Raw genomic sequence first — 47,061 nt, 5'->3', positions numbered from 1 at the left:
GAGCCGGAGGACGTGGTGAAGGTGACCGGGCTGGTGGAGAAGCCCTCCGCGGAGGACGCCCCGTCCAACCTGGCTGTGATCGGGCGCTACGTCCTGGACCCGGTGGTGTTCCAGATCCTGCAGCGCACCGGCCCCGGCCGGGGCAACGAGATCCAGCTCACCGACGCCCTCCAGGTGCTCGCCGAGGGCACCGGGGAGGGTTTCGGGGTCCATGCCGTGGTGTTCCGCGGCAAGCGCTACGACACCGGTGACAAGCTCAGCTACCTCAAGGCCGTCATCGAGCTGGCCAGCGCCCGCGAGGACCTGGGACCCGAACTGCGCCCCTGGCTCAAGGACTTCGCCGCGTCCATCTGACCAGCCCGGGCGCCGCGCCGGTCCCCGCCCGCGTCATCGCGGGCGGGGACTGGTGCGTCATTTGGACCGATGGGACCGAACCGCTAGACTGGTGAGCCGGTCCTGCGGGTTCTTCCCTGCCCGGATTCCTCGTTGTGGGGGTCCGAACCGTCGTCAACTGTCCAACCGGAAGGAATGCTGATGTCCGCGTCATCGTCCCCGGCTGCCAGCGGCGCGTGGGTGGTATCCGTCAAGGACCTGGTACGCAGCCCGGGGTCCATGAGGATCCTGGAGGAGCAGTGGCCGGCCCCCGGGGCATTGTCCACTCCGCTCATCGGCATCCCGGAGCATGCTCCCGTGGACGTCGAGCTGCGTCTGGAATCGGTCCACGAAGGCATTCTGGTCACCGGCGAGGCGCATGCCGAGCTGGTGGGCGAGTGCAGTCGTTGCCTCGACCCGATCCGGGACGGGATCACCGTCGACCTGCAGGAGCTGTTCCTCACTGCCGCCCCCGAGGGTGACAGCGACGAAGAGCACCTGGTGGTCCACGAGACCGTGGACCTGGAACCCGTCCTCCGGGACGCCGTGGTGACGGCCCTGCCGTTCCAGCCGGTGTGCCGGGACGAGTGCCAGGGCCTGTGCCCCGACTGCGGCATCCGCTTGGATGACGCGCCCGCGGACCACGCCCACGAACAGCTGGATCCGCGCTGGGCGGCGCTGGCTGCACTGACCAACCCAGCCGAGGCCGGCACCGCCGGTCCGGACCAGAAGACCTCATCCGACGAGACAGAAGAGAGATAGCCGTGGCAGTTCCGAAGCGGAAGATGTCCCGTTCCAACACCCGTGCCCGCCGTTCACAGTGGAAGGCCACCGTGCCCCCGCTGGTGAAGTCCGTGGAGAACGGTCGCGTCACCTACCGCCTGCCGCACCAGGCCCAGGTCGTGACCGACTCCGCAGGTACGCCGTTGTTCCTGGAATACAAGGGCCGCAAGGTCGCCGACGCCTGAGTGCCCATGGCACCCAGTTCGTCCGGTGAGCACCGGCCGGCCGTGACCGGCCGGGCGACAACTGAAGACCTTCTCGAGCGTCTCGGGGTCGATATCGACCCCGGGACGCTCGCTCTTGCCCTGACACACCGGTCCTACGCCTATGAGCACGGCGGGCTGCCCACCAACGAGCGCCTCGAGTTCCTGGGCGACGCCGTGCTCGGATTCGTCGTCACGGACCACCTGTACCGCACCCACCCCGACCTGGCGGAGGGCGACCTGGCCAAGATGCGGGCCGCCGTCGTGTCCACCCGGGCCCTGGCGTCCGTGGCCCGGTCCATCGGCGTGGGCGCGTCCATCCTGCTCGGCGAGGGGGAGAAGCGCACCCGTGGCCGGGACAAGGACTCCATACTGGCCGACACCCTGGAGGCGCTGATCGGCGCCGCCTACGTGGACCTCGGCCTGGAGGCCGCCCACGGGCTGGTGCACCGGTTCGTGCTGCCGCTGCTCGACGACGCCTCGGCCATGGGTGCCGGGACGGACTGGAAGACCTTCATCCAGGAGGCCGCCGCCGGCGGGAACCTGGGGGCCATCGAGTACCGCATGGAGTCCACCGGTCCGGACCATGACAAGGTCTTCACCGCCACCCTCGTGATCGGTGGCGTCGACTACGCCTCGGCCTCCGGCGGGTCCAAGAAGGAGGCCGAACGACTGGCCGCCGCCGACTCCTGGGAGCGGGTGTCCGCCGCGGCACAGGCCCGCAGCGCACCACCGGCGGGTGCCGGTGCCTGAACTGCCCGAGGTCGAGGTCGTCCGCCGGGGGCTGGAACGCTGGGCCGCCGGCCGGCCGGTCTCGGCCGTGGAGGTCCTCGACGCCCGGTCCACCCGCCGCCACGACGCCGGCCCGGCCGACTTCGCCGACCGGCTCACCGGGGCGCGGTTGGCGGTGCCCGAGCGGCGCGGCAAGTACCTCTGGATCCCCCTGGCAGATCGCGGGCCCGACGCACAGGCCCTGGTCGCCCACCTGGGCATGAGCGGACAGCTGCTGGTCAACGAGCCCGGTGACCCTGAACCGCGGCACCTGCGCATCAGGCTCCTGCTCGAGCCCGCCGAGGAGGCGGGAGACGGCGAGGACCGCTCCCGTGAGCTGCGCTTCGTGGACCAGCGGATCTTCGGCGGACTGTTCCTGGACCCCCTCGTCGAGGCGTCCGACCGCCCCGGGCAGCTGTTGCCGGCCTCCGTGGCCCACATCGGCCGCGACCCGATGGACCCGGACTTCGACCCGGAGGCGGTGCACCGCCGGCTGCGGCTGCGCAGGACCGGGCTCAAGCGCGCCATGCTGGACCAGACACTCGTCTCCGGCATCGGCAACATCTACGCGGACGAGGCGTTGTGGCGGGCCCGGTTGCACTACGCCCGCCCCACCGAGACCCTGAACCGCACCGAGTCGTCGCGGTTGTTCGAGGCCGTGCGCGAGGTCATGGCGGAGGCACTGTCCCAGGGCGGGACCAGTTTCGACTCGCTCTACGTCAACGTGAACGGGGACTCCGGCTACTTCGACCGCTCCCTCGACGTCTACGGGCGGGCCGGGCAGCCCTGCCGCCGCTGTGCCCGGCAGGGACGCGAGTCCACCATCGTCCGGGACCGGTTCATGAACCGGTCCTCCGCATACTGTCCCCGCTGCCAGCCGGTGCCGCGACGGGCCCGCTGGTAGTCCCGTCGCTGTCCTGATCGGGCGCTAGCATGGGACGGATCCTCCTGTAGTCGTTAGGAAACCCCTGTGTCCTCACCCGACCCCGGTCAGTACGCGCCCCGACGCGTGGTGCGCAAGTCCACCCGGCGACGCCACACCGTCCGCAACGCGTTCCTGGTGGCCGCCGCCCTCGTGCTGGTCGTGCTCGTCGTCGTGGGCATCTACGTCGCCTCGATCGCCACCGCCTTCAACAACAAGCGCCAGACCGTGGACGCAGGCATCGCCACCCAGGCCGCGATCGACGACGGCGCCCTCAACGTGCTCCTGCTCGGTTCCGACTCCCGCGGCGAGGGCCTGGACACCGCGGAGAACAAGGGGGAGGACGGGGAACGCTCGGACACCATGATGCTCGTCCACGTCCCGGAAGACCGCCAGGACGTCTACGTCATGTCCCTCGTGCGCGACCTCTGGGTCGAGATCCCCGGCGAGGGCGAACGCAAGATCAACGCGGCGCTGGGCCTGGGCGGCTACCCGCTGGTGACCGCGACCGTAGAGAACCTCGTGGGCGTGAACGTCGACCACCTGGCCGTGATCGACTTCGAGGGCTTCAACGGGCTGACCGACGCCCTGGGCGGCGTCCAGGTCTGCAACCCCAACACCTTCTCCTCCGGGCAGATCAATCCCTCGTACTTCCCGCAGGGGGAGATCCTGCTGCAGGGGGCGGACGCGTTGCGCTACGTGCGCGAGCGCAAGGCCTTCATGGGCGGTGACTTCGAACGCGTGGCCAACCAGCAGCGGTTCGTCTCGGCCATGGTGGACCAGGTCCTCACCGTGGACACGCTGGCCAACCCCCAAAAACTCACGGACGTGATCAACGCCATCGTGCCGTTCATCACCGTGGACGAGGGCCTCGACGCCGCCACGATCGCCGGTTACGGACTCCAGCTCAACGGGATCCGCTCCGGGGACATCCACACGTTCACCGTCCCGCACGGACCCCCGACCGAGGGCCCGGGCGGTGCCTCGATCGTGGAACAGGACGAGGAGGCCATGGGCGAGCTGCGCCGTGCCCTGAAGGGTGACGAACTGGACCAGTACCTGGCCGGGGACACCGAGCAGGGCGAGGCCGGTGCCACGCCGCCGTCCGGAGAGACGACGGTTGCCCCCGGTGATCCGGCCTCGTCCGGTGACCCCACTTCGTCTGGCGCGACAGGCGAACCGCCGGTCGACCAGACGACGCCCGGGGCGCAGGGGTCCAAGGGCACGGAGGACGCCCAGGGTGGGCCGCACCCGACGGATTCCGGGGCCCCCGGTGACGGAAGCATGGATGCCTCGATGCAGGCCTCGGCCGAGCCGGTGGTCCCGGTCGATCCCTGCGCGGGGGGCTGACCCATGCGCGTCCAGCTCATCACGCACTCCTACCTGCCCGAGAGAACACCGCCGCAACGGCGATGGACGGCGTTCGTGGAGGCCTTCCGCCGGGACGGGTGGGAGGTGGACGTCATCGTCCCCCAGGCCGATCCCGGTCACACCCCCGGTGGTGCCGAGGGGATCAGGGCCTCCTCCGTGACGGACCGCGGACCGGCAGGAGAGCGGTTGTACCGGACCGTGGGGCTCTCAGCGCTGGCCGGCACGCGGGACGGCCGGTTCGCTGTTCATGTCCTGCACGCGCTGGCCGCCGTACCCCGGGGGTTGGCGGCCCCGAGGCCGGACATCGTCGTCATCACCGTTCCCGCCCTGCCCACCGTGGTGTCCGGCTGGGTGGTCTCCCGGTGGCGCCGGGTGCCCCTCGTGGTCGAGATGCGCGATGCCTGGCCGGACCTCGCCCGGGAGTCCGGCGTTAAGGCCGGATTGTTGTCCTCGGCGATGGAGCGGCTCGTCTCGGGAGTCCAGCGCTCGGCGGATGCGGTCGTCACGGTGACCGAGGGATTCGCGGAGACCCTGTCGGCCCGTGGCGTCAGACCTGTGGAGGTCATCGGCAACGGCGTGGAGTTGAGCCGAGTCCCGGCCGTGCCCCACCGCGACCGGGAACCGGGCACGTTGAACGTGCTCTACCTCGGTAACCACGGGGAGAGCCAGGGCCTGGAGACCGTTATCCGGGCCGCCGCCCTCGCCCGCAGGAGCCCCGCCCGCATCCGGGTACGGCTGGTGGGATCAGGAACGCGCCGGCAGCAGTTGGAGGAACTGAACAGGGAACTCGGATCTCCGGTCGAGATGCTGGACCCGGTGCACGGCGCCGGGTTGTCTGAGCAGTATGCCTGGGCGGACACCTGCCTCGTGTGCCTGCGCCCGGACTGGCCCAGTTTCGCCTGGACCATTCCGTCCAAGACCTACGAGATCCTCGCCGTGGGCCGCCATGTCACCGGCGTGGTGACCGGTGAGGCCGCCCGGCTCCTGTCCGCCACCGGCAGCGCCGACCTGGTGGAGGCGGACCCGGCCGGGCTCGTGGCGCTATGGGAGCGGCTGGCTGCGGACCCAGAGGCGACCCGCACGGGCGATACCGGCCGCCAGTGGGTGGCGCGCCACGCCGACCTGCCCCGGCTGGGACAACGGTTCGTCGGTCTCGCCCGACGCCTGGCCGGCCCCGCCGCCGACCGGGGGAGCGCCCGCATCCCGGGCCGTGCCGCGCAACTGATGGCGAACCTGTCCCTGACCGCGACCACGGTCGCCGAGCACCTGCGTGACGACCCGGCCCTGCTGGCACTGCAGGTCTCCCGACGCCTTCCGACAGGACTGCGCACGCGGGCCGCGGCCGTCGTCGGACGCCTCGACTGGGGACCGCTGCAGGTGGCCGGCGCCATCGGCCTGGCCGCTGCCGGGCGCACCGGGGAGCTACGCGAACGTGCGCTGGCCGCCCTCGAGGACCGGGCACCGGACCGGCGACTGGTCCACTACGCCGACATCCTGCTCAGTGCCGGTGATCGAGAGGCTGCCGGTCACCTGCTGGACCGGGTCCGCCCGGGCATCCCGGACCTGGCCGCCGCCCGCGCGCGACAGGCCTGGGACGCGGGACGGATGACCGAGGCCGTCGAGGAGTTGTCCGGGGCCGGCCGCGAAGGACGGCAGCGGCGGCAGCTGGCCAGCGAGCTTGCCGCATTCGCTGGCGCGCGTCCCCAGCTCGGCGCGGTCGGGGATTACAGACCGTCTCCTGGCCGGGTGCTGCACGTGCTGACCAACTCGCTGCCGCACACGCCCTCGGGTTACGCGCAGCGCTCACACGCCATCCTCACTGCACTGCGCGACGACGGCTGGGACGTCAGCGCGGTCACCCGGCTGGGGTGGCCGGTGCAGACGGGGGTCCTGCACGCCGCGGCGGTCGACACCGTGGACGGGATTGAGTACCGGCGACTCTTGCCCCGCCGCCTGGCCGAGGGTTTCGACGCCCGTATGCAACAACACGCCGAACTGCTCCTGAACACGGTGCGCGCGCTGCGGCCCGCGGTGCTGCACACCACCAGCCACTGGACGAATGCCATGGTGGTCCAGGCCGTTGCCGATGCCGTGGGGATTCCCTGGGTCTATGAGGTCCGTGGCCAGCTGGCCGACACGTGGGCCTCGACCCGTGGCATCGAGGCCCGTGAGTCCGAGCGCTACCGCCTGTTCACCGAGCGGGATGCAGAGGCCGCCCGCTCGGCCGACGCCGTGGTGACGCTGGGGCCGTCGATGCGGGCCAACCTGTCCGCGCACGGAGTGGACCCGGCCTCGATCGAGCTGTGCCCGAATGCCGTGGGGGGAGTGTTCCTGGAGGAACCGGGGGACCGGACCGCCGCGCGTCGGGCCCTGGGCCTGGACCCGCACCTGGACTATGTCGGGACTATCAGTTCTATCGTCCCCTATGAAGGACTCGACACCCTGGTCCGGGCCGTGGCATCGCTCGCGCCGACGCGTCCCGGCCTGCGCCTGCTGATGGCGGGGGACGGAACCGCGCTGCCCGGACTGCTGGACCTGGCGGCGGATCTGGGCATCACGGATCGACTCATCGTTCCCGGCCGCGTGGACCGGGCGATGGCCCCCACCTATCATCAGGCCCTGGACATCTTCGTGGTGCCCCGCCGGGACACCTCCGTGACGAGATCGGTCACGCCCATGAAGTCCGTCGAGGCCTCGGCCTCGGGGCGCCCGGTGGTGGCCTCCGACCTGCCCGCGCTGGCCGAGTTGGTTGAGCACGGCGTCACCGGCCTGCTGGTCACGCCGGAGGATCCGGTGGCCCTGGCTGGAACGCTCGGGGAGCTCCTGCAGGACCCCGACCGTGCCGCCCGCATGGGCGCGGCCGGACGCGCGTGGGCCCTCAGGGAGCGTACGTGGGTGGCGAACGCCGAGAAGTACGGTGGCCTGTACCGTGCCCTTGCGGGCGCCGCCGGGGTGCCTGTCGGTGCGCCGGGCGGGACCCGTCCACCCGTATAATCGCCTCTGGTGCTCGACCCGACCATGGTCGTCGAGTGGCCACTCTGACCTCATCCGGTACCCCGGGTGCACGTACGAACGAAGGACCCTGTATGAAGGACATCACCAGTGTTGCCGTGATCGGCCTCGGTTACATCGGGCTGCCGACGGCTGCCATCCTGGCCAAGAGCGGCATCCGGGTGTTCGGGGTCGACGTGTCGCAGCGGACGGTGGATGCGGTCAACGCCGGTGAGGTGCCGTTCGTGGAGCCGGACCTGGGCGAGGTCGTGGAGAAGGCCGTCGCGGACGGACTGCTGTCCGCCTCGACGGACACTCCGGCGGCCGATGCGTACATCGTGGCCGTGCCGACCCCGTTCCACGCCGACAAGTCCCCGGACCTGTCCTACATTGAGGCCGCGGGCCGGGGACTGGCCCCGCAGCTGAGCGGTGATGAGCTGATCATCCTGGAGTCGACCTCCCCGCCCGGGGCCACCGAACACCTGGCCGAGGTCGTGTACGCCGCTCGCCCGGAGCTGAAGGAGTCCGGTGCGCTGGACTTCGCCCACGCCCCGGAACGGGTGCTGCCGGGCAAGGTGATGGTCGAGATGGTCACCAACGACCGGATCGTGGGCGGGTCCACCTCGCAGGCCGGGGAGCGGGCCAAGGAGCTGTACCGGCGCTTCTGCGAGGGCCAGATCCTGCTGACGGACACCCGCACCGCGGAGATGGCCAAGCTGGTGGAGAACTCCTTCCGGGACGTGAACATCGCCTTCGCCAACGAGTTGTCGATGATCTGCACCGAGCTGGGGATCGACGTGTGGGAGCTCATCGAGCTGGCCAACCACCACCCGCGGGTGAATATCCTGCAGCCGGGCCCGGGCGTGGGCGGGCACTGCATCGCGGTGGACCCGTGGTTCATCGTCGCCGCCGCCCCGGAGCAGTCCCGGTTGATCCGCGGCGCCCGGGAGATCAACGACGCCAAGCCAGAGTGGGTGGTGCGCCAGGTCAAGGCCGAGGCCTTCGACGTCCAGCGCGAGACCGGGCGGGCCCCGGTGATCGCCGCGCTGGGCCTGGCGTTCAAGCCCAACATCGATGACCTGCGCGAGTCCCCGGCCCTGGGGATCACGGTGCAGCTGTCCGAGCAGTTCGGCGACTCGACGATCCTGGCCGTGGAGCCCCACGTGGATCAGCTGCCGGCGGTGCTGGCCGGGCGGGACAACGTCAAGCTCACCGAGGCTGCCGCCGCGCTGGAGCAGGCCGACATCGTGGTGCTGCTCGTGGACCACGAGGCCTTCGCCGACCTGGGCTCCCGGGCCGCCACCAAGCGCGTGGTCGACACCCGCGGCCAGTGGCGCTGAGGCATGGCTGACATCCCCGTCGAGAGCGAAATCGACGATGGCGACCTGAAGGAGGTCTCTCCTCCGGCCGAAGCCGAGGACCTCCAGGCCATCGGATCCGATCCTGAAGCAACTCAACTGAGCGGCATCGAACTGCTGAAGCATCAGCTCGAAGTGGAGATCGCCCAGCAGGTGGCCCTGGCCGAGGAGCTCCAGGTGGCATATCAGGTTGAGCGGGAACTGCGTGACGAGATCGATGTACTCATGGGCCTGAAGCCGATCACGGCGGGCCGGCACGACTCCGGATCGATCGTTCGCCGCGGAATGACGTTCCTGCGGAGCGGGGGCAAGGCCGCCAAGGTGAAACGCCGCATCCGGAAGGTCGGCCGGAAAGTGCCCTACGCTGCACAGGGGTTCCGTGCCGTGGGTGGGATCCTCCGATCCGCGAATCTCCCGGAGGGCGGTCGCCGCGCATCAGGGGCCGACGTGCAGAGGCCTGAATGAGCTTAAGGCCCTACACTCAGATCAACGCCCGGACGTCATCCGTCCTCGAGCTCCGGAGTGAGGAACTGTCCGGCCAGGTCGCGGCCGCCCGGGAGCGTGGCATGCTGTACCGGGACCTGGACGAGCCGTCGGGACCGGCCCTGCGGTCCGCGCTGGCAGGCAAGACGCCTCACGGGGTGTACCTTCCGGCGTTGCTGGACTCGCGGTCCGAGGACGTGCTCCAGGACCTCCTGGATGCCGTCGACCTCTTGGAGGAGACATCCCCCGGAATCGCGAACGAGATCTCCACGGCCCGTGTCGGTATAGTCTGCGACCTGTTCTTGTACCGAAGCTTCGAGGGCCTCATCGACCTGGTGCCCCTGTTCCCGGACAACTTCCGCGATGAGCAGGACCTCGACGTCCTGCTCATCACCTCCACCTGGCGGGGCATCGACGGCGAATCGTGGTCGGGCGTCGCGCAGGAGAAGGGCGGACTGCGACGCGTCCTCCTGGACGAACTCATTCCCCATTTTCGCAGCCGAGGCGTGCCGGTGGTCTTCTATTCGAAGGAGGACCCGCCCAACTACGGACAGTTCCTGGAGTTCGCCCAGCAGGCGGACTACATCTTCACCACGGCCGTGGAGAAGGTGGACGACTACCAGCGAGACTGTCCCCAGGCGACGACGGTCGAGGTGCTGCCCTTCGGCATCAACCCGTTGCACCACTCACCGATCGGGTCGCGCTTGGTCGACACCCGGTTGATCACCTTCGCGGGCAGCTGGTTCAACCACAAGTATGCGGAGAGATCCGAGTGGGGTCGTCAGCTCCTGGACGGAGTCAACACCGCGCATGGCTACGAACTGCTGATCTTCGACCGGAATTCACGCCTCGGCCTGGAGAAGTACGCGTTTCCGGGCCATCTGTTGAACAAGGTCCATCCGGCTGTCGACCACAGGTTCCTGCTGGATGTCCAGAGGCTGTCCGACATCGCGATCAACCTGAACTCGGTGTCCTTCAGCTCGACGATGATGGCGAACAGGGCCATCGAACTGCAGGCACAGAACACCGCCGTGCTGAGCAATTACAACGCGCGCCTGAACTCCCGCTACCCCCACGTCCACCTGGTCAACTCCGCCGATGACGTCCGCGGTTTCCTCGAGACGATGACCATGGCGGAACTGCGCCGCATGCAGGCAGATGGACTGCGGGCCGTCTTCAGCAATGAACTGGCCAGCTCCCGTCTGCGGTCCATCCTGCATGCGGTCGGCCACGAGGTCACCGGGCAGGACCTCCGGGTCGGTATCGTGCTTGAAGGCCGTGATCGCCGGCTCGAGCAACAGGTCGAGGCCCAGACCCTTCCTGCGGTGGTCCTGCCCCCGGGCCTGGACGGTTCCCATGGCAGTGCCGCCGGGACAGGACGTGACGTGGATGTGTTGGTCCGCATGGGGCCAGGCTTCGACTACGAACCCACCCACGTGGAGGACCTGGTCAACGCATTCCGGTACACGTCCGCGACGTCCGTGGAGAAGATCCCGGTGCCCGGGGTCCGCGCTGACCGCAGGGCCCACCGCTACCACCCGGTGATCGATGAGCCCCTGTGTTCTGCACAGTTCGTGGGGGCACCGAGGAACGCCACCGTCGTGCGCGAGGCCTATGCCCTCGACGACGTCGGCGTGAGGCCGCGTACCTCGCCGGACCCCGTGGTGGTCTCCGGTCCGCGCCGGCCCCTGCTGTCCGTCATCGTTCCCGTCTACGACAATGGTGGCCATCTCCAGCACAAGTGCTTCGCGAGTCTTCGGCGCAGCGCGGTGTTCGGGGACATGGAGGTCATCCTCGTCGACGACGGATCAACGGATCCGCAGACCGTGTCGACCGTCCGGCGGCTCGAACGGGAATACCCACAGGTCCGGGTTCACAGGTTCCCCCCGGGCGGGTCCGGCAGTGCCTCCCGACCCCGGAACAAGGGTCTGGAGATGGCCCGTGGTGAATACGTGACCTACCTGGATCCGGACAACGAGGCGGTGAACGACGGTTATGCCCGACTGGTCGGCGTGCTGCAGCGCCACCCGGACGCGGACTTCGCCATCGGCAACATGACGAGATGGCGCCAGGGGCACCGGCTGGCCCGATACGCACGGACGATCACGAACCGCCTGCCCCTGGTGGACGGTGTCGTGACACTGGACGATCGGTCCCTGGTGGAGCTGGGCTTCCAGCCCATGAGTATCCAGGCCATCGTGGCCCGCCGCGCATGGTTGGCCGGGCTGGACCTCATCCAACCGGTGGGAGCACTGGGACAGGACTCGTACTTCTTCCAGCAGATGCTGTACTACGCGCGTCGGATCGTCCCCGTGGACCTTCCGGTGCACACCTACTACGGCGAGGTCGAGAACTCCATGGTCAACAGCGTCAGCGCGAACTTCTTCAGGAAGTACGTTCCATTGGAGCGGGCTCGCTCTGCCTGGCTGCGCGAGGTGGGCCTCCTGGAGGAGTATAAGGAAGCCCGAGTGGAGGTCTTCCTCAAGCACTGGTACCTGCGCAAGCTGCGCCTCGTGGACTCCTCCCAGATCGTCGAGTCGAAGGACCTGATCGAGAAGCTGGTGGGTTACTACGGTGATCATCCCACGTGGACCGACTCCGAAGTCGTCGACTTCTGGCAGGGACGTTCGCAGGGTGGAGTGAAGGGGACGCTCCGGGCATGAGTTGGAGTGAGCTGCCAGAATGGCAGCGCGAGTACGTCAGCGTGTTGTTCCGCGGCGACGACGCCGCGGCACGAAGGTTCGAATCGTCCGGTTTCCTCAAGGACAACTTTGGGAGCGACGGCAACGTGGTCTCCTTCATCGCTCTCCAGCGGGCCAACAGGCAGCTGGACCCGAACTCGGAGTCTGCGCTGGAGGACGCCGGCGTTCTCGCACAGTGTGCCCTGGACGCGGGGTTCCGCAGGGCCGCAGAGCGCATCTTCCGGAGAATCCCGGGGCCTCGGCGGGCCATTCACGACGGGCGGATGGACCCGGGGGCCGTCGAGTATCTCTCCCTTCGGCCTCCGAGGGTCCTGGCGCCGTCGCGGTCGGCCCACGGCTTCGTGCTGGAAGGAGGCGAAGCCTCGGACTCCGCCTCGATCCGCCGGACCGTGAACCGTCTTCGTGTCCGCACCACGCGAGTGCCGCTGCCCGACAAGGCGCCCTCGTCGGCAGAGGAGCTCTTCAGCATCCTGGATCGCTTCTCGGCCGGTCGGAACCGGCTGCACATGAGCGCCCTGGTCATGGAGTGGGATGAGACACGATTCCCGCTGGCAGTCCTCCTGGGACGCCTGCTGCTCATTCCCCTCGTCGTCGCCGACTACTCCGAGATCGGGGGTCGGGCGGGGGAGTTCGCCCGTGAGCACGGGGTGGGACTGGTCGGCGCCGTCGATGCTCCCTGGTGGGCGCCCGTGATGTCGCTGGACATGGTGCCACGGCATGAGAGCGGACCGATCATCAGGGAACTGTCCACGAATGTCAGGTTCGATTCCCACCACGCCTCCGGGCAGACCACCGCCATGGAGACCGCGTTGCGCATCGGGTGGATTCTCCGGGATGGTGACAACTACGGGATCCTCGCCCGCCGCCATGACACGGGACTGGACACGATGCCGTTCCGCTGGTTCGCAGCGGAGATCAACCGCCGACGGGAGAGCGGTGTGTTCGGCCCGGTGTTGCTGGCGATGGTGGCGGAGTTCTTGTGGAAACAACCCGTCCAGGGACGCTTCCGGCTGCTGCAGAAACGCTGTGAGCTCTGGTCATTGAAGGCTCCGGCCGGTTATCGCAGGGCGCTTTCACGGACCGCACGTCACATCGGCGAGACTCACTACCCAGGCCTCGTCCAAGGGGCGAAGCTCGCCGACAGTGCCGAATACCGGCGGGCCAGCAACGTCCTGTCGCGGCCGGCCCAGGAGGGGCACCTGGCGGCCATGTACCTCTTTGGTGAGTGCCGGGCCGCTGCAGACCTGAGTGATGAACTCCTTCGTGGGGCCACTGAGGATGGCAGACCTGAAGACGCCCGGCCGGAGAAGATTGTGTGTATCCTGCACGCGTCCACTCCGTACCAGTCCGGCGGCTACGCCATCCGCGCCCATGGGATCCTCCAGGTCCTGACGAGGGCAGGCATCGACATCACGGCCGTCACCCGGCCGGGTTTCCCGGCCGAGACGGGTGACGGTGAGTTCCGACCCGAGAACGTCGTTGACGGCGTCCGCTATCGGCACATCGAGGCCTCGGGAGTGGAGCGGAGCGTCGGTGAGGCCCGGCACATGGCCTCCTTCGTGGACGACTTCGTCGAGGTCCTCCGGACGACAGGCGCCACCAAGGTCCATGTGCGTTCGACCTTCCTCATCGCGATTCCCGCCATCATCGCCGCCCACAGGCTTGGACTCAAGGTCGTCTACGAGATCTCGGGACTCTGGGAACTGGTGTATGCCGAACGCGAGTCACAGCACTCCCTCCTGAGGAGGGCACCCATGGCCGAGCACTTCGAGATCCTGGCGGCGAGACACGCAGACTCCGTCGTGGTCATGAATGAGCCGGTGCGGCAGCTGTCCATCGAGCGAGGTGTGGCGCAGGAACACCTGCGGGTGGCGCCCAATGCCGTCGACGTGGAGAAATTCGCGCCCAGCGCCGACTCGTCGGGATCCGTGGTCGGTTTCATCGGCAGCTTCGTCGACTACGAGGGTATCTGGTTGATCGTCCTGGCGGCCGCTGAGCTCTTGGAACGTGGAGTCGAGGTGCAGGTCCGCCTGGTGGGGGACGGGAGCGAATATCCCCGCGTGGAGAAACTCGTCGATGAGATGGGATTGGCCGACCACGTCGTGCTGACGGGGCGCGTGCCGCACGACCAGGTGATCCGCGAATACGAGGAGATCGATATCCTGGTCTATCCACGTCTGCCCACGGCGGCCACGACGACTATCACGCCGCTCAAACCCTTTGAAGCCTTTGCGATGGAGAAGGCCGTCGTGGTCAGCGATGTCCCGCCCCTGCGCGAGATCGCCGGTGACGGGACGCGAGCGTTGGTCTTCCCTCCTGGTGACGTGTCCAGCCTGGCCGATGCTCTCGAGAGGCTCCTGTCCGACCCGGGCCTTCGCCGTCGGCTCGGTAGCCGGGCCCGTGAATGGGTGGCCCGGGAGCGTTCGTGGGACCAGGTCGTCCAGACATTCCGCGAGGCCTACTCAGACCTCTGACGTCCAGGGCTGTGACCACTCCGGGACCATCGATCGACAGCACGACAGCACGACAGCACAAGGCCCGCCCGCCCTGGATCCTCGTCCTGATCCCGGGCTCGCGGGCCTTGAGCCGGTGCCGCTGGCCGCCACGGACGCATGGGCCCCGCAGCGGCCGTGACGCCGGCGTCACTGCGCCGCGGTCAGCAATCCGGCGTCGGACAGCGCTTGCTCGATCGACCTGCGGAACGAGGTGGAGAACTCGACCGAGTAGTGGGAGTGGTCGTAGTACGAGATGAGTCCTCCGACCAGGCCGTAGCACCGCTCATCCCGGCACACCCCGTCCATGGAACTGAAGCTGCCGACGATGGCGGGATCGCCGTTCTCCACGGCCTTCGTCAGTCGCGCATTGCGTTCTGTGGCCTTCGACAGCGAGACTGAGCAGTCGGACTTCACGTCATCCGCCGTCTCGATGCAGGTGGGGACGTCCAACTCGCCGAAGTGCGGCGATTCCTCGAAGACGAAGACCTCCTTGCCCGCGTCCTGCCAGTCAGACCACATCCGGTGCAATGCCTCGGTGGACGCCGTCTCGGACGTGTCCTTCCCGACGCGGGACGCGGACATGAGGACGACATCGAGGGACTCGTCCTCGATGAACTCCTGTGTGGTCGTCCGGACGAACTCGGCACAGCCTTGTTCCTTGGCGCCCGTTGCGTCGCCTGATGACGAGCCCTCAGGCTCGCGGTCGACGGGAATGCAACCACTCTTGGTATGGACCCGAAGACTCCACTGGTTGTCGCGGGCGATCTCATCGAGGACCGGCAGCCACATCGTGGCGTGTGAATCACCGAGTATGGCAGCCTGCACAGTGGACTCGGACTCCGGAACGCCCAGAACACAGGGCTCCCAGGAGGTGACATCCTGGGTCTCCGACTGCTGACACTCCGAGAAGGGACGCTTCTCACGCTGAGCCGCGACAGCGGCAGGGGACACGACAGGGTCCTTGAAGACGTCCTCGTCTGAGCAGTCGTTGAGGAGGGCGTTGGCGCCTACGCACTCTCCCTGCGTCTCCACGCGCTGGTCGTTGGTGCGAAGGACAAGGGTGGGGACCAGGAGGGCGACGACGGACAGGAGGGCGAGCCCGGCCGCCATGAAGGCGAAGCTGTTGCGGGGCCGCTTCAGAAGCGTCGAGAACCGCAGCGGGTCTTCCACCCACCGTTGGCTGGCGGCCGCCAGCAGTATCGACGCGACGGCCACGAGGATCTTGTGGTACCAGAAGAAGTCATCATTCACGATGCTCACCACCACGATGAGGGGCCAGTGCCAGAGATAGAGAGCGTAGCTCCAGTCACCCAACCGGACGAAGGGCCGCCTGCTGGCCCACCAGTAGACTCCGGTCCTCGGCGACTGTGCGCCGAACCGGATGAACAGTACCGTGCCGACGACCGGCAGCAATGCGGCATATCCCGGGAAGGCGGTGGCATCACTGAAGGTCAGGGCGGCGGTGACGATCATGAGGATTCCGGCCCAACCCAGCAGGTTGCGCAACCAGTGGTCGGGTCGTGACATCTGGGGAAGGAGGACCAGCAACGCGCCGGCGCAGAATTCCCAGAGCCTGGTGGGAGTGACGAAGTAGGCCTGGGCGGGATCGTAGGCGGTGAAGTAGACAGAGTAGGCCAGTGACCCGATGGCGATGACTGCGAGGGTGAGCCCGACGGTTCGTCGCGCCGGCCAACCGCGCCGGGTATGGCGATGGGCCAGGAATGCCGCGAGGGCCAGCGCGAGGGGGAAGAAGACGTAGAACTGTTCCTCCACCGAGAGGGACCAGTAGTGGGTGACCAGGCTGTCCGGGTTCTCACTGGCCGAGTAGTCGACGGCGGCTGAGGCCAGGAACCAGTTCTGGACGTAGAACGCCGAGGCGAGGATCTGCCGGAGGTTGTCCTGCCACAGGGTCCCGGGCATGAAGAGAAACAGCAGGACGGCGGAGACCAGCAGCACCAGGAACGCCAGGGGCAACAGACGCCGGATCCGTCGAGCCCAGAACGAGGCCAGACTGATGCGCCCCTGGGTCTCCAGTTGCTTGAGCAGGTGTGACGTGATGAGGAACCCGGAGATGACGAAGAACACGTCCACCCCGACGAAGCCACCGGACAACCGCTGGGGCCACAGGTGATACAGCAGGACGAGTCCCACGGCCAGCGCACGCAGACCTTGGAGTTCAGGCCTGAAGCTTCTTCTTTTCGGCGACGCGACCGGAACGTCAGCAGGCTTGGCCTGTGGTCGGGTGGTGGCGTACTGAGACAACCTGTGGTCCTTCGGGATTGATGTCGGATGGTCCAGCCGGGAGGGCCTCATCGTGCTGGGTGTCCGGGACGGTGCTTCGCCAACCCGGGGAATTATCGCGGCGAACCCACAGTTGAGCCTAGGTCCACGTCACCGTGGTGAGCCGGAGCGATTTCTGTCGCATTGCCCGGAACTCCGCGGCCTCGTCCTTCAGGCCCTCGCTGAGGAGCTTCGTGTACTTGCGATAGTTCGCCGTGACCTTCGCCGGAGGGCCGTCCATGATGAGTTCACCCTGTTCGATCCAGACCACCCTCGTACACATGGTCTTGATCGTGTTCAGCGAGTGGCTGACCAAGAATACACACCCGGCCTGTTCGCGTAGCTCGTCGATACGGGCGCGGGTGCGGTCGCGGAACTGGGCGTCTCCCGTATTGAGGGCCTCGTCGATGATGAGGATCTCCGGATCCACGCTGGTGGCGATGGCGAATTGCAGCCTGGAAGCCATGCCGGACGAGTAGGACCTGAGCGGCAGGTGGAGTTTTCCGGCCAAACCACTGAGTTCCACGATGGACGGTCTCTTGGCCTCGACCTGCGCGGGGGTCATGCCCATGGCGAGGCAGCCCAAGGTGATGTTGTCATTGCCGGAGGCGGTCCTAACCAGGGCCGCGTTGACGCCCAGCATGATCGGCGTCGACGTCGCGTGGATGGTCCCAGTGGTGGGCCGCAACCTGCCGGTGATCATGTTCATGAGCGTGGACTTGCCGGAACCGTTGGTGCCGATGACCCCCACGGACTCGCCGTGATGGATGACGAGGGACAGCGGCCGGAGCGCTTCCACCCGGGACATCCTCGAGGCGCGCAGGCCCTTGAGCCATCGTCTCTTGGGGCTACCCGACGCCGGGGCCGTGAGGGTGCGGACGGTATAGGTCAGGCCGGCCCGGTCGATCACCACGGTCGGAGCCGAGGAGAGATCCTGGCTGCCTCCGTCCGGCCCGAGGTCGTGATCCGTGGACGTGATGTCGGAGGGGACGGTCATTGCGCGCGTCCGTACGTTTCTTCGGCCTGCCAGAACACGATTCCTCCAATGACCAGTGAACCGAGTGCCCAGCCGCCTAGCACGAGCCAGCGGCCCGGGTCCCCGACCCCGCCGTAGAGCAGGGCGTCCCGCGTGATGTCCAGAACACAGAACATGGGGTTCGCATGCATGAGCCCGATCAGGAGCGGGGTGTCCTCGAACCGTTCGACGCTGAAGAACACCGCCGAGATGTAGAGCCAGGCCCGCGTGCCGAAGGCGATGAGGTGGGTTACGTCGTTCCACCGGGCCACCATCCGTGCCAGGAACAGGCTGAGGCCCAGGTTCATGATGAACTGTAACGCCAGTACAGGGAAGAACAGGAGCCAGGTCCAGGAGATGTCCTCCGCCGGCGGGATCATCAGGATCAGGATGAACATCATCACGAAGGTGGGGACGTTGCTCAGCAGCTCCCGCACGTTCACGGCGATGGGCAGCGTGGCCCGGGGAAAGCTGAAGGCACGGATGACCGCCCGGTTGCCGACGATCGACTTGGATCCGGACGTGACCGCCGACGTGGTATAGCGGAACATGAACACGCCGATGATGAGGTAGCCGATGAAGTTCTCGATGCCGCGGCCGGTTCCCAGCAGGATCCCGAACACCAGAAAGTAGGTGGCGCCGTTGAGGATCGGGTTCAGCACCATCCACAGCCGGCCCAGGGAGTCATTGGTGGAACTGCCGGCAACGCGCGCCCGGGCATCGAAGAGGACGAAGTGCCGGTAGGTGAACAGTTGACCGATGTATCGGAAGAGATGGGGGCGTGCTCCCACCCGGGACACAGTCGAGCGATCGACCACGGTGTCCGCACGTGCCGCATCGACGTGATCGGTGGTGGAGCCGTGCACGGACATCGGGTGCCTTTCGACTCGGGCCTGACCTTCGGGTGGCGGCGTGTGGTGCGGACCAGCCTTCGATCCGCCCGGTGACCGATCCATGCTACCCGAGGGCGCCGTGCCGGCACGGTGCAGGGCAAGCCGACACGGCTGCGCATCCGGGTGGACTGCAACCCATAGTATGGCTCAGAGATCGCGCCGTTTGTACAGACACCGCCGAAGCGAGGAACCATGAAGAAGATCATGCCCATCTATGGCACCCGTCCGGAGGCCATCAAGATGGCACCGATCGTCACCGCACTGCAGGCCGCCGAGGACCTGGACTGCGTCGTCACGGTGACCGGGCAGCACCGCGAGATGCTGGACCAGGTGAACGAGCTGTTCGGCATCATCCCCGACCACGACCTGAACATCATCCAGCCGCGCCAGACGCTCAATGGAGTGCTGACCCGTACCATCGAGGGCCTGGACCGGCTCTTCGCCTCGGCCAAGCCGGATGCCGTGGTGGTCCAGGGGGACACCACCACCTCGACGGCCGGCGCCATCGCCGCCTTCTACTGCGGCATCCCGGTGGTGCACGTGGAGGCCGGGTTGCGCAGCTTCAACATCTGGTCCCCGTTCCCGGAGGAGGCCAACCGTAAGATGACCTCCCAGATCGCCAGCCTGCACCTGGCCCCGACCACGACCAGCCGGGACAACCTGCTGCGCGAGGCCCTTCCCGCCGAGGACATCTGCGTCACCGGCAACACGGTCATCGATGCACTCTTCCAGGTGGTCGAGAAGGCCGTGCCCTTCTCCGACCCCAAGCTGGAGGACATCGCGGCCTCCGACCGACGACTGGTCCTGGTCACCACCCACCGCCGGGAGAACCAGGGCGAGGCCATGCGCGGCGTGGGCCGCGCCCTCGCCCGCCTGGCCGCGACGTACCCGGAGGTGGACTTCGTCCTGCCGGCGCACAAGAACCCGGTGGTCCGGGAGGCCGTACTGCCGGCCATCGAGGACAAGCCCAACGTCACCATCACGGAACCGCTGGCCTACGGCGAGTTCACGCGGTTGCTGTCCGTCTCGGACGTGGTGCTCACCGACTCCGGGGGAGTCCAGGAAGAGGCTCCGGGCCTCGGCAAGCCGGTGTTGGTGATGCGTGAGAACACGGAGCGGCCCGAGGCCGTCGAGGCCGGGACCGTCCGGTTGATCGGAACCGACGAGGAGCGAATCGTCCGCGAGGTGAGCACCCTGCTGGACGATGCCGAGGCCTACGCGGCGATGGCCAATGCGGTCAATCCCTATGGAGACGGCCAGGCTGCGCCGCGTACCGTCGCGGCGATCCGGCAGTTGCTCGGCATCGGTCACCGGATGCCCGATTTCGCCGGATGACCGCGCGGTTCCGGTGCACGCCGGGATCGCCGGACGTCGCTGAGGGGACCGGGCCATGTACCTCAAGACCCTGACCGTCCGCGGCTTCAAGTCCTTCGCCTCGGCCACCACCTTCCACTTCGAACCGGGCGTGACCGCCGTGGTGGGCCCCAACGGCTCGGGCAAGTCGAACGTGGTGGACGCCCTGGCCTGGGTGATGGGGGAACAGGGCGCGAAGAACCTGCGCGGAGGGAAGATGGAGGACGTCATCTTCGCCGGCACCTCGGGGCGGTCCCCGCTGGGCCGCGCCCAGGTCTCCCTGACCATCGACAACTCCGACGGCGCCCTGCCGATTGAGTACGCCGAGGTCACCATATCGCGCACCCTGTTCCGCAACGGGGGCTCAGAGTACGCCATCAACGGCTCGCCCTGCCGCCTGCTGGACATCCAGGAACTGCTCTCCGACTCCGGCCTGGGCCGGGAGATGCACGTGATCGTCGGTCAGGGCCAGCTCGACCGGATCCTGCAGGCCAGCCCGGAGGAGCGGCGCGGCTTCATCGAGGAGGCCTCCGGCGTCCTCAAGCACCGGCGGCGCAAGGAACGCAGCGTCCGCAAGCTCGAGTCGATGCGCGGCAACCTCGACCGCGTCCGGGACCTGTCCGAGGAGGTCCGCCGCCAGCTCGGACCGCTGTCGAAGCAGGCCACGACCGCCCGGAAGGCCCAGCGCATCCAGTTCGACGTCCGGGACGCCCGCTCACGGCTGCTGGCCGACGACGTGCACCGCCAGCAGGCCGAACTGGAACGACTGGGCGCCGGCGACCGGGACCTCGAGGAGGCGGTGTCCCAGGCCGAGGCCGAGGTGACCCGGGCCGAGGAGGCCGCCGCCGCCGTCGCCGCCCGCCTGGCCACGGCGGCCCAGGCCTCCACCGCCGCCCGCGAGCACTGGTACCAGCTCTCCACCCTGGCTGAGCGCTACCGTTCCCTGGCCGCCGTCGCCGCCGAGCGCGAACGGTCCCGCCGCACCCCGGCACCGGCCCCTTCGGGCCCTGACCCGGACACGGCAGAGGACCTGGCCCGACGCGCCGCCGTCGAGGCCGAGACCGCCGCCGCCGGGGTGGACCAGGCGCGCCGGGAGCTGGAGGAGGCCAGCCGGGACCGCGACCAGGCCGAGCAGGAGGCCCGTCGCGCCTCCGACGCCTATACGCGCCTGGTGCAGGAGGCCGCCGACCGCCGCCGGGAGGCCGCCGTCGCCGCCGGCCGCGTCGAGGCCGCCCAGGCCACCGAACGGACCCTGCGGGCGCAGGCCGAGCAGGCCCGGACACGGTTGGCCGAGACCGAGGCGGCGGCGGCCTCCCTGCGTGCCGAGCTCACCGACCAGCAGGACCGGCTGACCGGTTCACTGGAGTCCGAGGAGGAACTGGACGCCGCCTATGAACAGGCCTCCGGCGCGGCCGACGAGCTCCGCGACCGCCTGCGCCGGCTCGACGAGGCCCTGGCCGCCGCGGAGTCCGCCCACGGGGCGGCGATCGCCCGCCGGGACGCCCTGGTGGAGGCGCTCGAGCCCGAGGCGGGCGCAGCCGTGACGGCGCTCGCCGACCTCTCACCGGTCGCGCTCGCCGAGGTCCTGCACGTGGACGGCGGGTGGGAGGCGGCTGTCGCGGCGGCCCTGGGCGGACCGGCGGACCAGCTGGTCCTGCCCGGTCACGGCTCGGCTGCCGATGCCGTCGAGGCGGCGGGGCGGCTGGGCGAGGAGGGGGCCGGTGACGCGAGGTTGCTGTACGCCGGTGAGCCCCGCGGTCACGACGACCCCGGGAGCACGGCACAGGCCCTGCCCGAGGGACTCGTGGACGCCCTGGCCGTGGTGACGATGGACGGGCCCGGACCCGGGACGGGACTGGCCGGCACCGTGCGCACCCTGCTATCCGGCACGGCGCTCGTGGAGGACCTGGACGCCGCCGTGGCCTGGCTGGATTCCGGGCTCCTCCCCGGACGGCTGCACGGTGCCCCCTGCGCCTGGCCACGCGGGACGGGCACGTGGTGGGACCGGGCTGGACCGACGCACGCGGTTCCGGTGCCGGCAGCCGCCTGGAGCGCCAGGCCGCCGCGGACGAGGCCACCCGGGCCGCCGCGGAGGCGGGCCACGAGGTGGAGCGCCTGCGGTTCCGGCGGGCCGGCCTGGACCGGGAGGTGCGGGAGGCGGAGGCCGCCGAGCGGACCGCACTGGACGCGTTGAACGCCTCGGACGCCCGCTTCACGGCCGTCACCGAACAGCTGGCGCGGCTCAACGAGCAGCTGGCCGGTGCCCACGAGGGCGCCCGCCGCCAGCGTGCCGAGCTCGCGGGGCTGCAGGACCGGCTCGCGGAGGCGACGGCCGCCGTCACCGCGGCAGAGGACCGGGCCCGGGCGACGGTCGCGGCCCAGGCCGGGGACGTGGTCGAGGACACCGGGGCCGGCACCCGTGCCGACGGGTCGGCGGACCCGTCCCTGCCCGGCGTGGAGGTGACCGGGGCGCGCGATCGGCCGTCCGCCGAGCCCGACCCGGCCGCCCGGGACGCCGCGGAACACCGTGCCGGACAGTCCCGGCACCGTGAGACGGAGGCCCGGCTGGCCCTGCGAGCCGCCGAGACACTCCACGCGCAGGCATCGTCCCGGGCCGAGCAGGCCCGGCGGCAGGTCTCGGCCTCCACCCTGGCCCACCGCGAACGCGAACGGGCCGAACGGACCCGGCTGGCCTGGCTGACCCGCATCGCGGCGGTGTCCTCGGCGCTGGCCCAGGGCCTGGAGCGGCTCGAGGCGGCCGTCGCCCGCGCCGACCGGGACCGGACCGACCTCGACCGGCAGGGTGAGGACCTCGCCGCCGAGCGCCAGCGCCTACAGCGGGCCGCGGAACAGCACCGCTCCGCCGTGGCCCGGGCCAAGGACCGCCTGCACGCGGCGCGGATGGACCGCCAGGAACACCAGCTACGCCTGGACCAGCTCATCGAGCGCGCCCGCGAGGACCTGGGGATGACGCCGGAGTTCCTCATCGAGCACTACGGGCCGCACGTGCCGGTCCCGCTGGCGCCGCCCGCCACCGCAGCCGGTGCGCGCGGGTCCGATCCGGGGACGGAGGCCGCCGAGGACGGGCAGGACCCGGCCCCCGTGGCCCGGACGGAGCAGGCCCCCGGTGGGGGAGCGACGGGGGAGACGGCCGCGATGGTGGAGACCGTCCCGTACGACCGGGCGGAGCAGCAGAAGCGGTTGCGCCGGGCCGAGCGGGAACTGGCGGCCCTCGGCCGGGTCAACCCGCTGGCCCTGGAGGAATTCGCGGCCGTGGAGGAACGCCACCGGTTCCTGACCGGTCAACTGCAGGACCTCGACGCCAGCCGCCGCGACCTGTTGAAGATCATCCAGGACGTGGACGACACGGTGCTGCGCGTCTTCCGCTCGGCCTTCGAGGATACGGCCGGCCAGTTCCAGCACGTCTTCGGCACCCTGTTCCCCGGTGGCGAGGGACGGCTCTTCCTCACGGACCCGGAGAACCTGCTGGAGTCCGGCGTCGAGGTCGAGGCCCGGCCGGCCGGCAAGAAGGTCAAGCGGCTCTCCCTGCTCTCGGGCGGGGAACGGTCCCTGGCCGCCGTGGCGATGCTGGTGGCCATCTTCAAGGCCCGCCCCAGCCCGTTCTACGTCATGGACGAGGTGGAGGCCGCCCTCGACGACACCAACCTCGGACGACTGCTGGAGATCTTCCGCGAGCTGCAGCAGGACAGCCAGTTGATCATCATCACCCACCAGAAGCGGACCATGGAGGTCGCCGACGCCCTCTACGGCGTCTCGATGCGGGGCGACGGCGTGAGCACCGTCATCAGCCAGCGTCTGGACGCTGCCCGGACGTCTCCGGGGGACTGACCTTCGGCAGCGCGCCGGTGCGCGGTCCACCCGGGGCGATGGGCAGGTTGGTCTCCGGGGCGAAGGCCCACGCGATCGCGCCCACCGCCAGGATGCCGCCGGTCAGGGCGAACGCCCAGCCGAATCCGGCCGCGTCCACCACCAGCCCGGCGATCAGCGGGCCCGAGATCGCCCCGAGGTCGGCCGCCATCTGGGCCGTGGACATCACCGGTCCGGCCTTGCGGTCCTGTCCGACGAGGTCGGCGATGGAGGCCTGCTGGGGTGCGTTGAGCAGGCCGGTGCCCGCGCCGGCGACGACGCACAGCGCCAGGAACAGCCACGGATCCTCCATCCAGCCGATGAAGGCGGTGCCGACGGCGGCCACGAGCAGGCCGATGATGATCAGGGGCTTGCGCCCGTGCACGTCCGAGAGCCGCGAGGAGAAGGTCACCGCCACGATGTTGCCGGCGGCGAACAGTGACAGCGCGGCGCCGGCGATCTGCGGGCCATCCAGCCAGAACCCCGCGCCCGTGAAGGCCGTCGCCGCCAGCAGGGGGGTCAGCGAGTTGCGGATGCCGAAGGTGGCCCAGCCGTTGGCGAAGAAGGACGTCAGTGCGGCCCGGTAGGAGTGGTTCTCCCAGGCCTGGGCGACCTGCATCGTCGGCCGGGCGTCCGGCTTGCCGCGGTCCGCGAGGCGGGAGTCCCGCAGCAGCACGAACACCAGCCCCGCGGCGATCACCAGGGAGGTGCCGTAGATCAGGAACGGCACCCGGTAGCCGAAGACGGCCAGCAGCGAGCCGACCACCGGCCCGGCGATGTTGCCGATGAGGAAGGCCGAGGCATACGCACCAGACACCCGGCCGCGGATGGTGGGCGGTGACTTGCGGGCCAGGAAGGCCATCGCGGACACCGTGAACAGGGTGGAGCCGATCCCCCCGAGGGCCCGGAACACCAGCAGCTGCCAGTACTCCTGGGAGAAGGCGATGAGGAACATCGAGGCCGCCACGATGAGCACCCCGGTCATGTACATCGGGGTCTCGCCGAACCGGTTGGTGGCACGGCCGGAGAACGGGGCGAACAGCAGCCGGGTCAGCCCGAAGGCGGACACCACCGCGGACACCGCGGTCGCGGAGGCGTTGAAGGACTGGGCGTACTGGGGAAGCACCGGGGCGATGATGCCGAATCCGATGGCGATGATGAAGGCCGCGGCGATGAGGACCTTGATCTCCCGGGGGATGGGGAGCTGTTCCCCCTTAGCGCGTGCCATATCCACCATCCTCCCACGAGCACCCGAGACACCTCGCTGTGACAGACTGGAGCGGTGGACCCCATCATTCTGATCTCCGTTGCTGTCATCCTCATCGTGGGCGTCAGCCTGCTGCTGTTCCTGGACCGGCGGCCGAGGCTGCCGGCGGGCACCTATCCCACCACGCGTGACCCCAATGACCCGGCCGGCGGCGGTTCGACGGCCGTCCTGGACCGGCCCGAGGCCGACCAGACCGTCGTCGGGGACGTGGCCTCGGCCGACGCCGGGCTGGTCGACGAGGACCGCGTGGACGCCGGCACGGCCGTCGTGGAGCCCGAGGCCCCCGCCGCGCCGGAACTCGAGCGGCCCGCGCCCGCGGCCGGCCGCCTGGCCCGGCTCCGCGCCCGGCTGGCCAAGTCCAACAACATCTTCGGCAAGGGGCTGCTCGCCCTGCTGTCCACGGACAACATCACGGACGACGTCTGGGACGAGGTCGAGGAGACGCTGCTGCTGGCCGACCTCGGCACCGAGCCCACCATGGAACTGGTGGACCGGCTGCGCGAGCGCGTCACCGTCGAGGGTTCCCGGGACCCGCAGCACGTGAAGGCCATGCTGCGGGAGGAACTGGTGCGGATGGTCGACCCGGCCATGGACCGCCGCCTCGACGCCTCCCGCAAGGACGGCCGCCCGGCCGTCATGATGGTCGTCGGCGTCAACGGCGTCGGCAAGACCACCACCGTCGGCAAGATCGCCCGCGTGCTGGTGGCCGAGGACCGACAGGTGGTGCTCGGCGCCGCCGACACCTTCCGCGCCGCGGCCGCCGAACAGCTGGCCACCTGGGGCGCCCGCGTCGGCGTGGACACCGTCCGGTCCGAGGAGGACGGGGCGGATCCCGCCTCGGTGGCCTTCGACGCCGTGAGGACCGGTATCGACCAGGAGGCCGACGTGGTCATCGTCGACACTGCGGGACGGTTGCAGAACAAGGCCAACCTGATGGACGAGCTGGGCAAGATCAAGCGCGTCATCGAGAAGCAGGCGACCGTGGACGAGGTCCTGCTCGTCCTGGACGCGACCACCGGCCAGAACGGGCTGAGCCAGGCCAAGGTGTTCGCCGAGGTCGTCGACGTCACCGGCATCGTGCTGACCAAGCTGGACGGCACCGCCAAGGGCGGCATCGTCGTGGCCATCCAGCGCCAGCTCGGCGTGCCGGTGAAGCTCATCGGTCTCGGCGAGGGCCCGGACGACCTCGCCCCGTTCCAGGCCGAGGGCTTCGTGGACGCACTCCTCGAGGACTGAGCCGAAACGAGCCGGTAACGCGATTCCCCGGTTCGTCACACACCCGAAACACCGCTGCGGGCACCGTGAAACACGGTGCCCGCACTCTTTAACCCAAGCCCGGTGATGCCACCCCCGGCCCCGGAACAGGTGAGAGAGGAACGTGCCGTGGAAGCGATTGAACTGACAGCCGGCCATGTCTGGACGATGGTGTGCGCCGGACTGGTCCTGCTGATGACTCCGGGACTGGCCTTCTTCTACGGCGGCCTGACGCGCGCCAAGGCCTCGTTGAACATGATGATGATGTCCTTCATCTCGATCGGGCTCGTCGCCGTGGTCTGGGTGCTGTGGGGCTACAACATGAGCGGGGGCGAGGGCATCGCCCAGATGTTCGGCAACCCCCTCACCGACGTCGGGCTCTACGGTGCCGTCGGCACCGAGGACCTGATCGGCATCGGCTTCGGCGCGACCTTCGCCATCATCACGGTGGCCCTGATCTCCGGGGCGATCGCCGACCGGGCCAAGTTCAGCACCTGGGTCGTCTTCGTCCCCGTCTGGGTCACCCTCGTGTACTGCCCCCTGGCCTTCATGGTGTGGGGCGGCGGGTTGCTGGGCGCCGAGGGTGCCATCGGCGGTGCGATCGGCGAGGCCGTCGACTTCGCCGGAGGCCTCGTCGTGCACATCTCCGCGGGCGTGGCCGCCCTGGTCCTGGCGCTGCTGCTGGGCAAGCGCCAGGGCTTCGGCACCGACCCCGGCCACCGCCCCCACAACATCCCCTTCGTGATGCTGGGCGCCGCCGTGCTGTGGTTCGGCTGGTTCGGCTTCAACGGTGGTGCCGCCTCCGACGCCGCCCAGGCCGGCCTCATCTGGGTCAACACCCTGGCGGCCCCCGCGGCGGCCATGCTCGGTTGGACCGTCACCGAGGCCCTCCGCGGCCACCGTGCGACCTCGATCGGCACCGCCTCGGGCATCGTGGCCGGCCTGGTGGCCATCACCCCGGCCTGCGCCTACGTCGACCCGGTCGGCGCGGTGGTCATCGGCCTGCTCGCCGGCGTGGCCTGTGCCCTGGCCGTGGGCCTGAAGTACAAGCTCGGCTTCGACGACTCCCTCGACGTCGTCGGCCTGCACCTGGTGGCCGGCATCCTCGGCACTGTGTTGATCGGGCTGCTGGGCCTGCCCATGGAGGACGGCCGGGCCGGGCTGTTCTACGGTGGAGACGCCTCGCTGCTGGTGGCACAGGTCGTGGCCGTGCTGGTCGCCGTCGTCTACGCCGGCGTGATGACCCTCGTCATCGGCGCCCTGCTCAAGGCCGTCATGGGTTGGCGCGTCACCCCGGAGGACGAGGAGATGGGGATCGACCAGGCCCAGCACGCCGAGATCGCCTACGAGTTCGGCGGTGGCGGCATGGGCACCGCCTACGCGGCGAACTCCCCGGCCGAGGCCGCCGAACCGGTCACCGCACCGGCACCGGGCGCCGTGCCGCCCGCGGCACGGGAAAGGGTTGATACCCTTGGAAACCGGTAGTTTCCGCCCACTGCGGTCACGGCCGCGCTGAGGCACCCGCTCACGGGGCGGGCCGCACGTCGCGGCCCGCCCCGCCGTCGTCGCCGGGAGCCGCCGCCCGCAGCATGATTCCCAGCGCGGGTCCTCCCGGGCCCGCACCGCACACCGAAGGAAAGTGCCCCGCCGTGTTCAACTCCCTGTCCGACCGCCTGGCCGCCACCTTCAAGAACCTGAAGGGCAAGGGGCGGCTGTCCGAGGCGGACATCGACGCCACGGCCCGCGAGATCCGGCGGGCCCTGCTGGACGCAGACGTCGCCGTCCCGGTGGTGCGGGAATTCATCGGCCACATCAAGGAGCGCTCCCTCGGCGAGGAGGTCAGCCAGGCCCTGAACCCGGGCCAGCAGGTCGTCAAGATCGTCAACGACGAGCTGGTGAACATCCTCGGTGGCGAGACCCGCCGGCTGCACCTGGCCAAGAACCCGCCGACCGTCATCATGCTGGTCGGCCTGCAGGGTGCGGGCAAGACCACGTTGGCCGGCAAGCTCTCCCGGCACCTCAAGGGGCAGGGGCACACCCCGATGCTCGTGGCCGCCGACCTGCAGCGGCCGAACGCCGTGCGCCAGCTGCAGATCAACGGTGAGCGCGCCGGCGTCCCCGTCTTCGCCCCGCACCCCGGTGTCTCCAGTGAGTTCGAGGACGCCACGGGCGACCCGGTGCAGGTGGCCCGCGACGGCGTGGCCGAGGCCCGGGCCCGCTACAACGACATCGTGATCATCGACACGGCCGGCCGTCTCGGCGTGGACCAGGAACTGATGCGCCAGGCCGCGGACATCCGCGCGGCCGTCCAGCCGGACGAGGTCCTGTTCGTCCTCGATGCCATGATCGGCCAGGACGCGGTGGCCACCGCACAGGCCTTCAACGAGGGCGTTGGCTTCACGGGCGTGGTGCTGTCCAAGCTCGACGGTGACGCGCGCGGCGGCGCCGCGCTCTCGGTGCGCTCGGTGACGGGCAAGCCCGTCATGTTCGCGTCCACGGGTGAGAACCTGGACGACTTCGAGGTGTTCCACCCGGACCGGATGGCCTCGCGCATCCTGGACATGGGCGACGTGATGAGCCTGATCGAGCAGGCCGAGCGCAGCTGGGACAAGGCCGAGGCCGAGAAGATGGCGCGGAAGTTCGTCGACCAGGAGGACTTCACCCTCGACGACTTCCTGGACCAGATGCAGCAGATCAAGAAGATGGGCTCGATGAAGAAGCTCCTGATGATGATGCCCGGGGCCCAGGGCATGCGTCAGCAGCTGGAGCAGTTCGATGACCGCCAGGTCGACCGGATCGAGGCCATCATCCGCTCGATGACCCCGCACGAGCGGGTGGCCCCCAAGATCATCAACGGTTCTCGCCGGGCCCGCATCGCCCGGGGGTCCGGGGTCCAGGTCTCAGAGGTCAACGGCTTGCTGGAGCGCTTCGGGCAGGCCCAGAAGATGATGAAGAAGATGGCCGCCGGCGGGGGCATGCCCGGGATGCCGGGAATGCCCGGCGGCGGCGGTGGCGCGCGCAAGGGGAAGGGCAAGGGCAAGAAGGCCAAGCCCCGTTCGGGCAACCCGGCCAAGGCCGCCCAGGAGATGCGCGAGCTGGAGGAACGCCGGAAGCGCTCCGCCCCGCAGGTGCCGGGGTCGGCCTTCGGCCAGGGTGCCGACGGCGCGGGATTCGACCCGTCGTCGCTGAACCTGCCTAAGGGGTTCGAGAAGTACCTCGGCGGTGGCCCCGGGCAGTGACCCGGTGGCCCGGCCGGACCGGGCCAGGCCCGTGGGCCGGGCCGATGGACCGGTACCGGTGCGGACAGACGGTCAGCGCACGCCCTGGGCGTGGGCTGCCGGTTCCTGGTGGGGGTGCTGCCGCATGTACTCGTCGAGCACGTACACGATGGGCACCTGATGGGCCGCGGCGATGGACCGCAGGTCGATGACGGTGGCGTGGATGGGGATAGGCGGTAGGCCGCTCACGATGGTTCTCCTGGGGATAGGGGTGTCAGTGCCTCGGTGATGAGGCGTGCATCGCAGATGGCGGGATCCGGCGGACCGGTCTCGCCACCATTGAAGCCCGAGAACGTGCAGTTGGCCAGCAACAATGCGGCAACGGTGGGATCACGGGGAGATGGTGGTCACACCCGGGTCACGGCGGAATAGTTGAAGCATCAACTGTGTTGTGAGGGGAGACGGCGCGGTTCCGAGAGGGCGGCGCCGGACCCCCGTAGCCGAGCAGATCCAGGAGCCCAGCATGTCCCTCACCGTTGACCCCGCGACCGCCTCACAGAACCACCGGCCCATCAGCGGCCGGCCCGTGGACGAGTTGCTGCCGGCCGGCCTGGCGATGGGCATGGTCACCCTGAGGACGGATGACGTCCCGCGGCTGCGCGCCTACTATGAGCAGGCCCTGGGCCTGGTGCCGGTGGCAGAGGACGGCCCCAACGTGGTCCTGGGCCGGGCCGGCGTCCCCCTGGTCGGCATCGAGGAGGCGCGCGGCCTGAAGCTCCCGGCCGAGGGCGAGGCCGGGCTGTACCACGTGGCCATCCTCTTCGAGCAGGCCGCCGACCTGGCCGCGACCGTGTACTCCGCCCTGCGCCACGACCCGACGAGGTTCGTGGGCAGCTCGGACCACTACGTGTCCGAGGCGTTCTACTTCCAGGACCCGGACAACAACGGCATCGAGCTCTACATCGACCGCCCGCGCGAGACCTGGAGCTGGCGCGCCGACGGCCAGGTGGAGATGGCGACCGTCTACCTGCCGTGGGACGGCTTCCTCGACACCCACCTCACGGAGGACGCCGTGGCGGGCCTGCGGACCACGCCGGCCTCGGTCGGTCACGTCCACCTGCAGGTCGGCGACGTGCACCAGGCCGAGGACTTCTACGTCAACGAGCTGGGCTTCGAGAGGACGACGACGCTGGGTTCGATGGCGCTGTTCGTCTCCGCCGGTGGGTACCACCACCACATGGCCATGAACACCTGGAATTCCACCGGCGTCGGGCCGCGCCGCAACACCCTGGGCCTGGGCAGCGTGGAGCTGACCCTGCCGCGGGGTGACGGCCTGGAGGCCGCCGAGGACCGGCTGAGGACCGCCGGGCGCGCCGTCCAGCGCACCGACCGGGGCCTGGAGGTCCGCGACCCGTGGAACACCCTGCTGGTGCTGTCCGAGGCCGGCTCCGCGGACGCTCCCTCCTCCGAATAGGAGAATCCGCCGCGAATCTGGCAGAATGTACGGGTACTGAACCGCCGTCCGGGCGACCCTCTATCCACCGGGCGGTCGTTCTGTCAGCAGGGCAGGGACCCGTGCCAACCCCACGGCCGGCTCCCGCGCTGCGCCCAGACCAAGAACCAGGAGCTACCACACCCGTGGCCGTTAAGATCCGTTTGAAGCGCTTCGGCAAGATGCGCGCACCGTTCTACCGTATCGTCGTCGCCGATTCCCGCACCCGCCGGGACGGCCGGGCGATCGAGGAGATCGGCAAGTACCACCCCACCGAGGAGCCCTCGTTCATCGAGGTCAACTCCGAGCGCGCCCAGTACTGGCTCTCCGTGGGCGCCCAGCCCACCGAGCAGGTCATGGCGCTGCTGAAGATCACCGGTGACTGGCAGAAGTTCAAGGGCCTGCCGGGCGCCGAGGGCACCCTGAAGTCCCCCAAGGCCAAGGAGCCCTTCGTGGCCCCGCAGAAGGGCTCGGTCATCATCCCCGAGGCCATCACGCCCAAGAAGGACGCCGCCGAGGCCCCGGCCGAGGAGACCACCGAGGCTCCGGCCGAGGAGACCACCGAGGCTCCGGCCGAAGAGAAGTCTGAGTGACCATGCTGCAGGAGGCGCTGGAACACCTGGTCCGGGGAATCGTGGATTCGCCCGATGACGTCCAGGTCGACCTGCGCACCAACCGGCGCGGCGAGGTCCTCGAGGTCCGTGTGGACCCCGCAGACCTCGGCCGCGTCATCGGCCGCCAGGGCCGTACCGCCACCGCACTGCGCACCGTCCTGGACGGCCTGGCCGGCCACCCGGTCCGCGTGGACGTGGTGGACACGGACCGCCGCCGGTAGCCACCGGTCGGTCCCGCCCCGGCCCCCTGGCCGGTTGCATGACATGATGGCCCGTGTCCGGATCCGTCCGGGCGCGGGCCATTGCCGTCCCCGGGCCGGATCGTCCGGCCGCCCCCGCACCACCAGTGAGAGGAACCCGCGCCATGCCCGAGAGCACCACCAGCCCACAGGACAGCGTCCGCGTGGCACGGATCGGGAAGCCGCACGGCATCCGCGGTGACGTCACCGTGCAGCTCTACACGGACGACCCGGAATCGCGCTTCGTGCCCGGGGCCGTGCTGGAGGGCCGGAGGGGCTCCGGCGGCCGGGACGGGAACCTGACCGTCGTCCGGGCGCGCTGGAACAAGGACATCCTGCTGCTGGCCTTCGACGAGGTCACCGACCGCAACGGTGCCGAGCAGCTGCGCGGCACCGAGCTGTTCGCCGCCCCGGACGAGCCGGGGGAGGACGAGGGCTGGTACGAGGAGGACCTGATCGGCCTCTCCGTCGTCGTGGACGGTGCCCGCGTCGGCGCCGTGAGCGGCCTGGTCACCGGCGAGGTGCAGGACCTGTTGCAGGTGACGCTGGACTCCGGGGCCGAGGCCCTGGTGCCCTTCGTGGAGGAGATCGTGCCGGAGGTCGACCTCGATGCCGGCACCGTCACCCTGGACCCGCCGCCCGGGCTGCTGACCCTCAACGAGCAGGAGCCCGGACAGCCGTGAGGATCGACGTCGTCACCATCTTCCCGGAGTACCTCTCGGCCCTGGACGTCTCGCTGATCGGCAAGGCCCGCCGCGACGGGCTGCTGGACATCCACGTCCACGACCTGCGCGAGCACACCGTCGACCGCCACCGCACCGTGGACGACACCCCGTACGGCGGGGGCGCCGGCATGGTGATGAAGCCCGAACCATGGGCGCTGGCGCTCGAGTCCATCGCCGAGGCCGGCCGCGCGTCCTCCCTGGACCGTCCCGTCCTGCTGGTCCCGACCCCCTCGGGCCAGCCGTTCCGTCAGTCCCTGGCCCAGGAGCTGTCCGGCGCGAGCCACCTGGTGGTGGCCTGCGGGCGATACGAGGGGATCGACGAGCGGGTCTTCCACTGGGCGCGTGAGCTGTTCGACGTGCGCCTGGTGTCCCTGGGCGACTACGTCCTCAACGGCGGCGAGGTCGCCGCGCTGGCCATGATCGAGGCCATCGGCCGTCTGGTGCCCGGAGTGGTCGGCAACCCCGAGTCCCTCGTGGAGGAATCGCACAGCGACGGCCTGCTGGAGTACCCGGTCTACACCAAGCCCGCCTCCTGGCGCGGACACGAGGTGCCCGAGGTGCTGCTCTCGGGAGACCACGGCCGGGTGGCCGCGTGGCGTCACGCCCAGCAACTCGAACGCACCCGGGACCGCCGCCCCGACCTGTTGCCCGCCTCGGAGGTCGACGCCGGTTGACGCGGGCCGCCGGCTGATGCCGGTTGGATGCCGGCACGCGGATCTGGCATAATAGGCCGCTGTGTCAACTGGACATCCGACCTGCCACAGGGGGCGGATGCCGACAGTATGGCCAGCCGGCGCCCAGCAGGGGTGGACCGGTCGACAGCCTGGGCACGCCCATCCCGTCACCCCGCACCGGGGTCACGGCCGGCGTGCCACCGATCACGTGGATGACCTGTGGCGTCCACCAGGAGTATCAGCATGCATATCCTCGACTCCCTCGATGCAGCCTCGCTGCGCAACGACGTCCCCGACTTCCGTCCCGGCGACACCGTCAAGGTGCACGTGAACATCGTCGAGGGCAAGACCGCCCGCGTCCAGGTGTTCCAGGGCTTCGTGATGGGCCGCCAGGGCCACGGCGTCCGCGAGACCTTCCGCGTCCGCAAGGTCTCCTTCGGCGTCGGCGTGGAGCGCACCTTCCCGGTGAACTCCCCGGTCATCGACAAGATCGAACTCGTCACCCGCGGTGACGTGCGCCGCGCCAAGCTGTACTACATGCGCGACCGCCACGGCAAGGCCGCCAAGATCAAGGAGAAGCGCGACTTCGCGACCTCCAAGGGCAACAAGAAGGCCTGATCGGCCCCCACGTGCCTGCGTCGCCGCGCATCGGGCGCCGGTCCCCGTCGGGGGGCCGGCGCCCTTCGCGTACCCCGGCCCGCGCCGGCCGTCGTCGGGCCCCGCGCTGGGCCCTGCCCGTGGCCGCGGTGGTCGTCGCGGCGGTGCTGGCCTCGGCCCTGCTGCGCAGCACCGTCGCGGAACTGTACCTGATCCCCTCCGGTTCCATGGAGCCCCTGCTGCGGCAGGGGGACCGCATCAGCGTGGACCGGGAGGCCTATGCCTCGGCCCCGGTGGAGCGTGGCGACGTGGTGGTGGTGGACGGCGAGGGCAGCTTCGCCCCCTACGACTCCCGTCCGGCCCCGGTGCGATGGGGCGGCGACGCCCTGCAGTGGCTGGGGCTGGCCCCGGACACCACCGCCTACGTCAAGCGGGTGGCCGGCGTCGGGGGGGACACGGTGAGCTGCTGTACGGCGGCCGGGCTGCTCGAGGTCAACGGTCGCCCGGTCCCCGAGCACTACCTGGCCGGCCCGCCCCCGGCCTCGCGGATCGAGTTCACCGCCGAGGTCCCGGAGGGCCGGTTGTTCCTGCTGGGGGACAACCGGCACGCCTCCGAAGACTCGCGGTCCCTGCTCGGCGCCCCCGGCGGCGGGATGATCCCGGAGTCGATGGTCATCGGCAAGGTCGATGCCGTCGTCTGGCCCCCCGGCCGCCGGGACGGCGTCCCGGCGGGGGACGGGCGGTAGAGTGGACAGCCGGACCAGCGGAGAGGACAGCGAGATGGCCCAGGACAGCAGCGACGGAACGGCCACCCAGCCGTCCTCCGGTCGTCGGATCTGGCTGGCCGTACGCGAGATCGTCCTGATCGTCCTGATCACCATCCTGGCCTCGTTCCTGGTCAAGACCTTCCTGTTCCGCGCCTACTACATCCCCTCCGGTTCGATGGAACAGACCCTCCAGGTCAACGACCGGATCTTCGTCAACCTGCTGGTGCCCGGTCCCTTCGAGGTCGACCGTGGAGACGTCATCGTCTTCCAGGACACCCAGGGCTGGCTCGGTGAGCCGGCCCCGGAGCCCGCCAACCCGGTGCGCGAGGGCCTGGAGTTCATCGGCCTGATGCCGGACTCCTCGGAGCAGCACCTGGTCAAGCGCATCATCGGCATGCCGGGGGACCGTGTGGAATGCTGCTCGGACACCGGCCTGCTGACGGTGAACGGCGAGCCCGTCGAGGAGCCGTACCTGCACCCGGGGTCGGCGCCCTCGGACATCCCCTTCGACGTCACCGTCCCGGAGGGGCACGTCTGGGTCATGGGCGACCACCGCGATGCCTCCGCCGACTCCCGCGTACACCAGCAGGGACCCGGCAACGGCTTCATCAGCCTGGACGACGTCACCGGACGCGCCGAGGTGATCGCCTGGCCGCTCAGCCGCTGGGGAGACGCCGGCGGCGACCGGGACGCCTTCGAGTCCGTCCCCGATCCGGACCCGGCGCTGGCCGGTGCCGGCGGCGGGACGGAATGAGCACGCCAGCACCCACCCGCACCGGCCGGCCGTCCGCAGGCCGCCGGACCGTGACGATGCCAGGCCTGGACGTGGAGTCCTCGCTCGTGGCCACCCGGCTGACGGGTGACGCCGCGCCCGGGGCCCTGGTCGCCGGCATGGACGAGGTCGGCCGGGGGGCCCTGGCCGGGCCGGTGAGCGTCGGCGTGGTGGTCGTGCGCCTTCCCGACGCCGGCCCCGTGCCCGGGGTGCGCGACTCCAAGGTCCTGAGCCCCGCGCGCCGCGAGGCGCTGGTCCCGCAGGTGCTCGCCTGGGCGGCCGCGGCCGCCGTCGGGCACGCCGAGCCGGCCGAGATCGACCGGTACGGGATCACCGCGGCCCTGGCCCTGGCCGGGCGCCGGGCCTGGCACCGCGTGGTCCAGGACCTGGGGACACCACCGGACGTGGTGCTGCTGGACGGCCGGGACGACTTCCTGCCCAGGGCGCCGCTCGACGCGTGCCGCGCCCTGTCGGCCGGGCCGGGCCGGGTGCACCTGCAGGTCAAGGCCGATGCGACGTGTGCGACCGTGGCCGCCGCCTCCATCCTGGCCAAGGTCGAGCGGGACGGACTGATGACCCGGCTGGCCCGGGAACATCCCGTCTACGGCTGGGAGGGTAACAAGGGCTACGCCGCGGCCGGCCACCGCCAGGCCCTCATCGAGCGCGGCCCGAGCCCGCACCACCGGTTGAGCTGGCGGCTGGTGCCGGAGCCGGTGGCCGCCGAGCAGCCGGTCCTGTCATGGGACGTCCCCGGTGAGGGGACCGGGGGAGAATGGACGGCATGAGCGGCGACGAACTCGAGAACTACGAAGCCGAGATGGAGCTCCAGCTCTACCGGGAGTACCGGGACGTGGTCGGCCTGTTCCGCTACGTGGTGGAGACCGAGCGCCGGTTCTACCTGGCCAATGCCGTGGAGCTCACGGCGCGGTCCGAGGGCGGGGAGGTCTTCTTCGAGGTGCTCCTGGAGGATGCGTGGGTCTGGGACATCTACCGGACCGCCCGGTTCGTCAAGCGCGTGCGGGTCCTCAGCTTCAAGGACGTCAACGTCGAGGAACTGCCGCAGCGCGACGACCTCCAGTTGCCGCAGGACGGTCCGGCGCTGGGCTGATCCGCCCCGCCCGCTCCTCCACACCCCGCCCCCTGACGGCCTCCATCCCCAGTCGATCCCTCCCGGGGCCCACGCTGCCCCCGCCCGCGTCAGGCTGGGTGGTGGAGGTGGAGCAATGGAACACTCTGCAATGTCGCGCACCGGATCCGGGGCATCGGCGGCCCACACGGCGCTCGGCCGGTTCGGCGAGGACGTGGCCGCACGGTGGCTCGAGGACCAGGGCTACCAGCTGGTCGACCGCAATTGGCGCGGCACGGGCGGTGAACTGGACCTCGTGGCGATCCACCAGGGCTGGTGGGTGGCCGTGGAGGTCAAGACCCGTCGGGGTACCGGCTTCGGCCACCCGTTCGAGGCGATCAGTCCCCGCAAGCTCAGACGCCTGTACCGGCTGGCGCACCAGTGGGGTGCGGCCCATCCGGAGGCGGGGAGGCTGGCGGGCTGGCGGGTGGACGCCGTCTCGGTGCTGCTGCCCTCCGGCGGGGGACTGAGCGTCGAGGTGCTCCGGGACGTCCGGCCATGAGCAGGGCACCGGTCATGGGCCGGACCCTAGCCGTCGCCCTGACCGGCATGCACGGCCACCTGGTGGAGGTGGAGGCGGACATCGGCCAGACGCTGCCGGGGTTCGTCCTGCTGGGCCTGCCGGACCAGTCCCTGCAGGAGAGCCGGGACCGTATCAAGGCCGCCTCCCGGAACTCCGGGCTGCCCCTCACCCGGCGGCACCTCACGGTGAACCTGGTGCCCGCGGCCCTGCACAAGCGGGGGCCGGGCTTCGACCTGGCCATCGTCATGGCCTCGTATGCCGCGGACGGCCAGGTGCGCCACGTCGACGGCCCAGTGTTCCTGGCCGAGCTCGGCCTGGACGGCAGGCTCCGCCACGCCCCGGGCATCCTGCCCAGCGTGATGGCCGCCGTGGATGCCGGTTACCCGGAGGTCGTCGTCGCCCAGCAATCCGTGGACGAGGCCAGCCTGGTCCCCGGGGCACGGGTGCGGGGCTACGGGACACTCCATGACGTCATCCGTGCCTTCGGTGGCGTACCGGAGGCGCCCCCGCTCACCACCGTGATGCCCCCGGGGCCGGCGGCTTCGGTCGGGGACCGACCGGGCACCGGTGCGGACGCCGCGGACGGGGCCTGGGCCGGTGCGGCCGCAGACCTGGCCGACGTCTCGGGACAGTACGAAGCACGGTTCGCCCTGGAGGTGGCGGCGGCCGGGGCCCATCACCTGTTCCTGGAGGGTAGCCCGGGTGCCGGCAAGACGATGCTGGCCGAGCGGCTCCCCGGGATCCTGCCGCCCCTGGACGACCGCACGGCACTGGAGGCCACCGCGGTGCGGTCCCTGGGCGGGGGAGCCCGGGAGGTGACGGGCCTGGTCCGCAGCCCACCGTTCCAGTCTCCCCACCACTCGGCCTCGATGGCATCACTGGTCGGGGGCGGCACCGGGGTGGCCCGGCCCGGGGCGGCCTCCTTCGCCCACGGCGGGGTGCTGTTCCTGGACGAGGCCCCCGAGTTCGACCGGCGTGTCCTCAACGCCCTCCGCCAGCCGCTGGAGTCCGGGACGGTCACCCTGCACCGCTCCGGCGGGACGGTGCGCTACCCGGCCCGTTTCCAGCTGGTGCTGGCGGCCAACCCCTGCCCGTGCGGGTGGGGAGCCGGCCGCGGGAGCCGGTGCCGGTGCACCTCGCTCCAGCGCCGGCGGTACTCCGGCCGGTTGTCCGGTCCATTGCTGGATCGCGTGGACATCCAGGTGACCGTGCCCGCCGTGGATGCCTCGGCGCTGACCTCGGGTCCGGCCGGGGAGGACTCGGCCACCGTGCGCGAGCGCGTGCTGGCGGCCGTGCGGCGACAGCGCGAGAGGCTGGCCCCGCTGGGGCTGACCCGCAACGCGCATGCTCCCGCCACCCTGCTGAGGGACGGCCCGCTCGCCGTGGACCCCCGAGCGCGCGCCGCCGCGGATGCCGCCGTGGACCGGGCCGAGCTCACCGCCCGTGGTCACGCGCGGGTCATGCGCTTGGCCTGGACGGTCGCCGACCTGCGGGGAGCGGACCGGCCGGGGGCCGGGGACGTGGACACGGCCCTGTACCTGCGCCGCCGTACCGAGGGCGAGGAGGCCGCGTGAGCACCGGGCTGGCCGGACACGGTGAGCGCATCGCCCGGGCCGCGCTCACCCGGTTGGTGGACCCCGGGGATGTCCTCGGCCTGTCCGCGGTCCGGGTATGGGGTGCTGTCCGGGCCCTCGACCTCCTCACCGGACGGGACCAGCCGAGCGCGGACGAGCGCCAGGAACTCTCCCTGTCCTTGCAGTCCGCCGGGATCCCGCTGACGAGCCGGGGCTGGCGGAACGGGCGGGAGCGCTGGAACGCCCGGTCGGGGACGCTCGCCCCGGAACGCGACCTGGACACGCTGCACCGCCTGGGCGGTGGCCTGCTCATCCCCGGCGACCCGGGGTGGCCGCCGGCCGTCGAGGACCTCGGGCCGGCGGCACCGGTGGCGCTCTGGTACCGCGGGACCGGGGGGATGCCCCGGGCGGAGAGGACCCTGGCCGTCGTCGGCAGCCGGGAGGCGAGTGCCTACGGTCGGACGGCGACCCGCATGCTGACCGGGGGGATCGGTGCACGTGGGATCACGGTGATGTCCGGCGGCGCCTACGGGATCGACGCCCTCGCCCATCAGACGGCCCTGGGTTCCGGCACGGGGGAACCCGCCACGGTCGCCGTACTGGCCGGCGGACTCGACCGCTTCTACCCGGCCGGCAACGAGCAGCTCCTGCGGGACATCGCCTCGAGTGGACTGCTGCTGTCCGAGATGTCCCCGGGGACCAGCCCCACCCGGCACCGCTTCCTCCAGCGCAACAGGCTCATCGCCGCACTGTCCGGGGCCGTGCTGGTGGTCGAGGCCCGCTGGCGATCCGGCGCGCAGAACACCGCGGGCCATGCCCTCGGACTGGGCCGCGACCTCGGCGTGGTCCCCGGCCCCATCACCTCGGCCACCTCGGCCGGGTGCCACCGTCTGCTGCGGGAGTCACCGGCGGTGATCGTCACCCAGGTCGAGGAGGCCCTGGAACTGCTGCCCGGAGGCCCGGTGGCCGGATCCGGTCCGGGCACACCGGGGGGAAGGACCCCGGGAACCGGGCCCGCCGGTGGATCCGGTGGCGCAGCGGACGACCGGCCGCACGACCACCTGACCGTGGAGGAGCTGCTGGTCTACGAGGCGCTGCCGTTGCGCAACGCGGCACCGGTGGACCGGCTCTGCTCGGTGGCCGGGCTGGGTCCCGGGACCGTCCTGGGAGTGCTCCAGAAGCTGCACCGCCAGGGCCTGGCGGACCAGCAGGCGTCCGGGTGGCGGCGGAGATCCGGTTAGTCCGGACCGATCGGTGGCAGAGTGGGACCATGTCCGCCACACCAGGTGCCGCCACCCCGGGACGCTCCCGCCCCCCACGGCTGTCGCAGCGGGACCGGTCCTGGGTGGAGGGGTTCGCCGAGTACCTGATGCACGAGCGGAACCGGTCCCCGCAGACCGTCCGCGCCTACCTCTCGGACCTCGAGGGTCTGGTCCGGGACATCGCCGGACACGCGGGCCTCCCGGTCCAGGACGGTGCCCTGCCGGACGTCCTGGGGGAGATCGACCTGCCGGACCTGCGCGGGTGGCTCGGCCGCCTGTCTCTCACCGGGCGGTCGCGTTCCACGCTGGCGCGCAAGGGGGCCTCCGTGCGCGTCTTCATGGCCTGGGCGGTCCGCGAGGGGCACCTGGAGCAGGACCCGTCGCTCCGGCTGACCTCCCCTAAACGGGCCGCCACCCTGCCGGATGCCCTCAGTGCCGATCAGGCCGGACGGCTGCTGGACGCCGCGGGGCAGGCCGCGGGGGCAGGAGGGGGCCGGGCCGCGGGGCAGGAACCACACCGGACCGAGGAACGGGAACCGCGACGTGCGGCGGACCGTCAAGCCGGGCCCGGCCCGGGGCCGGTGGGGGCTGAGGAGGCGCCGGGCACGCACCGCTCAGGACCCCTCACCGTCGAGGAGGCCCGCCGTCGCGCCGTCGCGCTGCGTGACGCCGCGATCCTCGAACTGCTCTACGCCACGGGCCTGCGGGTCTCGGAACTGGCTGGACTGGACCGGGCGGACGTGGACCACGAGCGGCGCACCCTGAGGGTCACCGGCAAGGGCGGCAAGCAACGCACCGTGCCCTTCGGGGTGCCGGCCGGGACCGCCCTGGGCCGGTGGCTGGACCAGGGCCGGCGACACCTGGCGGTGGACACCGGCTCCGAGGGATCCCGTCACGAGGACCCGCTGTTCCTCGGCGTGCGCGGGGGGCGCCTGGGCGTGCGGCAGATCCGGGAGATGGTGAACACCGCCCTGACCGCCCTGGGGGACACCTCCGCCAGCGGGCCGCACGTGCTGCGCCACACGGCCGCCACCCATCTGCTGGACGGCGGCGCGGACCTGCGCAGCGTGCAGGAGCTGCTGGGCCACTCCTCGCTGCAGACCACCCAGCTCTACACCCACATCTCCATCGAACGGCTGCGCGAAGGGTACCGCCAGGCACATCCGAGGGCGTGAAGCCCCGACCGGCGCGTCGCCCACACCGCGGTATTGGCCCACGTGACGTTGATGATGCACAATGGTGCGGAGTAGCACACGAGGGAAATTCGCAAGGCTGACCTCGGACGCTTGCCGAGAACTGAACATCGAGAGGACATGCGGCGCTGGTCGCATCCTCCGGGAGCCGGAACAGGCTCCGACGCCTGTGGGGTCGTTGGGGAAGACGTACCGCACAGCACTGGGAGGAACGTATGTCTGAAACCATGGTCCGTGGAATTCTGTACATCCACTCGGCCCCTGCCGCACTGTGCCCCCACATCGAGTGGGCCGTGGGGTCGGTTCTCGGTGCGCAGGACCGCCTGGAATGGTCGGCGCAGCCGGCCGCCCAGGGCGCCTACCGTGCCGAGATCGGGTGGACGGCGGCCCAGGGCAGCGGTGCCCGGCTGGCCTCGGCGCTGCGGGGGTGGGCCCACCTGCGGTATGAGATCACCGAGGAGGCCTCGCCGGGCTGCGACGGCAGCCGCTGGTCCCACACCCCCGAACTGGGCATCTTCCATGCCACCACGGACGTCACCGGCAACATCATGGTCTCCGAGGACCGGATCCGCTACGCCTACGAACAGGCCAACGGCGATCCCTCAGCCGTCTTCCACGAACTCAGCCTGGCCCTGGGCGAGGCCTGGGACGAGGAGCTCGAGCCCTTCCGCCAGGCCGCCGACGGCGCCCCGGTGCGCTGGCTGCACCAGGTCGGCTGACCGACCGCACCCCACCACGCCTTCCAGTCACGACGAGGCCCGCCAGGATCACCTGGCGGGCCTCGTCCCGTGTGCCGGTCGGCGGATGCGCCGGATCGTCCGGCCGCGGCGTGATCAGACGCTGCGGAAGACGGAGACGGCGTTGTGGCCGCCGAAGCCGAAGGAGTTGTTCACGGCGACCCGCTGACCCTCGGGGAGCTGGCGGGGAGTTCCGGTCACCACGTCCATCGGGATCTCGGGGTCCTGGTTCTCGAGGTTGATCGTCACCGGTGCCTGGCCGTGGTAGACCGCCAGGACCGAGAGCACGGACTCGATGGCCCCGGAGGCGCCCAGCAGGTGCCCGGTCTGGCTCTTCGTGGCCGAGACGGGCACACTGTCCAGGTGCCCGGCGAACACGGACTTCATCGCCAGGTACTCCGGCCGGTCACCCACCGGGGTGGAGGTCGCGTGGGCGTTGACGTGGCTGACGTCCTCGGGGGAGGCCCCGGCGGACTCGAGGGCTGCCCGGAGGGCACGGGCGGCACCCAGGCCCTCAGCCTCGGGAGCAGTGATGTGGTACGAGTCCGAGGTCACGCCGGATCCGGCCAGTTCGGCATAGACCCGGGCGCCGCGGGCACGGGCGTGCTCCTCGGACTCGATCACCAGGGCGCCGGCGCCCTCACCGAGCACGAAGCCGTCACGGTCGCTGTCGTAGGGGCGGGAGGCGCGCTCCGGCTCGTCGTTGCGGCGGGAGAGCGCCTGCATGGCCGCGAAGGCGGCGATCGGCAGCGGGTGGATGGCGGCCTCGGTGCCCCCGCAGACCACGACGTCGGCCTGTCCGCTGCGGATCAGCTGGAGGGCCAGGTCCATGGCCTCGGTGCCGGACGCGCAGGCCGAGACGGGGGTCCGGGCCCCGGCGCGCGCACCCAGGTCCAGGCTGATCGCGGCCGCGGGCCCGTTGGGCATGAGCATGGGGACGGTCATCGGCAGCACGCGGCGCGGACCCTTGTTGCGCAGGGTGTCCCAGCCGTCCAACAGGGTCCAGACGCCGCCGATGCCGGTGCCGAAGGCCACGGCGAAGCGATCCGGGTCCACGGTGCCCTCACCGGTCAGGCCCGCGTCGGCCCAGGCCTCGCGGGCGGCGACCACGCCGTACTGCGTGGTGGGGTCCATCCGCTTCATCTCGACCTTGGTGAGCGAGTCGGCCACGGGCGAGCTCAGCTGGGCGGCGAACGTCACCGGCAGCTCGTACTCGGCGACCCAGTCCTGTTCCAGGGGGCGGGCACCGGGCGTTCCGGCCAGGGCGTTCCGCCACAGGGTGGGGACGTCGCCGCCGATCGGTGTCGTGGCACCGAGCCCGGTGATCACGGCTGTGCGGTTCATGTGTCTGCCTTCGGTCGTCAGGGTCGGTGGACCCGGAAAGTGAGTCGGGGCCGGCTGGGTCGCAGGCGGCCGGGGTGGTGGCGACGGCCGGTCAGGGGGTCTGGTCCGCTGGGGACTGGACCCCCTGACCGCGGCCGGCCGGTATCAGGCCTGTGCGGCCGCGATGAACTCGACGGCGTCGTTCACGGTCTTGAGGTTCTTGACTTCCTCGTCCGGGATCTTGACGTCGAACTTCTCCTCGGCGTTGACCACGATGGTCATCATGGAGATGGAGTCGATGTCCAGGTCATCGGTGAAGGACTTCTCCAGCTGGACCTCTTCGGTCTCCAGGCCGGTCTCCTCGTTGACGATCTCGGCCAGTCCGGCGAGGATCGCTTCCTTGTCTGCCATGTCAGGCTCCTTTCGGGACGCACTCGTCCACTGGGGTGGTAATCGGTGGTGTTCGGGATACTCCGTCGTCCGGCGGACGAGGAGGTCTGTGGGGCGGTCCCGGGCTCAGGGGAGCCGGACCACCTGGGCGCCGTAGACGAGCCCGGCGCCGAAGCCGATCTGCAGGGCCAGGCCGCCGCTGAGGGAGGGGTCCTCCTCGAGGACGCGGTGCATCGCCAGCGGGACCGAGGCCGCCGAGGTGTTGCCGGTCTCCTTGATGTCCCGGCCGATGGTGACCGTGTCCGGGATCTTCAGCTGCTTGGCCAGCTCGTCGATGATCCGCTCGTTGGCCTGGTGGGGCAGGAAGGCCGCCAGGTCGCCCGGGGCGATGCCGGCCTTGTCGAGGGCCTCCTGGGCCACCTTGGCCATGGACCAGACCGCCCAGCGGAACACGCTGGGGCCGTCCTGGCGCAGGGTCGGCCAGAGCTTGTCATCGGGGTTCGTCAGGGCCGAGACGTCCCCGGTCCGACGCGCGGTCTCGGCCGCATCGCGCAGGTCCAGCAGGGACCGGGTCATGCTCACGGTGTCCCAGCGCTCCCCGTCCGACCCCCACACGCTCGGGGCGATCCCGGGCTCGTCGGACGCGGCGATCACGACGGCGCCGGCCCCGTCGCCCAGGATGAAGGAGATCGAGCGGTCGGTCTCGTCGATGACGTCCGAGAGCTTCTCCGCCCCGACCACCACGACGTTGCGCGCCATCCCGGACCGGACCAGGGCATCGGCCTGGGCCACGCCGTAGCAGTACCCGGCGCAGGCGGCGGAGATGTCGAAGGCCGGCGCCGGGGTGGCGCCGAGGTTGTGGGCCAGGGCGGCGGCCACGGAGGGCGTGGCATACGGGGAGGTGACCGTGGAGACGATGACGGCGTCGATGTCCGCTCCGGTCAGCCCGGCCTTCTGCACGGCCTCCTGGGCGGCCTCGGTGGCCAGGTCGAGCAGGGAGGTGTCCGCGTCGGCGCGCCGACGGGTGACGATGCCGGTGCGCTTCTGGATCCACTCGTCGGAGGAGTTGATGGGACCGGCGATGTCGTCGTTGGTCACCACCAGGTTGCCGCGCGCGGCCCCGACGGACAGGATGCGGCTGCCGGTGGCCGGCACGTACTGGTTCAGGGTGGGGGTGGTCATCTGGTCCTCGACGTTCTGCTGGAGGTCTGGGCGTGCGGTGCGGGCGGGAGCCCGGTCACTCGTGGGTGGTGGTGTGCTCGGCGATGAATGCCCGGGCGGCGTCCAGGTCCTCCGGGGACTTCAGTGCGAGCGTGGGCGTGCCCTTCAGGGCGCGCTTGGCCAGTCCGGTCAGGGTGCCGCCGGGCAGCAGTTCCAGGATGCCGGTCACGCCGGAGGCCTGCAGGGTCTGCATGCACAGGTCCCAGCGCACGGGGCGGGTGACCTGGTCCACGAGCCGGTCCACGACCTCCCGTCCGGATCCCACGGCCTCGCCGTCGCGGTTGGACAGCAGCGTCACGGCAGGGTCGGCGGGGGACAGCCCGTCCGCGAAGGCCTTCAGGTCCGGCACGGCCGTGGCCATGTAGGGGGTGTGGAAGGCGCCGGCCACCTTCAGGGGGATGACGCGGGCCTTGGCCGGCGGTTCGGCCGCGAGCGCGGCCAGGGACTCCAGCGAGCCGGCGGCGACGGTCTGGCCGCCGCCGTTGGCGTTGGCGGGGACGAGCCCGTGGGCTGCGAGCGCGGCGAGCACCTCGTCCGGATCGCCACCGAGCACCGCGGACATGCCGGTCGGCTCGGCGGCCGCCGCGGCGGCCATGCCGGTGGCACGGATGCGGACGAACTCGAGGGCCTCGGCGGGGGGCAGCACGCCGGCCAGCGCGGTGGCGGTGATCTCACCGACGGAGTGCCCGGCCGCGACCCACCCCTGCGCGGGGAGATCCTGGAGGCCGAGGGCGCGGGCGGAGAGCAGGCCGGCCGCCACGATGAGCGGCTGGGCGACGGCGGTGTCCTTGATCGTCTCCTCGTCGGAGACGGTGCCGTGGCCGGTCAGGTCGACGCCGGTGGCCGTGGACCACTCGGCCAGCAGGCCGGACATCCCGTCCAGTTCCAGCCAGGGCGCCAGGAACCCGGGGGTCTGGGAGCCCTGTCCCGGGCACACGATTGCAAGCATGCCCTCTACTGTGTCAAAACCGTGACCTGGTTCCGGGGCGGTAGCGGTACCAAGCTCCGCGCGTCGTTTTAGAGGATTCCTACAAAGGCCACGGGTCGCTCCCGCCGCCCGGCCGGAGCCCCCGCGGGGGTTCGTCGCTAGCCTGCCTCGTCAGGAGGGTATAACCGGCCCACGGCGAGCGCGGTCTGCAGCACGTAGGCGTCCCGCGGGTTCAGGGGGTCCCAGCCGGTGATCTCACTGACCCGGCGCAATCGGTAGCGCACGGTGTTGGCGTGGATGAACAGCTCCCGGGCGGTGCCCTCCAGGGAATGGCCCAGCTCGCAATAGGTGTCCACGGTCTCCAGCAACGAGTTGCCGGCGGCCTGCAGGGGGGCGTGGACCCGTTGCACCAGCGTCTCGACCGCGGTCTGGTCGCCGTTCAGCGCCCGCTCCGGGAGCAGGTCCTGGGCGTGGGTGGGTCGCAGCGCGCGCGGCCACGCGGCGGCCGCGGCCAGTCCGGCCAGGGCCTCCCGGCCGCTGCGGTGCGCTTCCACGAGGGAGTCGGTCACCGGGCCGTAGACCACGGGCCCCTCGCCGAACCAGGGACTCAGGGCACCGGCCGCCCGCGTGGGGTCGCCGACCCCCCCGAGCACCAGCACGAGCCGTTCGGCCTGGACGCCGACCAGGATGTCGAATCCCGAGCGGGCGGCGGTCCGCCGCATCCCGGACAGCCGCGTGGGCAGCTCCGCCTCCGGAGTCCGGCCGGCCATCACCATGACGGACTTCCCGCCCTTCCAGCCCGCGGCCGCGGCCCGGGAGAGGATCTCGTCCGGTCCCTCCCCGCGCAGCACGGCGTCGAGCAGCACCGCCTCATTGCGGCTGTCCCAGGCGCCCCGGGTCTCCGCGGCGCGGGCGTAGACGTCGGCCAGGGCGAAGGCGATCTCCCGGGAGTACCGCAGCACCGCCTCGCGGACCAGGGTCTGGTCGCGGTCCTGCACGATGCCCGGCACCTGGGCCTCGACCACGTCGACCACGGTGCGGATCAGCTGCAGGGCCCGCTGCAGGCTGATCGAGCGGGTCAGCTCGGTGGGCGCCCCGCCGAAGACCTCGCCGAGCACCGTGGTCATGGTCGTGGAGGGCCGCTCGAACCAGGACAGGAACCCGGTCAGGCCGCGCTGGGCGATCAGCCCCAGGGAGGACCGCTCGTCCGGGGTGAGCTGACGGTACCAGGGCAGCGTGTTGTCCAGCCGCTGCAGGGTGGCCGTGTTGAGTGCCCCCAGGTGGGCCCGGAGACGGCGCAGGGACT

42 protein-coding genes are annotated in these 47,061 nt (G+C 70.5%); 32 read left to right on the top strand and 10 right to left on the bottom strand.

Annotated features, from left to right (window positions below):
- From CITRI_RS0112325 to CITRI_RS18515, 11 genes are all read left to right on the top strand, one after another.
- Positions 1-354, top strand: a 354-nt coding sequence (locus tag CITRI_RS0112325) for a sugar phosphate nucleotidyltransferase (protein WP_010145148.1), incomplete at its 5' end; no start/stop codon positions are given.
- Positions 355-534: 180 nt separating this feature from the next.
- The gene (locus CITRI_RS0112320; protein ID WP_029139288.1) at positions 535-1,134 is read left to right on the top strand and encodes a DUF177 domain-containing protein; all 600 of its coding nucleotides are present in this window, start codon (positions 535-537) and stop codon (positions 1,132-1,134) included.
- Positions 1,135-1,136: 2 nt separating this feature from the next.
- Entirely contained in the window at positions 1,137-1,340 is a 204-nt protein-coding gene (rpmF, locus tag CITRI_RS0112315) for a 50S ribosomal protein L32 (RefSeq protein WP_029139287.1), read from the top strand.
- Between the two features lie 6 nt (positions 1,341-1,346).
- Entirely contained in the window at positions 1,347-2,111 is a 765-nt protein-coding gene (rnc, locus tag CITRI_RS0112310) for a ribonuclease III (RefSeq protein WP_050813687.1), read from the top strand.
- Positions 2,104-3,033: a bifunctional DNA-formamidopyrimidine glycosylase/DNA-(apurinic or apyrimidinic site) lyase gene (mutM, locus tag CITRI_RS0112305; RefSeq protein WP_029139285.1), complete on the top strand. Its 930-nt coding sequence runs from the start codon at positions 2,104-2,106 to the stop codon at positions 3,031-3,033. Before rnc ends, mutM begins: the two co-directional genes overlap by 8 nt.
- Before the next feature lie 66 nt (positions 3,034-3,099).
- The gene (locus CITRI_RS17640) at positions 3,100-4,401 is read left to right on the top strand and encodes an LCP family protein (protein ID WP_010145141.1); all 1,302 of its coding nucleotides are present in this window, start codon (positions 3,100-3,102) and stop codon (positions 4,399-4,401) included.
- Between the two features lie 3 nt (positions 4,402-4,404).
- Positions 4,405-7,416, top strand: coding sequence for a glycosyltransferase family 4 protein (locus CITRI_RS20300; RefSeq protein WP_237709062.1), 3,012 nt, complete (start codon positions 4,405-4,407; stop codon positions 7,414-7,416).
- A gap of 92 nt (positions 7,417-7,508) precedes the next feature.
- Positions 7,509-8,753, top strand: coding sequence for a UDP-N-acetyl-D-mannosamine dehydrogenase (wecC, locus tag CITRI_RS0112285; RefSeq protein WP_010145139.1), 1,245 nt, complete (start codon positions 7,509-7,511; stop codon positions 8,751-8,753).
- A gap of 3 nt (positions 8,754-8,756) precedes the next feature.
- Positions 8,757-9,236 carry a hypothetical protein gene (locus CITRI_RS0112280; protein WP_010145138.1) on the top strand — a complete coding sequence of 160 codons (480 nt, stop codon included), beginning with the start codon at positions 8,757-8,759 and terminating at the stop codon, positions 9,234-9,236.
- Entirely contained in the window at positions 9,233-11,917 is a 2,685-nt protein-coding gene (locus CITRI_RS17625; RefSeq protein WP_010145137.1) for a glycosyltransferase family 2 protein, read from the top strand. The genes CITRI_RS0112280 and CITRI_RS17625 overlap by 4 nt, the downstream gene beginning before the upstream one ends.
- Complete coding sequence (locus CITRI_RS18515) at positions 11,914-14,430, top strand: glycosyltransferase (protein WP_010145135.1); 2,517 nt, start codon at positions 11,914-11,916, stop codon at positions 14,428-14,430. The genes CITRI_RS17625 and CITRI_RS18515 overlap by 4 nt, the downstream gene beginning before the upstream one ends.
- A gap of 168 nt (positions 14,431-14,598) precedes the next feature.
- Here CITRI_RS18515 and CITRI_RS17615 read toward each other — a convergent pair whose 3' ends face one another.
- The 3 genes from CITRI_RS17615 to CITRI_RS0112255 all read right to left on the bottom strand — a co-directional run bounded on the left by CITRI_RS17615 (position 14,599) and on the right by CITRI_RS0112255 (position 18,537).
- A complete protein-coding gene (locus tag CITRI_RS17615) occupies positions 14,599-16,764 on the bottom strand; it encodes an acyltransferase family protein (RefSeq protein WP_083843436.1) in 2,166 nt (721 codons plus the stop codon).
- 67 nt (positions 16,765-16,831) lie between these two features.
- Positions 16,832-17,728, bottom strand: coding sequence for an ABC transporter ATP-binding protein (locus tag CITRI_RS0112260; protein ID WP_010145133.1), 897 nt, complete (start codon positions 17,726-17,728; stop codon positions 16,832-16,834).
- Entirely contained in the window at positions 17,725-18,537 is an 813-nt protein-coding gene (locus CITRI_RS0112255; RefSeq protein WP_237709061.1) for an ABC transporter permease, read from the bottom strand. Before CITRI_RS0112255 ends, CITRI_RS0112260 begins: the two co-directional genes overlap by 4 nt.
- Positions 18,538-18,831: 294 nt before the next feature.
- Between CITRI_RS0112255 and wecB the strand changes: the two genes are divergently transcribed.
- The 3 genes from wecB to CITRI_RS20635 are packed head-to-tail and all read left to right on the top strand — an operon-like array spanning position 18,832 to position 23,841.
- Entirely contained in the window at positions 18,832-19,974 is a 1,143-nt protein-coding gene (wecB, locus tag CITRI_RS0112250; RefSeq protein WP_010145131.1) for a non-hydrolyzing UDP-N-acetylglucosamine 2-epimerase, read from the top strand.
- Positions 19,975-20,029: 55 nt separating this feature from the next.
- Complete coding sequence (locus CITRI_RS20640; protein WP_010145130.1) at positions 20,030-22,186, top strand: AAA family ATPase; 2,157 nt, start codon at positions 20,030-20,032, stop codon at positions 22,184-22,186.
- A complete protein-coding gene (locus CITRI_RS20635) occupies positions 22,099-23,841 on the top strand; it encodes an AAA family ATPase (RefSeq protein ID WP_369732253.1) in 1,743 nt (580 codons plus the stop codon). Before CITRI_RS20640 ends, CITRI_RS20635 begins: the two co-directional genes overlap by 88 nt.
- On the opposite strand, the gene CITRI_RS0112240 is transcribed toward CITRI_RS20635, so the two are convergent.
- Positions 23,798-25,087, bottom strand: coding sequence for an MFS transporter (locus CITRI_RS0112240; protein ID WP_010145128.1), 1,290 nt, complete (start codon positions 25,085-25,087; stop codon positions 23,798-23,800). The two genes, CITRI_RS20635 and CITRI_RS0112240, sit on opposite strands and share 44 nt — an antisense overlap.
- A 54-nt stretch (positions 25,088-25,141) precedes the next feature.
- Between CITRI_RS0112240 and ftsY the strand changes: the two genes are divergently transcribed.
- From ftsY to ffh, 3 genes are all read left to right on the top strand, one after another.
- On the top strand, positions 25,142-26,362 hold the full coding sequence (gene ftsY, locus CITRI_RS0112235; RefSeq protein WP_010145127.1) for a signal recognition particle-docking protein FtsY: 1,221 nt from the start codon (positions 25,142-25,144) through the stop codon (positions 26,360-26,362).
- A gap of 156 nt (positions 26,363-26,518) precedes the next feature.
- Positions 26,519-27,865 (top strand): ammonium transporter, encoded by a 1,347-nt coding sequence (locus CITRI_RS0112230; protein WP_192807907.1) that lies wholly within the window; start codon positions 26,519-26,521, stop codon positions 27,863-27,865.
- 164 nt (positions 27,866-28,029) lie between these two features.
- On the top strand, positions 28,030-29,619 hold the full coding sequence (gene ffh / locus CITRI_RS0112225) for a signal recognition particle protein (protein WP_010145124.1): 1,590 nt from the start codon (positions 28,030-28,032) through the stop codon (positions 29,617-29,619).
- A gap of 72 nt (positions 29,620-29,691) precedes the next feature.
- Here the strand turns inward: ffh and CITRI_RS19685 are convergent, their stop codons facing one another.
- Positions 29,692-29,847, bottom strand: coding sequence for a hypothetical protein (locus CITRI_RS19685; protein WP_157998929.1), 156 nt, complete (start codon positions 29,845-29,847; stop codon positions 29,692-29,694).
- Positions 29,848-30,121: 274 nt separating this feature from the next.
- On the opposite strand from CITRI_RS19685, the gene CITRI_RS0112215 reads away from it, so the two are divergent.
- The 15 genes from CITRI_RS0112215 to CITRI_RS0112145 all read left to right on the top strand — a co-directional run bounded on the left by CITRI_RS0112215 (position 30,122) and on the right by CITRI_RS0112145 (position 41,875).
- Positions 30,122-31,072, top strand: coding sequence for a VOC family protein (locus CITRI_RS0112215; protein WP_010145123.1), 951 nt, complete (start codon positions 30,122-30,124; stop codon positions 31,070-31,072).
- Positions 31,073-31,236: 164 nt separating this feature from the next.
- Positions 31,237-31,683 (top strand): 30S ribosomal protein S16, encoded by a 447-nt coding sequence (gene rpsP, locus CITRI_RS0112210; RefSeq protein ID WP_010145122.1) that lies wholly within the window; start codon positions 31,237-31,239, stop codon positions 31,681-31,683.
- 2 nt (positions 31,684-31,685) lie between these two features.
- The gene (locus CITRI_RS0112205; protein WP_029139284.1) at positions 31,686-31,925 is read left to right on the top strand and encodes an RNA-binding protein; all 240 of its coding nucleotides are present in this window, start codon (positions 31,686-31,688) and stop codon (positions 31,923-31,925) included.
- A 143-nt stretch (positions 31,926-32,068) separates the two neighbouring features.
- Complete coding sequence (gene rimM, locus CITRI_RS0112200) at positions 32,069-32,626, top strand: ribosome maturation factor RimM (protein ID WP_010145120.1); 558 nt, start codon at positions 32,069-32,071, stop codon at positions 32,624-32,626.
- Positions 32,623-33,342 carry a tRNA (guanosine(37)-N1)-methyltransferase TrmD gene (gene trmD, locus CITRI_RS0112195; protein ID WP_010145119.1) on the top strand — a complete coding sequence of 240 codons (720 nt, stop codon included), beginning with the start codon at positions 32,623-32,625 and terminating at the stop codon, positions 33,340-33,342. The genes rimM and trmD overlap by 4 nt, the downstream gene beginning before the upstream one ends.
- Positions 33,343-33,585: 243 nt before the next feature.
- Positions 33,586-33,960: a 50S ribosomal protein L19 gene (gene rplS / locus CITRI_RS0112190; RefSeq protein ID WP_010145118.1), complete on the top strand. Its 375-nt coding sequence runs from the start codon at positions 33,586-33,588 to the stop codon at positions 33,958-33,960.
- A gap of 119 nt (positions 33,961-34,079) precedes the next feature.
- Positions 34,080-34,685, top strand: a complete 606-nt coding sequence (lepB, locus tag CITRI_RS0112185) for a signal peptidase I (protein ID WP_010145116.1) — start codon at positions 34,080-34,082, stop codon at positions 34,683-34,685.
- A gap of 34 nt (positions 34,686-34,719) precedes the next feature.
- The gene (gene lepB / locus CITRI_RS0112180; protein WP_010145115.1) at positions 34,720-35,460 is read left to right on the top strand and encodes a signal peptidase I; all 741 of its coding nucleotides are present in this window, start codon (positions 34,720-34,722) and stop codon (positions 35,458-35,460) included.
- 56 nt (positions 35,461-35,516) lie between these two features.
- Complete coding sequence (locus CITRI_RS0112175) at positions 35,517-36,263, top strand: ribonuclease HII (protein ID WP_010145114.1); 747 nt, start codon at positions 35,517-35,519, stop codon at positions 36,261-36,263.
- Entirely contained in the window at positions 36,260-36,586 is a 327-nt protein-coding gene (locus CITRI_RS0112170) for a DUF2469 domain-containing protein (RefSeq protein WP_010145113.1), read from the top strand. The genes CITRI_RS0112175 and CITRI_RS0112170 overlap by 4 nt, the downstream gene beginning before the upstream one ends.
- A 115-nt stretch (positions 36,587-36,701) precedes the next feature.
- Positions 36,702-37,106 (top strand): YraN family protein, encoded by a 405-nt coding sequence (locus CITRI_RS0112165; RefSeq protein ID WP_141566095.1) that lies wholly within the window; start codon positions 36,702-36,704, stop codon positions 37,104-37,106.
- Positions 37,103-38,701 (top strand): YifB family Mg chelatase-like AAA ATPase, encoded by a 1,599-nt coding sequence (locus CITRI_RS0112160; RefSeq protein ID WP_237709060.1) that lies wholly within the window; start codon positions 37,103-37,105, stop codon positions 38,699-38,701. The genes CITRI_RS0112165 and CITRI_RS0112160 overlap by 4 nt, the downstream gene beginning before the upstream one ends.
- Complete coding sequence (gene dprA, locus CITRI_RS0112155; RefSeq protein WP_010145109.1) at positions 38,698-39,942, top strand: DNA-processing protein DprA; 1,245 nt, start codon at positions 38,698-38,700, stop codon at positions 39,940-39,942. Before CITRI_RS0112160 ends, dprA begins: the two co-directional genes overlap by 4 nt.
- A gap of 104 nt (positions 39,943-40,046) precedes the next feature.
- Positions 40,047-41,138 carry a tyrosine recombinase XerC gene (locus CITRI_RS0112150; protein ID WP_010145107.1) on the top strand — a complete coding sequence of 364 codons (1,092 nt, stop codon included), beginning with the start codon at positions 40,047-40,049 and terminating at the stop codon, positions 41,136-41,138.
- A gap of 233 nt (positions 41,139-41,371) precedes the next feature.
- Entirely contained in the window at positions 41,372-41,875 is a 504-nt protein-coding gene (locus CITRI_RS0112145; RefSeq protein WP_029139283.1) for a DUF3145 domain-containing protein, read from the top strand.
- Between the two features lie 114 nt (positions 41,876-41,989).
- Here the strand turns inward: CITRI_RS0112145 and CITRI_RS0112140 are convergent, their stop codons facing one another.
- The 5 genes from CITRI_RS0112140 to CITRI_RS0112120 form a co-directional block, all read right to left on the bottom strand.
- Complete coding sequence (locus CITRI_RS0112140; RefSeq protein ID WP_010145105.1) at positions 41,990-43,237, bottom strand: beta-ketoacyl synthase; 1,248 nt, start codon at positions 43,235-43,237, stop codon at positions 41,990-41,992.
- 144 nt (positions 43,238-43,381) lie between these two features.
- On the bottom strand, positions 43,382-43,627 hold the full coding sequence (locus CITRI_RS0112135; protein ID WP_010145104.1) for an acyl carrier protein: 246 nt from the start codon (positions 43,625-43,627) through the stop codon (positions 43,382-43,384).
- A gap of 105 nt (positions 43,628-43,732) precedes the next feature.
- Positions 43,733-44,788 carry a beta-ketoacyl-ACP synthase III gene (locus CITRI_RS0112130; protein ID WP_010145103.1) on the bottom strand — a complete coding sequence of 352 codons (1,056 nt, stop codon included), beginning with the start codon at positions 44,786-44,788 and terminating at the stop codon, positions 43,733-43,735.
- Between the two features lie 55 nt (positions 44,789-44,843).
- Positions 44,844-45,776 (bottom strand): ACP S-malonyltransferase, encoded by a 933-nt coding sequence (locus CITRI_RS0112125; protein ID WP_029139282.1) that lies wholly within the window; start codon positions 45,774-45,776, stop codon positions 44,844-44,846.
- Between the two features lie 137 nt (positions 45,777-45,913).
- Positions 45,914-47,061 (bottom strand): helix-turn-helix domain-containing protein (locus tag CITRI_RS0112120; RefSeq protein ID WP_010145101.1); only part of this gene is annotated, 1,148 nt, incomplete at its 5' end.

It is taken from the genome of Citricoccus sp. CH26A (assembly GCF_000224415.1).
GTDB lineage: Bacteria > Actinomycetota > Actinomycetes > Actinomycetales > Micrococcaceae > Citricoccus.
This window is presented reverse-complemented; position numbering and strand designations above follow the sequence as displayed.

Bases quoted from the DNA above. Each gene is read 5' to 3' on its own strand.
- CITRI_RS0112320 (WP_029139288.1), top strand. From the start codon at position 535: ATGTCCGCGTCATCGTCCCCGGCTGCCAGCGGCGCGTGGGTGGTATCC.
- rnc (WP_050813687.1), top strand. From the start codon at position 1,347: ATGGCACCCAGTTCGTCCGGTGAGCACCGGCCGGCCGTGACCGGCCGG.
- CITRI_RS20300 (WP_237709062.1), top strand. From the start codon at position 4,405: ATGCGCGTCCAGCTCATCACGCACTCCTACCTGCCCGAGAGAACACCG.
- wecC (WP_010145139.1), top strand. From the start codon at position 7,509: ATGAAGGACATCACCAGTGTTGCCGTGATCGGCCTCGGTTACATCGGG.
- CITRI_RS0112280 (WP_010145138.1), top strand. From the start codon at position 8,757: ATGGCTGACATCCCCGTCGAGAGCGAAATCGACGATGGCGACCTGAAG.
- CITRI_RS17625 (WP_010145137.1), top strand. From the start codon at position 9,233: ATGAGCTTAAGGCCCTACACTCAGATCAACGCCCGGACGTCATCCGTC.
- CITRI_RS18515 (WP_010145135.1), top strand. From the start codon at position 11,914: ATGAGTTGGAGTGAGCTGCCAGAATGGCAGCGCGAGTACGTCAGCGTG.
- CITRI_RS17615 (WP_083843436.1), bottom strand. From the start codon at position 16,764: ATGAGGCCCTCCCGGCTGGACCATCCGACATCAATCCCGAAGGACCAC.
- CITRI_RS0112260 (WP_010145133.1), bottom strand. From the start codon at position 17,728: ATGACCGTCCCCTCCGACATCACGTCCACGGATCACGACCTCGGGCCG.
- wecB (WP_010145131.1), top strand. From the start codon at position 18,832: ATGAAGAAGATCATGCCCATCTATGGCACCCGTCCGGAGGCCATCAAG.
- CITRI_RS20640 (WP_010145130.1), top strand. From the start codon at position 20,030: ATGTACCTCAAGACCCTGACCGTCCGCGGCTTCAAGTCCTTCGCCTCG.
- CITRI_RS0112240 (WP_010145128.1), bottom strand. From the start codon at position 25,087: ATGGCACGCGCTAAGGGGGAACAGCTCCCCATCCCCCGGGAGATCAAG.
- CITRI_RS0112215 (WP_010145123.1), top strand. From the start codon at position 30,122: ATGTCCCTCACCGTTGACCCCGCGACCGCCTCACAGAACCACCGGCCC.
- CITRI_RS0112205 (WP_029139284.1), top strand. From the start codon at position 31,686: ATGCTGCAGGAGGCGCTGGAACACCTGGTCCGGGGAATCGTGGATTCG.
- rimM (WP_010145120.1), top strand. From the start codon at position 32,069: ATGCCCGAGAGCACCACCAGCCCACAGGACAGCGTCCGCGTGGCACGG.
- rplS (WP_010145118.1), top strand. From the start codon at position 33,586: ATGCATATCCTCGACTCCCTCGATGCAGCCTCGCTGCGCAACGACGTC.
- lepB (WP_010145115.1), top strand. From the start codon at position 34,720: ATGGCCCAGGACAGCAGCGACGGAACGGCCACCCAGCCGTCCTCCGGT.
- CITRI_RS0112175 (WP_010145114.1), top strand. From the start codon at position 35,517: ATGCCAGGCCTGGACGTGGAGTCCTCGCTCGTGGCCACCCGGCTGACG.
- CITRI_RS0112170 (WP_010145113.1), top strand. From the start codon at position 36,260: ATGAGCGGCGACGAACTCGAGAACTACGAAGCCGAGATGGAGCTCCAG.
- CITRI_RS0112165 (WP_141566095.1), top strand. From the start codon at position 36,702: ATGGAACACTCTGCAATGTCGCGCACCGGATCCGGGGCATCGGCGGCC.
- CITRI_RS0112160 (WP_237709060.1), top strand. From the start codon at position 37,103: ATGAGCAGGGCACCGGTCATGGGCCGGACCCTAGCCGTCGCCCTGACC.
- CITRI_RS0112145 (WP_029139283.1), top strand. From the start codon at position 41,372: ATGTCTGAAACCATGGTCCGTGGAATTCTGTACATCCACTCGGCCCCT.
- CITRI_RS0112140 (WP_010145105.1), bottom strand. From the start codon at position 43,237: ATGAACCGCACAGCCGTGATCACCGGGCTCGGTGCCACGACACCGATC.
- CITRI_RS0112135 (WP_010145104.1), bottom strand. From the start codon at position 43,627: ATGGCAGACAAGGAAGCGATCCTCGCCGGACTGGCCGAGATCGTCAAC.
- CITRI_RS0112130 (WP_010145103.1), bottom strand. From the start codon at position 44,788: ATGACCACCCCCACCCTGAACCAGTACGTGCCGGCCACCGGCAGCCGC.
- CITRI_RS0112125 (WP_029139282.1), bottom strand. From the start codon at position 45,776: ATGCTTGCAATCGTGTGCCCGGGACAGGGCTCCCAGACCCCCGGGTTC.